The following is a 57,671-nucleotide window of genomic DNA, read 5'->3' on the forward strand; positions in this document are numbered from 1 at the left end:
CAGGTTCGCCAATAGCATCGCCCCAGCCACCTACCAAGTAACCTATAAAAGCAAAACCCGGAAAAAATAAATTGCTTAAAACACCGCCAATAGCTGTAGCAAATAAAGGTATTATAATGAATCTATCGGCATAAGGTTCATCTTTCTCTCGGGCTAAAGCCTGATAGAAAAAACTTTTTTTACCCTTTAAAACGGCAAATATCACCCAAAGGAAAACAATAACACCCATTAAAACAGCTGCCGGCAAACCATATAAAACTTGTAAAACGGCTGCCGCAGTAAAAATGAGAAAATGGTATATTTTACGTGAATAGGCTGTTTTGATATTGAACTTAGCTTTAAGTATAGATACCAATAAAACAGCTAAAGCAACATAAGCTAATAGGTATAATCCTAAATGGTAGATTAAATCTAATGATGGGATGAATTTTTCTATATCTGGTACATTCATAAATAGGCTATACCATTAAAGATAGATATTATAGCTTATTATTTTGATAAATTAATGTCTTCTGCATTTATAAGCTCTTCATTTTCATTAAAAAGATAACTTACTGGCCTTTCGGAGTTTTTAATAATCTCGAGTAAAAGGAAATTCCAACGCTTCCAAAAATTCTCTAAAACCTGACCATAAGTTTTGTTGTTCCATAAATCAAAAACTGGTTTTGCTTGCATGCCTCTTAAAGGCATCGCTTCAATATGAAACTCGTCTTCTAAAGGCATAATATGGTATTCTGGCAACCTGTTAAATAGGTATGCCGAATAAAAAATCTTAGCACATAACTCTTCAAACTGAATGGGATGCAACTTGGCTCCCGCAATTTTCTCCCAAAGCTCTTCGTGATATTTTTTATTGGCGCCATTATCCTGCAAACAAAGGATGATGCCAAAATCTTGCATCCTTAAAGAAAAAGTAAGCGTATTTATTTCATCACGATAAGAAAACTCTTCTTCGGCATTATCTACTTCGCATATCCAGATACTCCAAGGTTTAAAACCATCTAGTTTAACTGGTTTAACAACTGCCTGCAACATGCTATGTAACATGCTAAACTTGTGTATAAGCCCTTGCGACATGTGAAACTGCTCTCCACTAGCATGCTGCTGCCTTACTGCAATTTGCAATTCTTTGAAAATAATACCGTATACGGTTTTAGCAACCCATAAAAATAGCTGTTGCTCGTCTAAAGCAGTAACTGCTTTATAGCCTTTTAAAAAAGCATTCTCAATAGTACTTTCTAATTTCTCAAAAGCATCTGCTGTTTTCACACTACACGGAATTTTAATATCAGCGTAGCTTACCATGCTTTCGTCTAAAAGCTTAAAAGGCCTTTCATCTAATCTGTACTTATTAATGAGCCAAGGTGCAAAAACATTTAAGGTTTCTTCTGTTGAGTTGAGTTTATCTCCGCTAAGGAAACAAACAGAAGGCTCAAATCGCATTCTTTGAAAAGGTTGGTACAATTGCTCTTGCATGCTTGCAAAAATACAAAGCACACCTTAATTAATACTTACCCATACTAATTATTACAAAAAGCTGTTTTTATTCATCATCTGTTCATACAGAATGGCTAAATTTGCAATAAATATTGTGGGTTTTGGAGGTACAGGAACAAAAATCAATTTACACATTACAATTTTCATTAGTTTGCCTAAGCTCTTTTCTCTTCTCGGCCAGCTTTAACATGCTTTTACCAGAATTACCTTCTTATTTAAGTAGCTTAGGTGGTGCAGAGTATAAAGGTTTAATCATCGCCCTATTTACCATAACGGCCGGAATTTCAAGACCTTTTAGTGGAAAACTAACAGACAAAATTGGTAGAATCCCTATTATGGCGGTGGGCTCTTTGGTTTGTTTCGTTTGTGGTTTTTTATATCCTATTTTAACCAGCGTTGCCGGATTTTTATTTCTAAGATTGATACATGGTTTCTCTACAGGTTTTAAGCCAACCGCAACAGCAGCTTATGTTGCAGATTTAGTTCCCTCAACCCGATGGGGAGAAGCTATGGGTATACATGGTTTAGCTTTTAGCACAGGTATGGCTATAGGCCCGGCTATTGGTAGTGCTATTACCCTATATTATTCTATTGATATTCTTTTTTACTGCTCTTCTCTATTTGCATTGCTTTCCATCGTGATTTTATTTAACATGAAAGAAACTTTAGCCACTAAAGAACCTTTCAAGTGGACTTTCATGACCATCAATAAATCAGAAATTATAAACAAACAAGCTATGCCTGTATTTTGGGTAACGCTTTTTAGTTATGTAAGCTATGGTGCTTTAATAACGCTTGTCCCCGATTGGAGTGGGCATATTGGAATCGAAAACAAAGGTTTGTTCTTTATGGTTTTTACCATTGCTTCTTTATTAATGAGGTTTATTGCAGGTAAAGTTTCTGATCAATATGGCCGAAAACCTGTATTGAGGGTTTCCATCATCTTACTTTGTATAGCTCTTACTTGGTTAGCTACCTGGCAAACAACTATGGGTTTCATTACAGGATCTATTATTTATGGCATGGCAACTGGCATGTTCTCGCCCGCTATTTCTGCATGGGCTATTGATTTAAGTGATGATGATAAACGCGGAAAATCTGTAGCCACCATGTATATTGCCTTAGAAGCGGGTATTGGCTTGGGTGCTTTTTTTGCTGGCTGGTTTTTTAGAGACATCATCACTAGAGTTCCTTTAGTATTTTATGGTGCTGCTTTTTGCAATTTCTTAGCCCTAATTTATTTATGGACTTACATGAAAAAAGAGCGTAAAGCAATCTAAAAGGCTTAATTTTCGTTATCAGTTTAGAATCCAAATCAGCAACAATAATTTAAGGCTTATATTTGTTCATTGGCAAATCAAAAAAAATCTTTAAGCAAAATATATACATGAAGAAAATAATATGTTTAATTGGCTTAGCGCTGAGTTTTTCTTTACTAAAAGCACAAACTAAAGTTCCTTATATCAGTACCGTAAATGCTACTAACCGATGGGTAGATTCTGTCTTTAAAAAGCTTAACAGAAATGAAAAAATTGGTCAGTTATTTATGGTAAGGGCGCATACCAATCTAGGGCAAGCTTATTCAGATTCTGTTGCTAAAGTTATAGCCAAACAACATTTGGGAGGTGTTGTTTTTTTTCAAGGTGGGCCAAAAAGGCAAGCCATATTAACCAACCAGTACCAAAGCTTATATAAAAAAGTGCCATTAATGATAGCACAAGATGCCGAGTGGGGTTTAGGAATGCGTTTAGATAGCACTTTATCTTACCCTTACCAAATGACATTAGGTGCCATCCAAAACAATAATTTAATATATCAGATGGGGCAAATGGTAGCTAAAGACCTAAAACGCTTGGGTGTACATATCAATTTTGCTCCGGTTATGGATGTTAATAATAATCCAAGAAATCCTGTCATCAACTACCGTTCTTTTGGCGAAAATAAATATAACGTTGCCGATAAAAGCATCGCCTATATGAAGGGTATGCAAGATGCTGGCTTATTTACAACCGCTAAACATTTCCCCGGTCATGGCGATACTGATGTTGATTCTCATTACGATTTACCACAACTTCCTTTTAATAGAGAAAGGTTAGACTCATTAGAAATATATCCATTTAAACAAGCTATTGCAGCAGGTTTAAACGGCGTAATGGTAGCGCACATGAGCATCCCTGCATTAGATAATACTAAAAATTTACCTTCAACACTTTCTAAACCCATTATTACCACTTTACTTAAAAACGATTTAAATTTTAAAGGATTGGTTTTTTCTGATGCCATGGACATGAAAGGCGTAGTTAAATTTTTCCCTAATGGCGAGGCTGATGTTAAAGCTATTCTAGCAGGTTTAGATGTGATAGAACTCTCTCAAAACTCAGAAAATGCTATTCATCTCATCCGTAAAGCTATTAGAAAACATCAGTTAACTTGGAATGAAATTGACCAAAAAGTGAAACGCATTTTGGCTGCTAAATATTGGATGAACTTACACCAGTACCAAGCTATAGATACTACAAAACTTATTGAAGATTTAAATAGAACAGAATCTAAAGTTTTGATACAAGAATTAACAGATGCTGCCGTAACTGTGCTAAAAGGCTCAGAAAACTTCCCTATCGCAACAGATTTTGTAAGGAAAATGGCTATCCTAAGTATTGGACCAAAAGACCCAACAACTTTTTCAGAAACCATTAAACGCTTTTTCCCTGATGCTACTTTATTTATCATCCCAAAAGATATCAGTTTAAAAGAATTAGAAACCGTTAAAACAGAAATAGCAAAATTTGGACAAGTTATAATGGCTATACATGATACCAGGTTACGCCCTGCTGGTACTTTAGATTATCAGAATAATTTAAAGCTATTTATTGCCGATATGACTAAATTTAAACCTATTACCGCAGTTTTTGCAAATCCATATACGCTAGCTGGTTTACCCGGTATCGAGCAATCTAAAGCTTTACTTGTAGGTTATCAAAATAGTAAAGAAATGCAATCATCTGCTGCAAGGGTAATTTTAGGAAAGTTAAATGCCAAAGGAAAATTGCCTGTAACCATAAATGCTTACTATAAATTTGGCGCTGGCGAGGTAAAATAAAATCCAAAGCAAACATTTTGGCTTGGTTTTAATTCTTCTATACAAATGAGCCCGGGAGAAAAAATCATAAGCAATTGGTACAAGCAAAAAAAATGGCAGCAATTTGTTTTCCAACAAGAAATGATGGATGCCTATTTAAAAGGCTATTCGGGTTTGTTAAATGCACCAACTGGTAGTGGTAAAACTTTTGCCTTGTTTCTACCATTTCTTGCAGATTATATCAATCAATATCCCAACGATTATCAAAGCAGAAAAAATAATGGTTTGTTAATGCTATGGATAACGCCATTAAGAGCCCTAACTAACGATATCCAAAAGGCCATGCAAACCGTTGTTGATGATTTAGGAATCCCTTGGAAAATTGGCACCCGCACTGGCGATACCAGCAGTGCCGATAAGCAAGCCATTAAAAGGAAACCACCAGAAGTTTTATTAACTACACCAGAGAGTTTGCACCTTATGCTGGCTCAAAAAGAGTATCCCAAAGCTTTTGAAAAATTAAGAGTAGTGGTAACCGATGAATGGCATGAACTCTTAGGCACAAAACGCGGTGTACAAATGGAGCTAGGTTTAAGTAGGTTGAAGGGATTAAGGTCTGAAGACCGAAGACCGAAGACCGGGGATAATACCAGTCTTCAAACTTTAAAAATTTGGGGTATAAGTGCTACCATCGGTAATCTTGAAGAAGCGGCACAAGTGCTTTTGGGTGTTAACTTCCCTAAAGAGCGGCAAAAAATGGTCAAAGCTGATATCGATAAAAATCTTGTTATCACTTCTATCATCCCACAAAATATAGAAAATTATAGTTGGAGCGGGCATATTGGTTTAAAGTTGCTACCAGAGGTAATGGATATTGTAGCACAAAGTAAAACAACGCTCATATTTACCAATACCAGAGCGCAATCAGAAATATGGTATCAAGCTATATTAGATAAATATCCAGAATATGCTGGCATTATGGCTATGCACCACGGCTCTTTAGATAACGATTTACGCAACTGGGTAGAACAAGCTTTACATGCCGAGATTTTAAAAGTAGTAGTATGCACTTCAAGTTTAGATTTAGGGGTAGATTTTAGACCTGTAGATACCATTATACAAATAGGTAGCCCGAAAGGAGTAGCCCGTTTTATGCAAAGGGCAGGCAGAAGTGGGCATCATCCTGGTGCAACTTCCAAGGCTTGGTTTGTACCTACACATTCTTTAGAATTACTGGAAGGTGCTGCCTTAAAATACGCTATCAAACAAAAAACTTTCGAGAGTAGAGACCCCATCATTTTAGCTTTTGATGTACTTATTCAATACTTGGTTACCCTAGCTGTTTCTGATGGCTTTAAAGCCAATGAAATCTATAAAGAAATAAAAAGCACTTTCGCTTACGCGGATATTTTGCCTCAGGAATTTGATGATTTACTAGATTTTATCAGCAAAGGAGGTAAAACACTCTCCCAGTACGATGAGTATTTAAAAGTAGAGTATGAAAACGGTTTATATAAAGTAAACAACCGTAGGATAGCCATGCGACATCGCTTAAGTATGGGAACTATTACCAGCGAAATAAGCATGCGGGTAAAATTCCAAAGTGGCGGTAGTTTAGGCACTGTTGAAGAAGGCTTTATTGCTAAACTTAAAATAGGTGATAATTTTTGGTTTGCAGGCAGAAACTTAGAATTGGTACGGGTAAAAGATATGACTGCTTATGTTAAAAAATCTACTAAAAAGAAGGGTGCTATCGCTACTTGGGCTGGCGGCAGAATGCCATTATCATCACAACTATCAGCAGTTTTTAGAGAAAAGCTTGATGAAGTAGCGATAGGAGTAGAAGAAGACGAAGAAATTATCGCTTTACGTCCTTTATTTAGCCAACAAAACACTGTATCACATTTACCTCAAAAAACCGAATTCCTGATAGAAAAATTAGAAACCCGAGATGGTCATCATTTATTCTTTTACCCTTTTGAAGGCCGACTGGTACATGAAGGAATGGCATCCTTAATAGGTTTTAGATTATCTAAATTTAAAAAAGCTAGTTTTTCTATAGCCATGAATGATTATGGTTTTGAGTTATTAACTGATGATGAAGTATTGCTAGAAAAAGCCTTAGAACAAAATCTATTTAGTGATAAAAACTTAATAGACGATATACAAAAAAGTTTAAATGCTAATGAAATGGCTCGTAGGAAATTTAGAGATATTGCACATATTTCGGGCCTAATTTTTACCGGTTTCCCGGGTAAACCCATGAAAAACAAACATTTGCAATCTTCAACATCCTTATTATTTGATGTTTTTAGCGAATATGAGAAAGATAACCTCTTAATTAGGCAGGCTTATAACGAAGCTTTAGCTTTCCAATTAGAAGAGTTTAGACTAAGAGAAGCTCTACAGCGAATACAAAAACAGAAAATTATTATTAAAACTACAAACAAACCCAGTCCATTCGCTTTCCCTATTATGGTAGATAGGCTACGAGAAAAAATGAGTACCGAGTCTTTAGAAGAACGAGTTGCTAAAATGGTAGAAAGGTTAAATTAACTTAATAAACCGTTATAATATCCAGTTTATAATGTTCACCAACTCTTTTCTTAGGCTTACTCGGGTGAAACACATTTGCAGTAAGAATACTGGCAGGAAAAATTGCTGCCACCGCACTAAAAGCAGTAATAGCCGGATTAACATCTAAACTTTCTGTTAAGAAAATAGCAGAACCTCCTAAAACAGTATAACTTAATAAAAATACACCTAAAGTGCTTCCAAAATTGCTTTTCTGTATAGCTATAATATCTTTAACATTTAAGGCTAAATTATCTTTGGCGTCTTTTTTTATTTTCAAGAAAACAGTTTCCTTACTGATAGAATCTATTAAACCTCTCAAACCAGCTTCCTCACCTTTAAACTTACTACCCAAATTTAGCTTATTTGCCGGGTAGCTTAACCTCACCATTTCGCCAGCTTTAATCACGGTAGTTTTATTGTTCTGGTGTGTAATCAGGATTTCATGTCTTTGCGAAAAAACTGTAGCAGAGCATATTAAGGCAAAAAGCGTTAAAAGAAGGCATTTTAAATTCATACAATAAAGGTAAATAGAATTTTAAACGTAACACAGGAAAATAAAAAATTGATTACTAGCAAAATACAATTTTAAATCTTACATTTGCGTCCCTTTACGCGTAAAGGGGTATTGCAAAAATTTAATGTATTAAAAATGGCAACTAAAATTAGATTACAAAGACACGGTAAAAAAGGAAAACCGTTCTACTACATCGTAGTAGCAGATTCAAGAGCACCAAGAGATGGTAGATTTATTGAAAGATTAGGTTCTTACAATCCAAACACCAATCCTGCTACAATTGACTTGAATTTTGATCAAGCTGTTAAATGGGTTACTAGCGGTGCTACACCTACAGATACAGCTAAGGCTATCCTTTCTTACAAAGGTGTACTTTACAAAAAACACTTAAACGGTGGTGTAACTAAAGGTGCGCTTACACAAGAGCAAGCTGATGCAAAATTTGCAGAGTGGTTACAAAGTAAAGAAGGTAAAATCGAAGCTAAAAAAGAAGGTTTAGTATCTAAAAAAGAAGAAACTAAGAAAGCTGCTTTAGTAGAAGAAGCTAAGAAAAGAGAAGCTATCGAGGCTGCAATCGCAGCTAAAAATGCCCCTGTTGAAGAAGCAGCTCCAGAAGTAGAAGAGGAAGCAGCATCAGAAGATGCAGCTGTTGAAGCTTCAGCAGAGGAAACTGAAGCTCCTTCAGCAGAATAATATTATTTTCTTTTAACAAAAAAGGCTGATTTGAATGTTCAAATCAGCCTTTCTTGTATGAGTACTTAAGTAGTTAATCTATAAACTTCCGCCTCTATTCTACTTAGCCTCCTCTTTAGCTTTCTTCTTAAAGTAGCCTCTTAATAAGAAGTTATGTTGTAAAGCTTCCAAATCTTCATCAAGCTTTTGGCTGCTGGTTTCTAAATTTCGCATGATTACTTTTAGCTGTTCTGCAGTTTGTTTATCATTTAACATCAAGCCTAAAGCGTTATCATTAGCATTTAACTTTGCTGATGCTGCTTTCAAATTCTCTGTAAGTTTAGCAGCCGCTGTTGCCGTTTGTTGAAACTCATTTACAGATGATTCCAATTTTGCAAATACTGCTGTATCGGTAAAAAGCTTATCGGCCAAACCGCCCTTAGTATTCATCTTAGCGGTAAAGCTATTTAATTCTTTTGCCATTTTATTGGTAGAAGCAGCTGTAGTTTCCAAGTTAGCAACCATCGCTTTAAAGTCTTCAGCAATTTGTTCATCGGCTAATAAAGCCCCTGCAGCCCCCTTTCCTTCTACTAAATTTCTAGCTAAAATCTTAAAATCGGTAGTAATATCTACCAAATTTTTATTGTTGGTTTGTAGGGTTTTCATCATATCATCGGTAGATAATGTTTTGTTAACCTGCAACCTATCACCATCTTCAACAAAAGGGAATTTAGGCGAGCCACCATCAATCACAATAATCTTATTACCTATCAATCCATCAGAGTTGATACTAGCTTTAGCATCTTTATGGATGTATTGGTGGGCAGCTTCTTCTATACTTAAAAAAACTTGAACTTGGGAAGTTCCATAAAACTGAATTTTTTTGATAGTACCTACCTTAACGCCAGAGAACCACACGTTGTTCCCTACTTTTAATCCTTGTATATCATCAAAAACAACATTTACAGTAAAAGATTTTACGAAAGTCTTCTTTTGTCCTCCTAAAGTTAATATCCCGATAAGGAAAATGGCAAGGCCAATAAAAATAAATATTCCAACGGTTACACCGCGTTTTCTGTCTGCTATTTCAGTCATTTTTACTCTATAAAATTATATTCATAGAAAGATTTAACTCTTTCATCCTCTGTATTAAAAACTTCTTCAAAAGTGCCCACTTTGTTAAATTGACCATCAAGAAGCATGGTGATACGGTCGCCCGTTTGTTTAGCACAAGTAAGATCATGGGTAATGATAATAGAACTGGTATGATACCTTTCTTGTACCTCGTTTATTAATCCATTAATTTCTAAACATGTTATGGGGTCTAAACCTGCGGTAGGCTCATCATACAACATAATTTTTGGTTGTAATATTAATGTACGAGCAATACCTATACGTTTTCTTTGTCCTCCGGATAATTCGGATGGCATTTGGTTAATGGTTTGTCCTAAGCTTACGGCATCTAAAACCGACTCAACTGCATAGTCCTTTTCTTTTTTTGTTAATTTTTTACGATTTCTTACCAGAGGAAATTCTAAGTTCTCTCTTACCGTCATACTATCGTAAAGTGCACTGTTCTGGAAAGAAAAACCTATATGTATTCTAAGTTCTTGCAAATCTCTCTCGTTCAACAAACTTATTTCTTTACCTAAAACTTCTACTGTGCCGCTATCCTGCTTCAATAAACCCGATATAATTTTAATCAAGACAGATTTTCCTGTACCTGATTTACCTAATACAACCAGATTTTCTCTGTCATACAAATCCAAATTAACACCTTTAAGCACATGATAATCTCCAAAAGACTTATTCAAATCTCTGATAGTGATTACCCTTTCTCTCTCTTCCGGATGTTCTATTCTGTTATTCTTTTGCATTATGTACGGAATAAAAACGTGATTTGCGTTGCCAATACTTCCTCAATAAACACCAAAAACATACCAATCACTACCGATGAATTTGCTGCTTTACCAACGCCCTCTGTACCTTTTGAAGAGTTAAAGCCCTGATAACATCCAACCATACCAATGGTAAACCCAAAAAGGATAGCCTTTATAGTAGAAGCAATAATATCAAGAAATGTTATAGACTCTAATGAAGATGAAATAAAACCGCTAAAGCTAGTCTCTTCAAACATAGCCACATTTACAAAACTACCCAACAAACCTACCAAAGCGGTATAAAATGTTAAGATAGGAATAGTAATAGTAGTTGCTAAAACCCTAGAAACTACTAAAAACTTAAATGGATTTGTAGCAGAAACTTCCATAGCGTCTATCTGTTCGGTTACTTTCATAGAACCAAGCTCGGCACCAATACTAGAACCCACCTTACCTGCAGATATTAAAGCAGTTAACAGAGGAGCTAATGTCCTCAATAAAGCTATACCAACCAAAGATGGTAACCATGATGTTGCCCCAAACTCGGCCAGAGATGGCCTAGATTGTTTGGTAAAGACAATACCAGTTATAAATCCTGTTAAAGATATTAAGGCTAAAGAGCGGTAACCCACTTGATAACATTGACGCATAATTTCTTTACCCTCGTAAGGTGGTAAAAATACTTCTTTAAAGAATTTTATGATGAACTGATATACTAAATACAGTTCATAAAACATGCTATGTAATTTTTGTACGAAACGTGATTTTGGTGCTTCCAATGATTCTATTTCAATTTAGCTGCGTAAAAGTATGAATTATAACAAATATGATGCTAAATAGATGAAAACATAACAATTAAATCACAAATTATTCAATAAACAAACTTGTCTTAAACTGTTAAATTTAGCTATATAATTTCCTTTTTTAGATGTATAAATATAGCATAGGCTAATAAATCCGGCTGTTTTTTTACTTTTGTAAACAAAGCAAAAGATATGTCAGAGGAAAAATCATTAAATTTTATAGAAGAGATTATAGAAGAAGACCTTAAAAATGGTAAGCATGGTGGCAGAGTTTTAACACGTTTCCCTCCAGAGCCTAATGGCTATTTACATATTGGTCATGCTAAATCTATCTGCTTAAATTTTGGAATAGCCAAAAAATACAATGGCGCTACCAACCTTAGATTTGATGATACCAACCCCGTTACGGAAGATACCGAGTATGTAGAAAGCATAAAGGAAGATGTAAAATGGCTAGGTTTTGATTGGAAAGAAGAGCTTTATTCTTCTGATTATTTTGATCAATTATATGATTTTGCGGTTGCCCTGATAAAAAAAGGATTAGCCTACGTAGATGATAGTACAGCAGAAGAAATTGCTATTGGAAAAGGCACACCTATAGAAGCAGGAACTCCAAATATTTACAGAAGTAGATCAATAGAAGAAAATTTACAGCTTTTTGAAGAAATGAAAGCTGGTAAATACCCTGATGGCGCTAAGGTTTTAAGAGCTAAAATTGATTTGGCAAACCCAAATATGCACTTGCGTGACCCATTGATGTATAGGATAAAACACGCACACCATCACCGTACTGGTGATAAATGGTGTATTTACCCGATGTATGATTTTGCACATGGGCAGTCTGATGCAATAGAAAAAATTACTCATTCTATTTGTACGCTAGAATTTATTCCGCACCGCCCATTATACGAGTGGTTTATAGAGCAACTGGATATTTTCCCATCAAAACAGTATGAATTTGCTCGTTTAAACATGAGCTATACGGTTATGAGTAAGCGTAAATTGATGCAGTTGGTAAATAACCAGATTGTTGACGGTTGGGATGACCCTCGAATGCCTACCATAAGTGGTTTAAGAAGACGTGGTTTTACACCAGCATCTATTCGCAATTTTTGCGAAAGAATAGGCATAGCTAAGAGAGATAACTTAATTGATTTTAGTTTGTTGGAGTTCTTTATAAGAGAAGATTTAAATAAAACATCATGGAGAAGAATGGCCGTTCTTGACCCTATCAAAATGGTGATTACCAATTACCCTGATGGGCAAGAAGAAATTTTACACGGAGAAAATAACCCTGAAGTTGAAGGTCATGATGGCGAAAGAGCTATCCCTTTTAGCAAAGAGCTGTGGATAGAGCGTGAAGATTTTATGGAAGAACCTCCAAAGAAATTCTTCAGACTAGGTGTGGGTTTAATGTGCCGTTTAAAAAATGCTTACATCGTACAATGTGATGATTTTGTTAAAGATGCCGATGGAAACGTCACTGAAATTCATTGCACTTATTTCCCTAACTCAAAATCTGGTGAAGATACATCAGGATTAAAAGTAAAAGGAACTATGCATTGGGTAAGTGTAAAACACGCTAAAACTGCCGAAATAAGATTATATGATAGGTTATTTAAAGTAGAACAGCCAGATGCTGAAGACGGTGATTTTAAAGATTACATGAACCCAGAAAGTTTAGTGGTTATTAAAAACGCCTATATAGAACCAGATTTAACATTAGCAATTGAGCAATTACAAGAAAACCCCGATAGAAGATACCAATTTATTAGAAAAGGTTATTTCTGTTTAGATAAAGAGGCCACGGCAGAACACCTCATTTTTAATAGAACTGTTGGCTTAAAAGATAGCTGGGCTAAAGAGATAAACAAATAAGATTGAGTATAAAGCGTGTTGCATACATGCTTTATACTTCATTAAAATTTATTTTATAAGTCGATTATTTTCATCAGGAAAAACCAGTACAGGCTGGTATTTCTTTGCTTCCTCCATTTCCATGTGTGCATAAGAAACAATAATGATGATATCACCTACCTGTGCTAATCTGGCACATGATCCATTTAAGCAGATGGTACCACTTCCTCTTTCTCCTTTAATGATATAAGTTTCAAAGCGAGCACCATTATTATTATTTACCACCTGAACCTTTTCATTAGGTATCAAATTGGCAGCATCAATTAAATCTTCATCAATAGTAATGCTCCCAACATAATTCAATTCGGATTGAGTTACTTTAGCTCTATGAATTTTAGATTTTAAGACTTCAATAATCATAACACAAAGTTAGTATAGAATTTTAGAAAAAATGTTAGGCTAACATCATATTATCTATAAGCCGGGTTGTGCCCACCATGCAAGCAATTAAAGCTATGGCAGGTCCTTTTTGCTGTAAATCCTGTAAATTATCAGGATTGCAAATTCTTAAATACTCTAGTTGGAGTACACCAGACCCTGTAAAAAATTTGTTAGCTTGTTGCTTCAACTCATCTAAAGACAAAAAATCATAGTTATCCTTTATAAACATTAATGCTTTACTTAAGCTTAAAGCTGCAAGTCTTTCTTCGGCACTTAAATGGATATTTCTTGAGCTCATGGCCAAACCATCATCATCTCTAACAATAGCGCAATTTTTTAATTGTATAGGCAAATTAAAATCACTAACCATTTTTTTGATAACCAAAAACTGTTGGTAATCTTTCTGACCAAAAAATGCTAAATCTGGGATAGCAGCTTTAAAAAGTTTATACACAATTTGGGTAACACCCTTATAATGTCCTGGCCTAAATTCGCCCTCTAAAATATGGTCAAGTTCTCCAACCTTATAATCCCATGAAGTGTCTTCTGCCGGATACATCTCCTCAACCGCTGGATGAAAGAGTACATGACAACCAGCTTGTTCTAACTTATGGATATCTTCTGCTATAGGCTTAGGATATTTTAGCAAATCCGTTTTATTGTTAAACTGTGTTGGGTTTACAAAAATAGATGCTACAGTAACATCGGTATAAAATAAAGATTCTTGAATAAGAGAAAGATGCCCTTGGTGTAAAGCCCCCATAGTTGGCACTAAGCCTATGCGTTTACCTTCCTGTTTATATTGAAGTATTAAAGAAGTTAAATCTTCTTGATGGGTTATTATTTTCAAAAATTAAAAATTTGGGGATAAAGTTGTAAAATAGTTTAGAAAAAACAAAAGCATTTACGTAAAACGTTGATAATTTACTATATAATGATTATATTTGCAGTTCTTAAAAAAATCACTTCTTAACAAAAACTTAACAAAGATTAGGAGATGGGAAAAACCAAGCTTTTGTTTATCACTCATGAAATGTCACCATTTTTAGAGTTAACAAAAATTTCTGAAATCACAAGACAATTACCGCAAGCCATGCAAGATAAAGGATTCGAAATCAGAATTCTTATGCCGCGTTTTGGAAATATTAATGAAAGAAGAAATAGATTACATGAAGTAATTCGTTTATCAGGGATGAATATTGTTATCGGTGAAAACGACAATCCTTTGATTATAAAAGTTGCATCTATACCATCTGCAAGAATGCAGGTTTACTTTTTGGATAATGAAGACTATTTCCAACGTAAACACGTGTTTAATGACGGTAAAGGCAAGTTTTACGCAGATAATGATGAACGTACCATATTCTTCTGCAAAGGTGCTTTAGAAACTGTTAAGAAATTAGGTTGGTCTCCGGATATTGTTCATTGCCATGGCTGGATGACTTCTTTAGTACCTGCTTATTTAAAAACTATCTATAAAGATGACCCTACTTTCAAAGATTCTAAAATAGTATACTCTTTATATCCTCATAGTTTTAGCGAAACACTAGGTGCTGATTTTGCAAAAAAAGCTGTGATGAAAGGTATGCAAGAATCTGATACGATTAATTACGCTGATGCTTCTAATATTGCCTTAGATAAAGCTGCTATAGATTATGCTGATGCAGTGGTATATGGTGCAGAAACTATCCATGATGAGGTGTTAAATTTTGTTAAAAATTCTGATAAACCTACTTTAGATTATAATTCTACATTAGATTTAGAGAATTATTACAATTTTTATCAAGAAGTTGCGTCTGATATTCTGATATCAGTAGCATAATTTTATTTAAAAGATTATATGAGATTTAAAAATTTAGGCTTATTAACCCTGTTGATAAGCCTTTTTATATTAGGCAGCTGCCAAGATCCATCTACCATTGGTTTAGATGTTAATCCTGATATATTATTAAATGCTAAAGTTGTTGATACTAGCACCATTTATACCAAATTATTAAGAGAAGATGAGATTATCACTAATTTTAATACCAGAAGCGTACTAGGTTATTTAGACGACCCTCAATTTGGTAAAACAACTGCTAACATGATTTTAGCTTTAACCCTACCTACAGTAAATGTAACTTTTGGTACTAATCCAATTATTGATTCAGCAGTGTTAGTACTTCCTTACGGTGGTGTAAACTATGGTGATAGTACCAATTATACCGTTCAAGTAAGGCAATTAGATGAACTTTTATACTTTGAACAGCAAAAAACTTTTACAAGTAGTAAAGTTTGGCTAAAAAAACCAACTATCATAGCTTCAAAAGTATTTAAACCATCATACAGAGATAGTATAATTATACAAGACATTAGAATAGGAAGAGCTGATACCATAAAGAAAGTTATCCCTCAGCTAAGAATTCCCCTTAATAATACTTTTATTACCAACCAAATTATTAACGCCGGAAGTGCTAATTTAGCCTCTAATAAAGCTTTCGCTGATTATTTCAAAGGGTTACATGTAGCTTTAGACCAAACAACTATAGCAGCTAATAAAGGTGCATTAATGCTATTTAATACCAGTGGAAGCGGTGAAAATGGCGCAAGAGTAGATATATTTTACCGAAATACGAACACCAATGGCGGAACAGATACAACATCAACTTCTTTCCCTATTAATGGCAATATAGGTTCTGCTGCTACTGAAATATCTTGGGATTTTTCTGGTACTCCTGTTGCTGCTGCATTAAATAGCAATGCCAAAAGTAACCCCATTCTTTATCTAAAAACTTTGGCTGGCACCAAAGTAAGTCTTAAATTCCCTTATATAACCAAGTTACGTAATTTAGGACGCAACATTGTTGTAAATAAAGCAGAGCTTATTTTTACTACAGAAGATGGTAGCACAACCCCGTTAACCCCCATTCCTTTATTAAAAATCTATAAATGGGATATTGCAGAACAGCCACAATTGCTACCTGATGAAAATTCTTCTTTAAACTCCTTAGGACTAGGCTTTGTGGATGGATTTTATAATACAACAAGGAAAACTTATACTTTTAATATTACTAACCATATTCAGGATTTGGTTAATGGTGGAATTGATTATGGCACCTTTATCAATACCTTTAATTTAGGCGGACAAGGTAATAGACTAGATATTATACAAAGAAGCATTGTTGGTGGAGGAAATAATACTGGAAATATCAAAGCCAAATTAAGAGTTTATTATACAGACCAACGTTAACAGAAAAAAATATCATACATTTAAAGAAAAAATATTTTGTAGTTTAGCCCCCTTAATTATAAAATATTTTTTCTATGTGTGGAATAGTTGGCTACATAGGTAACAGAGAAGCCTATCCAATAGTAATCAAAGGTTTACACCGTTTAGAGTATCGTGGGTACGATAGCGCTGGAGTAGCCTTAATCAATCCGAAAAAAGAGCTTAACATTTATAAAAAAGCAGGTAAAGTTAAAGACCTTGAAAACTTTGCCGCTTCAAATGATTTAACTGGAACTGTAGGCATGGGGCATACACGTTGGGCTACTCACGGAGAGCCTAATGACAGAAACTCGCATCCACACCAATCAGGTAATGAAAAATTAGCTATCATCCATAACGGTATTATAGAAAATTACGGCCCCATAAAAGAAGAGCTCATCTCTCGTGGTCATACTTTCAAAAGCGATACAGACACAGAAGTTCTTATACATTTAATTGAAGATATCCAAAGAAACGGAAATCTGGATTTGCAAGAAGCCGTTAGGGTAGCTTTGCATGAAGTTATAGGTGCTTTTGCTATTGTGATTATGGATAAAGAGCAACCAGACCAATTAATTGCTGCTCGTAAAGGTAGCCCAATGGTTATTGGTGTTGGAGATAAAGAGTATTTTATTGCTTCTGATGCCACACCTATTGTGGAGTATACTAAAAATGTTATTTATCTAAATGATAATGAGATAGCTTATTTAAGAAGAGATGAGCTTTTGATAAAAAGCATCGATAATATTGTACAAACGCCTTATATACATGAGCTGGAGCTAAAACTGGAAATGCTAGAGAAGGGTGGCTATGACCATTTCATGTTAAAAGAGATTTATGAGCAACCTCGCTCTATCAAAGATAGTATGAGGGGCAGAATTTATCCTAACGAAGGTAAGTTGCAACTAGGTGGTTTAAAGCAATATGAAGAGAAATTCAAGAACGCAGATCGTATCATTATTGTAGCTTGTGGAACTTCATGGCATGCAGGTTTGGTTGGCGAATATCTGATTGAAGAGTTTGCCAGAGTACCGGTAGAGGTTGAGTATGCTTCTGAATTTAGGTACAGAAACCCTATCATTTCTGAAAAAGATATTGTGATTGCAATTTCTCAATCTGGTGAAACAGCAGATACCATGGCGGCTATTGAGCTCGCCAAAGAAAAAGGAGCTACTATTTTTGGTATCTGTAACGTGGTTGGTTCATCTATACCAAGATTAACCCATGCAGGAGTTTACACACACGCTGGACCAGAAATTGGTGTTGCTTCTACCAAAGCATTTACTGCACAAGTAACAGTACTTACTTTAATTGCTTTTTATGTAGCACAAATAAAAGGGACTGTTACTACTGGAAAATTGGTAGAGTTACTCACAGAACTTGAAAGTGTGCCTACTTTAGTAGAAAAAGCACTTAAAGCAAATGATTTAATAGTGAAAATAGCTGAAAAGCTTAAAGACTCTAGAAACTGTTTATTTTTAGGAAGGGGAAGTGGTTTCCCTGTAGCTTTAGAAGGTGCTTTAAAATTAAAAGAGATTTCTTACATCCATGCAGAAGGTTATCCTGCTGCAGAGATGAAGCATGGTCCTATTGCATTGATTGATGAAGAAATGCCTGTTATTGTAATTGCCACTAAGAACTCATCTTATGAAAAAGTAATTTCAAACATACAGGAAGTGAAAGCCAGAAAAGGTATTGTCATTGCTATTGTAACAGAAGGCGATACTGATGTTAAAAATATGGCAGATTATACGATTGAAATTCCTCATGCAGACGAAGCTTTCTTACCTCTAATTGCTACTATTCCATTACAATTATTATCTTACCACATAGCTGTAATGAGAGGTTGTAATGTTGACCAGCCAAGAAACTTAGCAAAATCTGTTACGGTAGAATAAAGTATTAATATAGTTAACAGGCTAACTTAAATGATTTTTTTAAGTTAGCCTGTTTTTTTATCAAGTTTTGGATTAAATTAACTTCAATAGCCATTTCTGAGAAAACCTTCTCATTGCTATAGTTTTTGTCTATATTTAAGCATGACAATAGTTCAATTAGAATATATCGTTGCAGTAGATACGTATAGAAGTTTTGTAATGGCTGCAGAGAAATGCTTTGTAACCCAGCCTACTTTAAGCATGCAAGTACAAAAGCTTGAAGAAACATTAGGTGTAAAACTTTTTGATAGAACCCGGCAACCCGTAGTGCCAACTGAAATTGGGGTAGAGGTAATTAACCAAGCAAGAAGGGTATTGCAGGAGAGCTATAAAATAAATGAAGTTATTAATGAGCGTAAAGGAGAAATAAGTGGTGAGCTAAGAATTGGGGTTATACCAACCGTAGCACCTTATCTGCTACCTAAAGTTATCGGTAGTTTTAGAGAAAAATATCCTAAAGTAAAATTATCTATATCAGAACTTACTACCGAAACCATTATCCAAAAGCTTAAAAACAACTTGTTAGACTGTGGCATATTGGCAACACCTTTAGATGAAAGTAGCTTAACCGAACGCCCTATCTATTATGAAAACTTTGTGAGCTATGTTTCTAAAACTAGCCCTGTTTATAAAAAGAAATCTTTACAGGCCGGAGATTTAGATATGGATGATTTATGGCTTTTAAACGAGGGCCATTGTATGCGTAACCAGGTTTTAAATATCTGTAAACACAAAAAAGCCAGTCTGCAAAATTTAGAATACAATACGGGTAGTATAGAAACTTTAATCAGGATGGTAGATTTAAATGATGGTATTACCATTCTGCCTGAGCTTTCTTTGCAACACTTCTCTGTTAAACAATTAGATAAAATCAGATATTTTAAAAGTCCAGAACCTAGCAGAGAAATCAGTATTGTAACCCACGCCAACTATATTAAAAAAAGAACCATTGATGCTTTAGAGGAAGAAATACTAGAAAGTGTCCCTAAAAGAATGAAATCAAAAAAGAAGAAGGAAATTATTAATATCTAATAATTTCATTTTCAACAGAACCAAATGGCTCAATTTTAGGTTATCTTCTTTATATGAGTAAAAAACCGCTTTTAGAGTTTAACCAATTTGGCATTTACTGCCAGCAAGGAGATTTTTATATAGACCCTTGGAAACCGGTTAACTATGCAGTGATTACCCATGCCCATAGCGACCATGCCCGTTGGGGTAATAAACACTATTTGGCTCATCATTTATCAAAAGAAATTTTAAAATACCGCTTAGGCGATATCTCTTTAGAAACTATTGCTTATAACCAAATCATCATCAGAAATGGGGTAAAAATATCACTTCATCCTGCTGGTCATATCATCGGCTCGGCACAAGTAAGGGTAGAATATGAAGGTGAAGTTTGGGTAGTTTCTGGAGATTATAAACTTGAGGATGACGGCATTTCTACACCTTTTGAACCTGTAAAATGCCATTCTTTTATATCAGAGTGTACGTTTGGGATGCCTGTTTACACTTGGAAACCACAAGAAGAGATTTTTAAGGGTATAAATGATTGGTGGCATCAAAATCATCAACAAGGAAAAACCTCCGTTTTGGTAGGCTACTCTTTAGGCAAAGCACAACGTATTCTCCAAAATCTAAACCTAGATATTGGTAAAGTTTATACCCATGGTGTTATCCAAAATACCCATGATGCTTTAATAAAAAACGGCATCTTACTAAAAGAAACCCATAAAATAACAGCCAGCACTACTAAAGAAGAAATTAAAGGCAACTTGGTTTTATGTCCGCCCTCTGCCGTTGGCACTCCTTGGATGAAAAAATTAAACCCTTATTCTTTTGGCTATTGCTCTGGCTGGATGGCCATAAGAGGTGCAAAAAGAAGAAGGGCGGCAGATAGAGGCTTCGTATTATCAGACCATGCAGATTGGCATGGCCTTATTCAAGCTATAGAAGCTACATCCTGCGAAAGCGTTTACCTTACCCATGGTTATACAGCAAGTTTTAGCAGATATTTAAGAGAAATTGGTTACGATGCGCATGAAGCCAACACTTTATACGGAGACGAAAGCTTAGAAGAAGAAAAAGGAGGTGAAGCATGAAAAATTTCGCTAACCTCTTCCTAGCTCTAGATGAAACCAACAAAACCAACGAGCGCATAAAAATCTTAAAAGAATACCTTTTGAAGGTTTCTGATGAAGATAAAATAAACATGCTGGCCCTATTTACTGGCAGAAAGCCAAAACGCCAAATTAATAGCACCCAGTTAAAAGACTGGGCTTTAGCGCAAAGTAAAATCCCCGATTGGCTGTTTAGAGAAAGTTATGATGTAGTGGGCGATTTGGCAGAAACCATTTCGCTGTTATTGCCGCTACCCAGCAATCAGCAAGATAAAACGCTAAGCCAATGGATAGCAGAAATAAAAGAACTTAAGGATAAAAGCGAGGCAGAAAAGAAAAGCTGGCTTTTAGCCGCTTGGGATACTATGGACCAACAAGAGAAATTTGTGTTCATCAAAATTCTTACGGGTGGTTTTAGAGTTGGTGTGTCTCAAAATTTGGTGGTTAAGGCTTTGGCCGATATTGCCCAATTAGACACCGCAACCCTTACACATCGTATTATGGGGAATTGGAATCCGGATGATTTTACTTTCCAGCAGCTCATAGCTGCCGAGGATGCCTCTACCGATAATTCTAGACCCTATCCCTTTTTTCTGGCTTATCCCATACAAGAAACTTCAGACTTACAAAAAACAGCTTTAGAAATAGAAAATGCTTTAGGGCCAGTAGCCCATTGGCAAGCAGAATGGAAATGGGATGGTATCAGGGCGCAAATCATCCATCGCAATGGTGAAATATTTATTTGGAGTAGAGGCGAGGATTTAGCTACCGATAAATTTCCAGAACTGCATCGTTTTATCCAAAATTTACCCAACGGAACTGTGTTAGATGGCGAGATTTTGGCCTTTAAAAACAATCAACCTTTGCCTTTTAATATTTTGCAAACCCGCATTGGGCGTAAAACTTTATCTAAAAAATTACTACAAGAAAACCCCGTTGCTTTTATTGCTTATGATATTTTAGAGCTTGAGGGTATTGATATCAGAAATAAAAGCCAAAGCGATAGAAGATTGCTTTTAGAAAAGCTGCAAGAGGATAGCCTTCATCCAGAAATTTTCAGAATTTCTGAGCTGGTACACGCACAAAGTTGGGATGAACTAGCTGTTATAAGAGAACAATCTAGAGCTAAACTAGCCGAAGGTTTAATGTTAAAAAGAAAAGCTGCCAGCTACCAAGTAGGCAGAAAACGTGGCGATTGGTGGAAATGGAAAATAGACCCTTTAGCTATTGATGCTGTTTTAATTTATGCCCAAAAAGGACATGGCCGTCGGGCCGATTTATATACCGATTATACTTTTGCCGTTTGGGATGGCGATAAACTGGTGCCTTTTGCCAAAGCATACTCCGGTTTAACCGATAAAGAAATTAACCAAGTAGACCACTTTATCAAAAGAAATACCTTAGAAAAATTTGGCCCTGTTAGAACCGTTAAACCAGAACTTGTTTTTGAAATAGGTTTTGAGGGTATTAATAAATCTAGCCGACATAAATCTGGTGTAGCCTTACGTTTCCCAAGAATTTTGCGTTGGCGTACGGATAAGAAAAAAGAGGAAGCAGATAGCTTAGAAAGTTTGATGCTTTTGTTGCCTAAATTTGAATAGAAATAATTAAGAAGCCCTAATTAGGACTTCTTAAACATTAATCTCTAAAAGGCAAAGCCTACAGAAAAAGAAAGTACTTTATTATTAGATTTTGAATCTCCATCTCTTTGACTTTCTGGTATCATATTAGACAAACCAATACCATAACCAATATTAAATAATAAACCGCTTTTTAATCTATAACCAGCCATAAAATTTAAACCAAAGTCTGTTGAAGAAAAATCATCTTCATCTCCACTACCAAAACTTACCTTATAGTCTTCTCCAACTACATCTTCTCCAAAAACAGAGCCTTCTTGTTTACCAAATAAACCAAAAGCTGCATAAGGACCAGCTCCTAGAAATAAACTACCTTCTCCTACAGGCAAGTTTAAAACAGCATTTACTGGAATTTCCAAATAAGATAGATTAGCCTGAGCTTCAACACTCATTCCAGAATCTTCATCTTCTAATTTAAACTTGAATCCCTTACCTTGAAACGATAAACCTGGTTGAATTGCAAATTTTTCACCTAATGCAAACTCTGTAAATCCTGTCAGATGAAAAGAAGTTAAAGCATCTGGAGATAGGTTGATTCCTTGCGATGAAATATTAACATTTGCAAGATTAACGCCCCCTTTTAACCCAAATTTTGTTTGTGCAGAGGCAGTGATTGTGGCCATTACTAGAATTGCCAATAAAAATTTTTTCATATAGTTTATTTTATTAAGTCACAAATATATACAATAACAATTATTTACATAAACTATTTTAATAAACAATTAAATGTTAAAGCTTCCATTTTGTACCTTTAAACATGCATCCACAAAAAAAATTAAGCGAAGATTTTTCTAAAGCAATAGCGCAACTTAATGAAAAACAGCTACAAGCTGTAGAGCAATTAGAAGGCCCTGTTTTGGTAATTGCAGGCCCCGGCACTGGTAAAACGCAAATTTTAGCTGCCCGTATAGGTAAAATTTTATTAGATACCGATGCACAAGCTAATGAAATTTTATGCCTAACCTATACCGATGCTGGTGCGGTAAATATGCGTCAGCGTTTGTTTAAATTTATTGGCCCTGATGCTTACCGGGTAAACATATTTACTTTCCATGCTTTTTGTAATGAGATTATACAAGAAAACCTCGATTATTTTGGTAAGCTTAATTTAGAACCTTTATCAGACCTAGAATCGGCTTTACTTTTCAGAGAAATCATTGATGAATTACCTGCAAACCACATCTTGAAAAGGTTTACAGGCGATATTTACTATGATGCACCCAGACTGAAAGACCTGTTTTCTACCATGAAACGCGAAAACTGGTCGGTAGAAATTGTAACCGCAGCCATAGAAAATTATCTAGAAGATATTAAAACCCGTGATGAATTTATCTATAAAAAAGCCAATGCAAAAGCAGGTATAAAAGTTGGCGATTTAAAGCAAAAGAAATACGACGATGCCGCAGATAAAATGGATAAACTAAAAGCCGCTGTGATGCTTTACCCTGTTTATCTTCAAAAAATGGATAAAAAAAGCCGTTATGATTATGACGACATGATTTTATGGGTGATTAAGGCTTTTCAAGAAAATCCAGATTTATTGTTGCTTTATCAAGAACGTTACCAATATATTTTGGTTGATGAATATCAGGATACCAGCGGTTCGCAAAACCAATTATTAAAACAACTCATCAGCTATTGGGAAGTACCTAACGTTTTTGTTGTAGGCGATGATGATCAATCTATCTTTAGGTTTCAAGGTGCCAACCTCAAAAATATCTTAGATTTTGCTGGTGATTATGTAAGTAGCCTAAAAACTGTTGTTTTACTCAATAATTACCGGTCTACCCAGCACATTCTAGATATGTCTAGAAGCTTAATCGAGAATAATTTCATCCGTTTAACACGAGAACTTAACTTAAATAAAGAGCTAAAATCATCACATCCAGATATCGCTGGTTTACAAGTTCGTCCACAGATTTTAAGTTTTGAAAACCCCGAGCAGGAAAGCGTATGGATAGCTCATCAGATAGAATCACTCATCAAAAATGGCACAAAAGCTTCAGAAATAGCCGTTATTTATCGCAACCATAGCCAAGCAGAAGCTATGGTAACCTATTTAGATAAAAAGAAAATCGGTATCAATACCAAAAGAAAAATTGATATTCTTACGCTACCTTTTACAGAGAAAATCATTACCATTCTTAGGTATTTATCTATGGAGCTAGACTCGTCTTATAGTGGCGATGAAAAGCTTTTTGAAATCTTACATTATGATTTTTTTAATATCCAACCTATTGATATCGCCAAAGCTAGTATAGCAGTTAATAAAGCCAATTTTAACGAAAAGGTTGATAAAACATCGCTACGCAGATATATTGCAGAGCTTAGAGAGCCTAAGCAGCCCGGTTTGTTTGATGCCGTTGACCGCCCAGAAATGAAACGCTTAATTGAGGATATAGAATATCTGCTTAAAGCAGCTAGCAGCCTTACATTACAGCAACTTTTTCAAGCTATCATCACCAAAATGGGCATTTTAACCTATATCATGAAACAGCCAGATAAAGGCTGGTACATGCAAATTCTAACCAATTTCTTCAATTTCTTAAAAGACGAGAATCGTAAAAACCCAGAGTTAAAGGTTGCTGAGTTTATAGAGCTGATTGATTTAATGAAGAAAAACAACATCAGCATAGCCTTTAACCAACACATATTCTCTGCCGAAGGTGTTAATTTCATGACCGCCCACGGCTCTAAAGGTTTAGAATTTGATTATGTTTTCTTATTAGGATGCAGCAAAAAAATATGGGATAGCAAAGGCCGTAACTTTGGTTTCTCTTACCCTGATACTTTATTTAAGGAAGGTGCATCATCTAGCGATACTGAACAAGAAAATACAGAAGAATCTAGAAGGTTATTTTACGTAGCACTAACCAGAGCTAAACATTCTTTATTTGTAACCTATCCAAAACTTAATAGCAGTGGTAAAGAGCAAGAAGCGTCGCAATTTATAAGTGAAATCATCAGTACAGGACATTATCAAGAGTATCAACAAGCTGTTGCAGAGGAAGAAATGATAGATTTTTATGCTACCCAATTTAGCGAGGCAGAAAAACCTCAGGTAACGTTAATTGATAAAAATTACATTGATTTACTATTGCAAAATTATACCCTATCGGTAACGCATTTAAACAACTATTTGGCTTGCCCACTAAAATTCTATTTCCAGAATTTGATAAGGGTGCCATCAGGGAAAAGTCCGGCAGCAACTTTTGGGCAAGCGGTACACCATGCATTAAACAGGGCATTTATTAAAATGCATGAAAACAATGAAACCTTCTCAGCCACAGATGATTTCATGAATGATTTCTCTTGGTGGATGAACCGTAACAAAGACTCTTTCACCAGAGAAGATTTTAAGCTGAGGATGGAATACGGCTACAAAATATTACCAGATTATTATGAGCAAAACATCAGTAAATGGAATAAAGTTGTAGTTACAGAGCGTAAAATCAGAAATGTAGAAATTGAAGGTGTGCCTATTACCGGTAATCTGGATAAGATTGAATTTAACGGTAAAATGGTAAACGTTGTGGATTATAAAACCGGGAAGTTTAAGAACGCAAAACCTAAATTCAATAAACCATCAGAAGAAGAACCACACGGTGGCGATTATTGGAGACAAGCAGTTTTTTATCGTATTTTAATTGATAACGATAGAACAAAAGATTGGCAGGTGGTAAGTACCGAGTTTGATTTTATCGAACCTATTAGCGATGGCGAGTATCATAAAGAAAAAGTGATGATATTGCCAGAGGATGTTGAAATTGTAAAAAACCAAATTACCAATGTTTATTCAAAAATAACATCCTACCAGTTTGATACAGGCTGCGGTAAAAAAGAATGTGAATGGTGCCACTTTGTTAGAAGCAATTTTAAACAAACTGATGGCGTTTTTGAGCAGATACAGGCAGAGGATGCTGATATATAATTTTACAATAACAAAACAGCCATAACATAAGAGATGTTTAATTTCACATAAATTTTAAAACACAGAAAACATGATGAAAAGAATTACCCTAGCCCTTGGGCTATTATACTTGTCTTTTTCGGCAAGCGCACAAAGTGGTTTTTTACCTCAGCCAAGTACAACACAAACTGTTGAACAAGAATTTGGACTAGGTAAAGTTAAATTAACCTATGCCAGACCAAATGTTAAAGAGCGTAAAGTTTTTGGAGCTTTGGTTCCGTATGGTAAAGTATGGCGTACAGGCGCAAACTCTGCTACTGTACTAACTTTTTCTGAGGAGGTAAAACTAGCTGGCAAAACAGTGCCTGCAGGCAGTTATGCATTATTTACTATCCCTGGCGAAGCAGAGTGGACTATCATTTTAAGTAAAACTACTGAGCAATGGGGCTCTTACGCCTATAAAGAAGCTGATGACTTTTTAAGAGTAAAGGTTAAACCTGCTAAAGCAGCACAAAAAGTAGAAAGCTTTACCATACAATTTGCCAATGTACAAGCTGGCAGCATGGATTTGCAATTAGCGTGGGACAACACTTTAGTTAGCGTTCCTTTTACAACAGATTTTGACACCAAAGCTATGGCTAACATAGAAGCAGCAATGAAAGGTGATAAAAAACCTTATTTCCCTGCTGCCATCTATTATTATACTTACAATAAAGATTTAAAACAAGCTTTAGCTTGGGTTAACGAGGCTGAAAAAACTATGGGCAAAGCTCCATGGGTGAAATTATGGAAAGCTAAAATTCAATTGAAGCTAGGAGATAAAAAAGCAGCACTTTTAACTGCCGAAGAAGGTGTTAAAATTGCAGAAGAGATAAAAAATGATGAATATATCTCTCTAAACAAAGCATTTATTGCTGAGAATAAGTAATCCAGCCTATTCCTATCCAAAAACCTGCTAAAATTTAGCAGGTTTTTTTGTTTAAAATCATTTTTACAATCTAATTATCTATAAAAATCAAAATATTTTATACTTATACTATTTTTAATAAGATATTTTACATATAATTACTTAATTTTTATAACATTCATAGTTATGAACTAAAAAAATTAAAGAAAATATAATTGAATTTTATGGTTTCAGCATCTGTTTTTAAAAACTACCCTTATATAGAGAAGATTTGGGACGAAATGTATAACAAACATGAGGTAAGAACGCCATATAAAAAATTATATAACTTTTTACAGGATATGCCTGTTGCCGAGCTTACTCGTAAAGAAGAAATGGCAAGGCGCTTATTCATGAGCCAAGGCATTACTTTTACCGTTTATGCTAGTGGTGAAGGCGTAGAACAAATTTTCCCTTTTGATGTCATTCCGCGTATTATAGATGCTGCCGAGTGGGCCTATATAGAAAAAGGCATCAAACAAAGGCTAAAAGCTTTAAACTTGTTTTTGAATGATGTTTATTCTAATCAGTTCATTTTAAAGGATAAAATCATTCCTATGGATATGATTTATTCTTGTCCGCATTACCTCAGAGAAATGCATAATTTACAAGTCCCTCATGAGCTTTTTGTGCATATTGCAGGTATAGACATTGTAAGAGATGCCGATGGAACTTTCTATGTATTAGAAGATAATTTACGTACCCCATCTGGTGTTTCTTACATGTTAGAAAACAGAGAAATCACCAAAAGGATATTCCCTGATATTATTCCTCAGAACCTTGTAAGGTCTGTTACGCATTACCCTCAACTACTCTATAAAAATCTGGCTGCCTTATCGCCAAGGCATAATGCCAATCCTAACATCGTGATGCTTACACCGGGCATCTACAACTCGGCCTATTTTGAGCATTCGACCCTAGCCCGATTAATGGGTATAGAGCTAGTAGAAGGAAAAGATTTAGTGGTAGATAATCACCGGGTTTTCATGAAAACAACCTCGGGTTTACAACGGGTTGATGTTATTTACCGTAGGGTTGATGATGAGTTTCTAGACCCTCTGGTTTTTAATCCGGGAAGTTTGTTAGGTGTAGCTGGCCTTATGTCTGCCTACCGTAAAGGCCATGTTGCTATAGTAAATGCTCCAGGAAATGGTGTTGCCGATGATAAAGCAACTTACATTCATGTGCCTGATATGATTAGGTACTATCTAAACGAAGAGCCTATTCTTAAAAACGTACCAACTTATCATTTAGCTGATGCTGATGAAAGAGAACACGTTTTCAAAAACATAGAAAATATGGTGATTAAGAAAACTAATGAGTCTGGTGGTTATGGGATGATTATAGGTAATGCTGCCACTGCTCAGGAATTAGAAGCTTATAAAAAAGTGGTTTTACAAAACCCAAGACAGTTTATAGCGCAGCCTATTGTTAGCTTATCATCAGTACCATGTTATATCAATGAGAAATTACAACCAAGACGAGTTGATTTAAGGCCCTTCGCTTTATGTGGACCATCAGGAATAGATATAGTACCTGGCGGTTTAACAAGGGTAGCTTTAAAAGAAGGTTCTTTAGTAGTAAACTCTTCACAAGGTGGTGGTAGTAAAGACACTTGGGTGTTAAATGTTTAAATCAATAAAAGCTAAATAAATATGTTAAGTAGAGTTGCCGATTCTTTGTATTGGATGTCTAGGTACATGGAACGTTCTGATGGTATCCTGAGAATGTTAAGAATAAATTACGCCTACTCGCAAGATGGTAGTTCTGATTTTAGCTGGAGACCTGTATTAAAAATATTTAGTAATCTGGATGATGAAACCATAGAAACTTTAAAATATAATGGAAGAGACGTTTTAAAATATATGGTTACAGATAAAAACAACCATAATTCTGTTATTAATATCGTAAGTAAAGCTAGAGAGAATGCCCGCTCTGTACAAGACAATGTAACTAAAGAGCTATGGCAATGCTTAAATGATTATTACCACATGATGCGTGAGGATAAATTAGCTGCCGCCTTATGTTTGGATGACCCTATCTCTGTTCTAGATAACCTGATTAAGCAAGGTATGTACTATTACGGCAGTACAGAAATTACCATGCCACGTGGAGAAGGCTATTATTTCATGAACATGGGCAAGTTTTTAGAAAGAGCCATACAATCTGTTGATATTTTAGATGTTAAATTTAGAGAACTTGAATATTCTTTAGACGAAGCTACTGACCCTACTTACTGGAAATATCTTTTATTATCCATATCAGGATATGAAATCTTTCTCAAAAGTTATCGCTCTTCCTTAGAATCAAGAAATATCATTCATCAAATTGTCTGGAACGAGAACTTCCCACGTTCTATTATCTACACCACAAAAAGGCTAAAACAATCTTTTGAGACTATTAAAGGTGATAAAAATAAAGAGAGTTACAAAACCATGAGTTATATGATAGGTAAGCTGGGTTGTAGTTTAGAATATTCTGATTTAAAAGACTTGGAACAGATAGGATTAAAAGAATATTTAAAAAAAATAAAGGGAGAGCTTTTTGCTATAGGAGATGCTTTAAGTCATTACTATTTTGCTTTCAACTAATTCCTGTTGATAAATTAATTATAGAATATTTAAAAATTGATTCATTTTTAGCTCCACATTTCTAATAGCATGTCTAAATTTACGATAAAGCATATTACAACATACAAATACGATCATCCGGTGCATGATAGTGCCAACCAGATTATGCTTTATCCTATTAAAGATGATGATCAAGAGGTTATACAACATCAAATCACTATCAGTAACGACCCTAAGGTAGAAACCTTTACAGATTATTATGAAAATACAGTTGGCACCTTTACCAATGTAGAAATGCATAATGAGCTGGTTATCGAGTCGTCTACAATTGTATTGGTAAAAAAGAAAGCTGCACCAGAGGCTAATATTTTTATTGCAGAGCAATGGCAAATGCTTCAAGAACTTAAATATCAAATCCCTTATATCAACTTCTTAAAACAAGAGCATTTTGAAGCCGAAGAAGAATTAAAAGCCATTATCAAACCCGATGAACAGTTTGCCTACGCTCCTGTAGAAGTAGCTAAGAAATATTGTACCTATGTTTTTGAGAACTTTAAATACATCAAAGGCATTACATCTGTAGAAACAACTGTAGATGAGATATGGAAATTAAAATCAGGTGTTTGCCAAGATTTTGCTCATATTCTTTTGGTGATGTTACGTTATGTAAACATTCCAGCTCGTTATGTTAGTGGTTATATTTGCCCTAACAGAAACGGTATGCGTGGCGAGGGTGCTACCCATGCTTGGGTAGAAGCTTATATTCCTGATTATGGTTGGCTAGGTTTAGACCCTACTAATAATTGTATTGTTGAAGAAAACCATGTAAGATTAGCCACAGGAAGAAATTTTATTGATGTTAGCCCTGTAAAAGGCACTTATAAAGGTACATCTCACCATACTTTAGAAGTAAAGGTTATTGTTTCTTATGAAAATGACCCTATTGTAAAAGAAGATGAATCTCAGGAAAATAGCATCAATAACATACAGTTTGATGGCAATTCTTACCGAAGATTTTTAGAAATGCAGCAGATGCAACAACAGTAAAGCTTAAGCAAACTGAATAAGTATTTGGTTTTTCTCTACCTTATCACCTGCTTTTATGGTAATAGCTCTTACAGTAGCATCAGCCGGAGCTTTTAAGATATTCTCCATTTTCATAGCTTCTAAAACCAATAAATTATCACCTTTTTTAATTTCATCGCCAACTTTTACTATTAATTGAAGTACTAAACCAGGCATTGGTGCTTTTAATTCTTTAACAGTGTGTTGATTAAGCTTATCTAAGCCCATTTCTTTAAGTAAAATATCATATTGGTCGCTTACATCAAACCTGTAAACATGAGTATTTACTTTAATCAATACATACTTCTCTTCTTTATTAAGCTCAAGCAGCTCGGCTTCATAAGATTTATGCTTTTTAATAACATGAAAATGCTGGTTGCCTAAATTACTCATATCTAAATCTATCAAGCCATCGTTTAGGTAAAGCTTACCTTCACGTTCTTCAATTTTATAATGCTGATTTTCCGATTTTAAAGTATACATATCAATTGGTTAAGACGTATTGCAACAAATTTACACCCATTTTTAAAGCCTGCTCTCTACGCTCTTTGGTATCTTCTGGGTAGGTACCAAAATCTTCCCATCCATTACCTAAATCGCTTTCGTAAGAATAAAAACAAACTACGCGACCTTTATAAATTAAAGCTAAACCTTGTGGCCTTTTATTATCATGCTCGTGTATTTTTGGTAAACCCTGCGGAAATTTAAATTTCTGATGATAAATAGGATGTGATGGCGGCAACTCCAGAAAAGTTAATTCTGGAAAAACCTTTTTCATTTGTACCCTGATATATTTATCTAAACCATAGTTATCATCTATGTGTAAGAACCCGCCAGCCATTAAATAGTTTCGTAAATTTTTAGCTTCAGCATCAGTAAAAGAAATATTACCATGCCCAGTAAGGTAAACAAAAGGGTAATTAAAAAGTTCCTGACTACCAACTTCTACCACAGCATCTTGTGGTGCAGTCTTAGCAGAAAAAATATTGTTAAAGTAGGCTATTAAGTTGGGTAAGGCTGTACGATTAGCATACCAATCTCCACCACCGTTATATTTTACTTTAGCTATTTTAAAAGAAGTATCATCAATATTAAAAGCTGTGAGAAAAACTACAAAAAAAACTAAGAGTATGCTGTACTTTATACTTTTTACTTTATACTCTGTACTTCCTACTTTATACTTTATACTTTGTACTTTATACTTTATACTTTCTACTTTATATCCTATCTGTTTAAATAATTGATTTCGAAGCATGCCTGTAATGCAGCGGTTTCTGTTCTAAGCCTGCTGTTTCCTAAAGTTATGGGAAGAAATCCACTTTGCAAAGCATTATTTATTTCTATTTCAGAGAAATCGCCCTCGGGACCTATTAAGATGGTATAAGATTGATGCTGTTTAAAAGAATCTTTTATTTCTTGTTTATCATGAGGTAGGCAATGTGCTATGTATTTAAAATCAGTATCGGCTTTTGATATAAATTTTTGGATGGTAATAGGCTCATTAATTCTTGGGCTATAAGCTTTTAAAGATTGCTTCATAGCCGCTATAACAACCTTCTCCAGCCTTTCTGTTTTAACTTCTTTTCTTTCAGAGCGCTCGCAAATAATAGGTGTAATTTCATCAATACCTATTTCTGTTGCTTTTTCTAAAAACCACTCTAACCTATCCATATTTTTAGTTGGCGCTATGGCAATATGTAGGAGATGATTTCTTTTCTGATATTCTAATTGTGCATCTAAAACCTGAAGAACGGTTCTTTTAGGATGATCATCTAAAATTTCGGCTAAATAAAAACCACCTTTACCATCGACCAAATGAACAAGATCTTTTTTCTGTAAGCGCAAAACTCTTGAGCAATGTTTACTCTCTTCCTCACTTAAAGTATATTGAGTGCTTTCAATATCAGGAGTATAGAAAATATGCATCCTTAATTAATGATTATTAACCGCCTGATCTTCTGAAAGTAACAGCTCTAATTTAACAGCTTCTATATTTTGACCAATCTTTTTCAAGATGGTAAAATTGTAACCATTAAATTCTTTGGTTTCTCCTACTTCTGGTATTTTTTCAAAGATTTCACTTACTAATCCAACAATGGTATCGTAATCTTCATCTTCTGGTAAATCGTGAGGTAAAAACTCGTTAACATCATAAACCGTGGCAGATGCTGTTACGATAAACTCTGTTTCAGAAACTTTCTCTACAATAGGCTTTTCTTCATCGTACTCATCCTGAATTTCGCCTACCAGTTCTTCCACAATATCTTCTAAGGTTACCATACCAGCAGTGCCACCAAATTCGTCTAAAACAATAGCAATCTGAATTCTTTTCAGTTTCAGTTCTGCCATTAAATCGTTTATTTTCTTAGATTCTGGAACAAATAAGGGCTTTCTTAGGATGTCTTGCAAGTTAAAGCTTTCTTTCCTGACTACTAAAGACAAAATATCCTTAGCGTGTACAATACCAATAATTTTATCAATGGTATCATCATAAACAGGAACGCGAGAATAGCCTTCTGATATGATAATATTTAATACTTCTTCGGGTGTTGCGGTAATATCAATAGCAGAAATTTTGGTTCTGGGAACCATAATATTTTTAACTACACGCTCATTAAAATCAAAAACATTTTTAATCAATTCATGCTCTGCTTTATCTAAAGCACCAGACTCCTTACCTTGATCTAACAAATATTGTAACTCTTCTGATGAGTGTATGGCTTCATGTGCATTGGCAGTGTTAATACCCAATAATCTTAAAATAACATTGGCAAAACCATTTAAAACATAAATAAATGGTTTAAACACCAAATAGAAGAACTGCAATGGCAATGCAATAGCCATGGTTGTATTTACTGGTCTTTGTATAGCTAAAGTCTTAGGAGCTAGTTCACCAAAAACAATATGTAAAATTGTGATGACTAAGAAAGCTAATATGTGCCCCAAATTAGTGGCTACAGCATCAGAAATAGGTAAAGAGAAAAATCCCAGTGTTTTGAGAACGATGTTAGACATCACTTCCTCGCCAACCCAACCTAAACCTAGTGATGCCAGCGTAATACCCAACTGTGTAGCGGCAAGGTAGCCATCTAAATGAGATGTCATGTGCTTAGCAATACCTGCTACCCTGCTGCCAGTTTTAGCTTTAATCTCTATTTGTGAACCCCTAACTTTAACTATTGCAAATTCTGCTGCAACAAAAAATCCATTTAGTAAAACTAAAAACAGGGTCAGGAAAATCTGAAAACCGCTTATTTCAAAATCGGGGTCCATAAAGATTATTTATTAAATGTTTTTTTATAAAGTTCTATACTTTCTTCTATCACTTTATAAGCATATCTCTTCCCTAGAAGATGCTCTATGGTTACATTCTTTTCTTCTAAGGCTTTATAATCTTGGAAGAAACGAACAATTTCTTTCATGGTATGCGGAGGCAGCTCGGATAAATCGTTAATATAATTAACAGACATATCATTTTTAGCTACCGCGATAATTTTATCATCTTGCTCACCATTATCTACCATGTGCATCACACCCACAACTTTGGCTTCTATAATAGACATCGGATATACATCTGCAGAGCAAAGAACTAAAATATCAAGTGGATCATGGTCATCACAATAAGTTTGAGGGATAAATCCGTAGTTTGCAGGATACATTACAGATGAAAAAAGAATACGGTCTAATTTTAATAAACCAGAGTCTTTATCTATTTCGTACTTCGCTTTAGAACCTTTTGGAATCTCTATAATTGCTGTAACTGTATTAGGTGAATCCTCTCCTGGAGGGATTGAATGCCACGGATGATTATCGGCCATTTAATTTTAAAATTTATATGTATTTATTTGTTAAAACTCTTTTTAAAAAATGTTGTGATTAACGGTATGGTTGTAATCACAATAAATCCTAATATGATGTATGATAAATATTGGTTTACTTCTTTCTCAAATTTCATTCCCAGAAAATAACCCAATAAGGTTAAAGAAGTTATCCAAAAAAACGCACCTAAAATATTGTAAAAAGCAAACTTTTTAAAATCTAACTTCACAATACCGGCAAAAATAGGTGCAAATGTTCTTACAATAGGTACAAATCTTCCAATAATTAAAGTAAAAGCGCCTTGTTTCTTATAATATTCTTCGGCGGCTACCAAATATTTCTTCTTAAAGAAAAAAGAATCTTTACGTTTATACAAAACAGGTCCTGTACGGTAACCAAACCAGTAGCCTACAAAATTACCTGCTATGGCTGCTCCTATTAAGCCAACAATCATAGTAGTAATACCTACATCTAACTTTTGGGTTGCTACAAACATACCTGCAAGAAAAAGCAAATAATCACCTGGTAAGAAAAAACCAAAGAAAAGACCCGTCTCTGCAAATACTACAAACATGATGAGGTAGAAGCCACCTTTATGTATGATTTGCTGAGCGTCTGCCAGGCTTGTTAAATATTCCCAATATTCATGCATAGTCTTGCCATAAAACTACAAATATTATTGCAGTATAGCTATGGCATTAAAATAAATTAGTGATGAAACTTGGATAAATACCTAAAACAAGTGTTATAATTAGACTTACACCTAATACAAAGTTAAAATAAGCTGGTGTAGCAATTTGCTTTGTTTGGTTGTCTTTAAAATACATAGCTACGATAACTTTAAAGTAGTAAAATACCCCTATAATAGCATTCACTACAGCTATAGCCACTAACCAAGTATGATACTGAGCCAAGGCAGCATTAAAAACAAAAAACTTCCCTATAAATCCGGCTGTTAAAGGTATACCAGCAAAAGACAACATAGCTACTGTTAAAGCAAAAGCCAAGAAAGGATTTGATTTTGCTAAACCATTAAAATCTTCGAAATTCTCGCTACCTGTTTTAGCCTTCACTAACATCAATACAGCAAAAGCTGTTATAGATGATACGGCGTAGGCAGCCGCATATATAAAAATAGCATTTGTTGATGCTGCACCCAAAGCAACAATGGCAAATAGCATATAACCAGCATGAGAGATACTAGAGAAAGCTAGCATCCTTTTAAAGTTGGTTTGATAAAGTGCTGTAATATTACCTACAAATAAGGTTAAAATGGTAATTACCAATAAGGTAGGCATCCAAAAGTCTTGTAATGGCGCAAAGCAAATGCTAAATAGCCTTAAAAATGCGGCAAAACCAGCAATTTTAACTACGGTAGACATAAAAGCTGTGATCAAAGTTGGTGCTCCTTCGTAAACATCTGGTGTCCAGAAATGGAAAGGTGCAGCACCTACTTTAAAGCATAAGCCTACAATCATCAGAACTAAGCCTACATAGAAAATAGGATCAATCCCTGTAGGGCGGTCTATCACATACTGCGCTATAACAGCTAAATCAAAAGATTTTGAAGCACCATATATCAAAGCAATACCAAATAATAAAAATCCTGTAGAGAAAGCTCCCATCAAGAAATATTTCAAAGCTGCCTCGTTAGAAGCAAAATCTTTCCTTTTGATACCCGCTAAAATGTATAAACTTACCGACATGATTTCTAGACCCACAAAAAGCATAGATAGGTTATGGTAAGATACCATCACAATGATACCGCTTAAAGCAAATAATATCAGCGTATAATATTCTGCTACGTTATCACTGATTTTTTCAAAATAGTTTTTTGATAATAAGAAAACCAAAATAGTAGTGATGATACAGATAGACGAGAAAGCTACAGCAAAATTATCAAAATGCATCATGCCGCTAAAAATAGGGGCTGCATTAGAATTCCACTCCATGATAGCTAATGCCAAAGCAGCAACAAGACCTAACACACTTATCGGTAATAAAGCTTGTTTTGCTTTAAATAATCCTAAATAAAGAACTACTATGGCTAATATAGATATTACTATTAAAGTACTCATTCTTATGATTAAAATGCTAATTTACTATTTACCTGATTGATCAGATTTTCTACTGAAGCTTCTGAAATATGAAGAAGTGCGTTTGGATATACCCCAATTACAATAATCAAAACGCAAACCACTGCTAAAACTAAAAATTCTGAACCGTTAATATCTTTAAAAGATGCTGTACTTTCATTGGTTTCTCCTTGCATTACGGCTTTATACATTCTTAACATATAAACCGCACCAAAAATAATGGTTAAACCTGCAACAGCTGCATACCAAATATTAAATTGGTAAACACCATGAAGTAATAAGAACTCACCAATAAACCCATTCGTCAATGGTAAAGCTACAGTACCTAAAACTATGATTAAAAACGCAGTAGCAAATTTAGGTGCTACTTTAGCAATACCGCCCATTGTAGCAATTTCCCTTGTTTTTAATCTATCGATAAGAATATCAGCAATTAAAAACATACCCACTACGTTGATACCGTGATTAATCATTTGTATCATGGCACCTTGTAAGCCTTGTATATTCCAGACAAAAATACCTGCGGCAATCAAACCTACGTGACCAATAGATGAATATGCAATTAAGCGTTTTACGTCTTTTTGTGTAAAGGCGATAATAGAGGCGTAAACAATTCCTATAATAGATAATATCAACGCTAAATGCCCCCAAGTTAAGAAACCCAAAGGAGTAACTGGTATTAACCATCTGATAACGCCGTAAATACCCATCTTCAACATGATACCCGAAAGCAACATCGTTCCTGTTGTAGGTGCTTCTGTATAAGTATCTGGCTGCCAGGTATGGAAAGGAAAAATTGGCATCTTGATAGCAAAAGCTAAGAAGAAGCACCAAAATAACCAGCCTTGTGTTGTTGCATCTAAGTTTAAGTTATAAAAAGATGCTATCGAGAAAGAGTTATCTGCTGTTTGTAAATGCAGGTAAATGATACCCAAAAGCATAAACAAAGAACCAGCAATGGTGTAAACAAAAAACTTCATGTTTACTTTTATCCTATTCTCGCCACCCCATAATGCACAAATAAAATAAATTGGTATTAAGGCAACTTCCCATCCTACATAAAATAAAAATGCATCTGTTGCTGTAAACACCAATAATAAGCCAAACTGCATAAACAGGGTTAATGCATAAAAAGATGCTTGGCTGATATTTCTTCCAAAACTTGAAAGTATAATTAAAGGAAATAGGCCCGTAGTTAAAAGCACTAAAGGCATACTGATACCATCTATAGCAACTGCAAAATTAATTCCTAATGCCGGAATCCATGGGTAGTTTACCACAAACTGACTGCTTGCATCTGGAACAAAATCGCCAAGTAAAAGCAAAGCAAAAGCTAAGGTTACCAAAGAGCTTATCAAAGCCGATTGTTTAGCAAACTTGCCATTTAGCAGGGTTACAAGCGCTCCCACTAAGGGAAAGAAAAGTAATAATAATAAGTTCATCTATCTGTAATCGCTAAGCTCAAATAATTATAAAACTGTAAACTAATACGGCAACAATACCTATTACCATTGCAAAAATGTAGAAACCAACATTTCCGGTTTGTAAAAGCCTTAATGTTTTACTTGCCTCTATAGATACTTTACCTAAGCCGTTAACTAAACCATCTATACCAGATTTATCAACCACTTTAAAGAAAAATGCAGATAAAGCGTCTAAAGGTTTTTGTATGATAGCTGTGTAAAGCTCGTCTAAATACAATTTATTGTAAGATAATTTACTGATACCAGATTGTAGCTCTTCTTCTTTTGGTACATATCCTTTGCTTACATACTTAACATAAGCAATGATGATAGAGATGATAACCCCACCTACAGAAATTCCCATCAACATATATTCTGTTGCGTGGTCTAAACTTAATGCTGGTAAAATATTGTTAGTAGCCGCTAGAACTGGACTTAAGTATTCGTTTAACCAATGATGACCACCTAAAGCATGTGGTACGCCCATAAAACCACCAACTATTGATAAAATAGCTAATACGATTAATGGGAATGTCATGGATACTGGTGACTCATGTAAATGATGCTTTTGATCTTCTGTCCCACGGAAATTACCCCAGAAAGTTAAAAACATCATCCTGAACATATAAGCTGCTGTTAAGAAAGCACCAAATAAACCTATTATCCATAATAGTTTATTGTGCTCATATACATGTGCTAAAATCTCATCCTTAGAAAAGAAACCGGCAAATGGTGGTAAACCAGCAATAGCAATAGTACCTATTAACATGGTTAAGAAAGTAATTGGAAGCTTTTTACGCAAACCACCCATGTTACGCATATCTTGCTCGTTACTCATAGCATGGATGACTGAACCAGCGCCTAAGAATAATAAGGCCTTGAAAAAAGCATGTGTTAATACGTGGAAAAATGCACCTGTAAAAGCACCAACACCTAAGCCTAAGAACATATAACCCAACTGTGAAACGGTTGAGTATGCCAATACTTTTTTAATATCGGTTTGTGTTAACGCAATAAACGCTGCTACTACAGCGGTTAGTAAACCTATAACTGCAATGATATCTAGAGTTACTGGAGATAGAGCAAATAAGATATTAGATCTAGCAATCATGTAGATACCAGCAGTTACCATGGTTGCTGCGTGTATTAAAGCAGAAACTGGCGTTGGACCTGCCATCGCATCTGGTAACCAAGTAAACAATGGCAATTGTGCTGATTTACCGGTTGCTCCTATGAATAACAATATGGTAATCAAAATTAGGGTAGCATCGCCAGATACCATTCCTGCTGCTTTAGGGAAAATTTCAGTAAAGCTTACACTTCCAAAAGTGCTGATGATTAAGAATACACCTAGTAAGAAACCTAAATCTCCAATACGGTTCATGATAAAGGCTTTCTTAGCTGCATCAGCGTAAGCGCCATTAGAATACCAGAAACCAATTAATAGGTATGAACATAAGCCTACGCCTTCCCAGCCAATAAACATGATGACATAGTTTGACCCCATGACTAACAATAGCATGAAGAATACAAACAAGTTTAAATAAGCGAAAAACTTACCGAAACCAGTATCATGGCTCATATAACCGGCTGAGTAAATATGTATCAAAGAACCTATTCCTGTGATAATCAGCAACATCATGATGCTTAACTGATCTATCTGAAAAGCGAAAGGAATACTTAATGAACCAACATTTATCCAGTCAAAAAGATGAATAACTTGTGGTTGCGCTGCATCAAAAGTTAAAAATATGCTTAAACTAATAGCAAAAGAGCCTATTACTGCTAAACTGGCAATAGTACCAATTAAAGGCTTAGGTAAAACGTTTCTACCCAATCCGTTTATTAAGAAACCTATAAAAGGCAACAAAGGAATTAACCAAACTAAATCTATCATCCTTATTATATAATTACCACTTTAACCTATTAAGAATATTAATATCTATAGAACTGGTATTGCGATATACCATTACTATAATTGCTAAGCCTACTGCAACTTCTGCAGCGGCAAGAGCCATAATAAAGAAAACGAATACTTGCCCTGATGCATCACCGCTGTATGATGAAAATGCTGCCAATAATAAGTTTACAGCATTTAGCATTAATTCTACCGACATGAAGATGATAATCGCATTTCTTCTAACCAATACACCTATCACACCTATAGTGAAGATAATGGCACTTAATAAAATATAATGATTAAGTGGAACTGCTTGAATGGTTGAGGTTATATTTTCCATTATGCGGTTTTGTTATCTTTTTTAGCTAATAATACTGCTCCTACCATTGCTGCTAGCAATAAGATAGAGCTTAACTCGAACGGAAGCAAGAAATCACTAAATAATACTTTACCCAGATTTTCTACTAAACCAATTCCGGTATTATCCATTGCTGTAGTACTTGCTGATGATAAAGTTTTCATTGAACCTACCAAAGTTACCAATAAACAACCTCCAGCGATAGCTCCAACTACCTTCAACAAGGTAGATTTCATGGGCTCTGTATCTGTATTTAAATTCATCAACATCAAAACAAATAGGAATAATACCATAATTGCTCCCATGTAAACAATGAAATTCACCACTGCTAAAAATTGGGCATTTAAAATAATGTAGTGAATGGTAAAGGTGAAGAAAGTTGCTATCAAGTACAAAACGCTATGAACCGGATTTTTTGTAAAAATCACGAGCAGAGCGAAGATTATAGACAGAAACGCAACAACGTAAAATAAACTCATTTGTTTATGATTGTAATTTGCCTTTAAAATGGGGCAAAGGTAAAATTTTTGATTTAATTATATCATTAAATAACCCTTATCTAGACATCGCTTTTTCAGCTTCAATCTCTTTAAGTGGTTTTTCTACTAATTTATCTTTACCGTATATAAAATCTTTACGTAAATAATCAGAAGGCACAATTGGACCATCTAAATAGATAGCCTCTTTAGGGCAAGCCTCTTCACACAAACCGCAAAAAATACAACGTAGCATGTTAATTTCATAAACTGCTGCATATTTTTCTTCTCTGTAAAGATGTTCCTCCCCTTTGGCCCTTTCGGCAGAAATCATGGTAATAGCTTCTGCTGGGCAAGACAAAGCGCATAAGCCACATGCAGTACAACGCTCTCTGCCGTGTTCATCTCTTTTTAAAGAGTGCATACCTCTCCAGTTCTCAGAAAACTCTCTTTGTTGTTCTGGATAGTGTATGGTCTCTTTTTTCTTGAACATATGACTAAAAGTAATAGCCATACCTTTGAAAATTGCTGGAAGGTACATACGCTCCCAAAAATTCATTGGCTTTTGTTCTAATACTTTTTTTCTACCACTTAATGATTCCATGAATCCTCCTTTAATCCCTAAAAGGGTATTAAATTTTATAGTTTATTAAATAAATCAAATCCTACAATTACAATTGCTGTAATTACAATATTAGCAATAGCAAGCGGAATTAATACTTTCCACCCTAAATCCATTAACTGATCATAACGGAAACGCGGTACTGTCCAACGTACCCACATGAAAAAGAAAATGAAAGCTATAATCTTGAAGAACATAACACCAACTCCAATCAAAGGACTCCAAGTTGGGCCTAAAGCTTGGTTTACAGCATCCATACCTGGATAGTTATAACCTCCAAAATACAACACTGCCATCACTACAGAAGACACAAACATATTGATGTATTCTGCAAACATATAGGCTCCCATTTTGAAAGCTGAATATTCTGTTTGGTAACCTCCAATTAATTCTGTCTCACACTCTGGTAAGTCAAAAGGTACACGGTTGGTTTCTGCAAAAGCGCAAATCAGGAATATTAAAAATCCGAGAGGCTGATAAAGAACATTCCAGTGCCAGCCATGTTGTTGTGCTGCAATTTCTTTAAATGAAAGTGTGTTGGTAACCATTAAAAGTGCAATGATAGAAAGTCCCATCGCAATTTCATAGCTGATATTTTGTGATGCACCACGTATAGCACCCATTAAAGAGTACTTGTTGTTTGATGCCCATCCACCAATCATGATACCATAAACACCTAAAGAAACAACTCCAAAAATGTATAAAATACCAACATTAATATCGGTTACTTGTAAAGGAACAACTCTTCCAAATATTTCAATATTTTGTCCAAAAGGAATAACCGCTGTACCTAAAAAAGACACTAAAAGTGCTAAAGATGGTCCTGCAATAAATAGATATTTATTTGCCCCACTAGGGATAATCTCTTCTTTAAAGAACATCTTTCCACCATCAGCCAAAGGTTGTAATAAACCAAAGGGACCGGCTCTGTTTGGCCCAACTCTATCTTGTAACCAAGCAGCAACTTTACGCTCTGCCCAAGTAGAATAAGCCGCAATAGTTAGCGTTAGTACAAACAATACTAAAACCAAAGCTGTCTTTTCTATTAAAAATTCTAGTTCCATTAAAATTTAGTTGCTCTTTCGAATTGTTCTTTATTTGCTTGCATCAACTCCGGATTTTTCTTAATTACCGGTAAAGGTTGTAGCGTATCGTAATGGTTCGCATTAATAACTGATTGTCTTGATACCTGTCTTGGTCCTTCAATTACCCAATCGTTTGTGCTTTTCTTATCAAAACGGCAAGTATTACAAATAAACTCTTCTACCTCGCCATAAACATCTTTTCTTGCTGTTACCCTTAACACTTCTTCACCTTTGTACCACAAAGTAACTTTTCCTGAACAAGTAGGGCAATCTCTGTGTGCTTCCACAGGTTTTGTAAACCAAACCCTATTTTTAAAACGGAAAGTTTTGTCTGTTAAAGCACCTACAGGGCAAACATCAATCACGTTACCAGAGAAATCATTGTCAATAGCTTTCTCTATATAAGTAGAAATTTCTGCATGGTCTCCTCTGCCTAAAACTCCATGAACACGATTATTGGTAATTTGATCTGCCGTAAACACACAACGGTAGCATAAAATACAACGGTTCATGTGTAGTTGAATTTTATCGCCAATATCTACACGGTCAAAAGTTCTTCTGTCAAACTCATAACGTGTGGTAGCTGCACCATGCTCATAACTTAAATCTTGTAGATGGCATTCCCCCGCTTGATCGCAAATTGGGCAATCCAAAGGGTGATTAATCAGTAGCATTTCTACCACACCTTTTCTGGCTTCAATTACTTCTGGTGAAGTAATATTTTGCACCTCCATACCATCCATTACAGTGGTTCTGCAACTTGCTACCAGCTTAGGCATAGGTCTAGGGTCTTTTTCAGAACCTTTACTCACCTTAACCAAACAAGTCCGGCATTTACCACCACTACCCTCTAGTTTAGAGTAATAACACATTGCGGGAGGCACTATATCTCCACCTATCTGCCTTGCAGCATTTAGGATAGAGGTTCCTGGCTCTACTTCAACGGGAATTCCGTCTATCGTAACTTTAATTTTATCAGACAATTTTAAAAATTTAAAATGTTCAATTAAATCTATTTTTCTTCTTGGGCGTATCCCTTAAAGGGTCGGGCTTTCCGCTGTATCTTTTTTGTCTTATCCTTCGACTCCGCTCAGGATGACAAAAAAGGATGCCGCTTCAATCCCTCACGCAAACCTATCTTTTTAAAAAAAGATACACTTAAAAAGTGTAATCGTTTCTTAAGCTTCTTCCGCTATTTCTATAGGATCAGCATAACGGGCTAATCCATAATTTCTTTCTAAAGCTAATTTTGGCTCTTTAACATGCCATTCAAACTCATCTCTAAAATGACGAATAGCACTAGCCACCGGCCATGCCGCTGCATCACCTAACGGGCAAATGGTATTTCCTTCAATCTTTTTTGATACATCTACTAAAAGATCAATATCACTCATTTTACCATGACCATATTCTATACGATGTAGAACTTTTTCCATCCAACCTGTACCTTCACGGCAAGGAGAACATTGTCCGCAAGACTCATGGTGATAGAAACGACTAAAGTTCCAAGTATTTCTTACAATACATTGGTCTTCATCTAAAACTACAAAACCACCAGAACCCAACATGGTTCCTGTAGCAAAACCTCCTTCTGATAAAGACTCGTAAGACATTAAACGTTTATCGCCATTAGCTAAATTTAAGATTAAGTTAGCAGGCAAGATAGGTACTGATGACCCACCAGCAACAACTGCTTTTAATCGCTTACCGTTAGCTATACCTCCGCAATACTCATCAGAATAAATAAAATCTTCTACAGATAAGCCTAACTCAATTTCATAAACACCTGGTTTATTAATATTACCCGACGCAGAAATTAACTTAGTACCTGTTGATCTGCCAATACCAATTTTAGCGTATTCCTCACCACCTTCATTAACAATTGGCACTGTAGCCGCAATAGATTCAACGTTATTTACTACGGTTGGGCAGCCATACAAACCTGCAATTGCCGGAAAAGGAGGTTTAATTCTAGGGTTTCCTCTTTTACCTTCTAAAGATTCTAAAAGCGCAGTTTCTTCACCACAAATGTAAGCACCACCACCTGGTTGTACATAAATCTCTAAATCGTATCCAGAACCTAGAATGTTTTTACCTAAATAACCAGCAGCTTTTGCTTCTGCAATTGCTTTTTCTAAAATTCTTATTTGTGGCATCATTTCGCCACGTACATAGATATAACTGGTATTTGCGCCTAGAGCGTAACTACCAACTATCATCCCCTCAATTAAAGCATGAGGGATATGAGTCATCAAATACCTATCCTTAAAAGTTCCAGGTTCTGATTCATCAGCATTACAAACTAAATAACGAGGCACACCTTCTGGCTTAGCCAAAAAGCTCCACTTCATACCGGTAGGGAAACCTGCTCCACCACGTCCACGTAATCCCGATTTCTTTACCTCTTCAACCACATCATCAGAAGACATGGTTTTTAAGGCTTTCTCTACCGCTCTGTATCCACCTTTTTCTTTATAAACCTGAAAAGTGTTGATACCAGGTACGTTAATATGCTCAAGTAATAGTTTACGACCCATCTTTTATTAGCTATGAGATGTGAGTATTGAGTATTGAGAAATAAAATTCTCACAACTTAATCACACATCATTTTGAACCTTATATTATTTGTGATTATGAAACTTAAACGCCCGTGAAGGTCTCAAATCTCATATCTCAACACTCAATCTATTTATCTTTTAAATCCTCTATTAACTGATCAACAGATTCTGGAGTTAAATTCTCATAGAATGTATACTCTGGACCTATTTGTAAAACCGGAGCGTAACCGCAAGCGGCTAAACACTCTACACCGCGATAGCTAAATAAACCATCAGCTGTAACTTCTCCTTCTTTTACGCCAAGCTTTTCGCCTATATAATCCATTATTTTTTCTGCACCAACTAAACAACATGGTCCAGTACGACAAACCTCTAACACGTATTTACCTTGAGGTTTTAGGAAAAACATGGTGTAGAAAGTAGCTACCTCATAAACTTCTATAGGTTGTATGTTTAGGTATTCTGCCACTTTATCCATGGCGGCTGAACTTAACCAACCATAAACCGCTTGTACTTCATGTAAAATTGGTAGCAAAGCAGATTTACTTCTTCCTTCTGGATAACGGCTAACAATTTCATCAAACTTTGAAATCAATGCTGATGAAAATTCTACCGCTTGTACTTCTTCAACTCTAAGCATCTAACTCTCCCGCTATAATGTTTAAACTAGACATGTTAATAATCGCATCAGACAGTAGCATTCCACCACTCATCGGGGCATACATTTGGTAATTTATAAAACTTGGTCTACGGAAGTGTAAACGGTAAGGAGTTCTTCCTCCATCATTTACTAAATAAAAACCTAGCTCGCCATTACCACCTTCTACAGCATGATAAACTTCTGTTTTTGGAGTTTCCACTTCACCCATCACAATTTTAAAGTGATAGATTAAAGCCTCCATATTATTATAAACCTGCTCTTTTGGTGGCAAGTAAAATTCTGGAACATCAGCATGGAAAACGCCTTTTGGCTCTTTTTCTATTTTCTCTAATGCTTGCTCTATAATTCTTAGGGATTGCCACATTTCTTCATTTCTTAGAATGAATCTGTCATAAACATCTCCTGTGGTACCTACTGGAATTTCAAAATCAAAATCTTGGTAAGAAGCATAAGGTTCATTTACACGAACATCATAATCAACACCTGTAGCTCTTAGAATTGGGCCGCTCCAACTGTAGCTCATGGCTACTTCTGGGCTAACTGCACCAACACCCGATGTTCTTTCGATAAATATTCTGTTACGGTTAAACAACGCTTCAAATTCTTTTAGAATTGGAGGGAAGTTTTTAATAAACTTCTTGATTTTTTGGAAGGTTATCTCATTAAAATCACGTTCAAAACCACCTATTCTACCAATGTTAGTAGTTAAACGAGCTCCGCATACTTCCTCAAAAATCTCATAAATATGCTCACGTTCTTCCATCAAGTATAAGAAACCAGAGAAAGCACCTGTATCTACACCCAAAATACCGTTACATATTAAATGGTCTGCAATGCGGCTTAGCTCCATCACGATAACCCTCATGTAGTCTACTCTTTTAGGGGTTTTGATATCTAAAAGTTTTTCAACTGTCATGTGCCATCCCATATTATTAATAGGAGATGAGCAATAGTTTAATCTATCGGTAAGGGTGGTGATTTGATAAAAAGGGCGATGCTCTGCTATTTTTTCAAAAGCCCTATGGATATAGCCTATAGTAGAAACACCACTTACAATACGTTCTCCATCCATCTGCAACACGTTCTGGAAAACACCGTGTGTTGCAGGATGTGTTGGCCCTAGGTTGAGCGTGGTTAACTCGCCTTGTGGGTCGTTATCTGTATATACCGGACGGTTCGGAGTTATTTCTGTAATAAAATTGCCCATGATTTAGCTTATCGTCCAAAAAAATAATCTTTCTTATCTACCCTGTTAGGGTCTTCCAAAGGATACTCTCTTCTCATTGGAAATACCGTCATATCATCTACATTCAAGATTCTTCTTAAATCTGGATGACCGGTAAACTGGATTCCAAAAAAGTCAAAAGTTTCACGTTCCATCCAATTAGCTCCATCCCATAACAAAGTTGCGGTAGGAATTGTTGGGTCTGAAACAGGAAGAAATACTTTTATCCTAATTCTAACATTGTTGTAAAAGCTATGTAAATGATAAATCACACCTAAAGCATTTTCCTTTTCGGGATAATGAATAGCCGTAATATCAGTTAAGTAATTAAATTTCAGTTCTTCATCATTTTTTAAAAATGCTAAAAGGTCTGAAATTACTGTTCTTGTAGCTTCAAAAGTTAATAAACCATAAGGCTCTGATATGGCAGAGATTTGCTCGCCATACTTAGCTGTTAGTTTTTCTATTAAATGCTGATTTGAAATCTTGCCCATTACTGGATTCCGTATTTAGCTAATAATTGTGCGTACTCAGGAGAATTTCTTCTTCTTAAAGATTCATTTTTAACCAACTCCTGTATTTTATTGAAACCATCAATGATAGCCTCTGGTCTTGGCGGACAGCCAGGTACATAAACGTCTACTGGTATAATTTCATCAATACCTTGTAAAACAGAATAAGTATCAAAAATACCACCGCTAGATGCGCAAGCACCAACAGATATTACCCAACGCGGCTCTGCCATTTGTATATAAACCTGCTTTAAAACAGGAGCCATTTTTTTTGCTATGGTACCCATTACCATTAATAAATCTGCTTGACGAGGAGAAAAAGAAGGTCTTTCTGATCCAAATCTTGAAAAATCATAATGAGAGCCCATGGTTGCCATAAACTCGATTCCGCAACAAGATGTAGCAAAAGGTAGAGGCCACAACGAGTGAGAACGAGCCAGACCAATTACTTTATCCAGTGAAGTAGCAAAGAATCCTGATCCTTCTACTCCTGCAGGTGCTTCAACAATATTAATTTCACTCATAACTGTATCCCTTTTCTTAGAAAACTAAAAAGGCTCACTGATGTTTCAGTAAGCCGCAAATTTATTAAGATTTAAACTAAACGAAGCTGATTATGCTTATTTAGAATAATTCTACTTAATCCCACTCTAGGGCTTTCTTTTTAATCACATAAATGAAGCCTAAAAGTAATGTTCCCATAAAAATAAACATTTCAATTAGTCCGTTAAGACCAAATTCTCTAAAGTTTACTGCCCACGGATACATGAAAATAACCTCAACATCAAAAAGTACAAATAATATAGCTACTACAAAGTATTTGATAGAAAAAGGTTGACGAGCATTACCTATTACTTCAATACCAGATTCAAATGCTGTTAATTTAACATCGGTAGTTTTACGTTTAGGACCAATCAGGTGTGTAATTCCCATGGTTAAAGCCACAAAACCTAGCGCAACTAAAAGTTGCATAATGATAGGAAGATAATCTACAGGAGCACTCATAATTCTTTATTTTGGCGCAAATATAATGATTAATACAAATTGAAAAAGGGATAGTTTTATGCTACCCCTTTTTATTTTTTATGATTAAGATTTTAAAGCTTTTAAGGCATCCTGAATTTTTGCATTTCCTGGATCTATGGCCAGCGCTTTATCAAAATATTCTTTGGCTTTGGCTTTATCTTTAGTAATATAATAGCCACCATTGTAAGAGTAAGCTTCTACTAAATTTGTCTTATCTCTTTCTGTTAAAGCCACAGGTGGTGTTGCGGTTTGCTTGGCTAAAGTAAGTTCTATAAACTTATCATAAGCTGCCACCCCTTTTTGTGCAGCGTCTGTTGGATCTAAATAATACTCAACTCTCGCTAAATACAGGTAAGCATCAGCATTTTTAGCTTTCTCAGCTACATAAGTAAAAGCACTATCTGCAACTAATAAAGTCTTTTTAATTTGTGCAGTATCTTGAGGTTGCTTATTCGCTAGCTCTATAGCGTAGTAGAAATAGTTAGAGTATCCTAGATAAAACCAATCTGTAAAAGAAGCATTAGGCAGTTTGGAAATTTTCTCATAAAACTCTGCCGCTTTACCATATTTCTTGGCAACAAAATATGCTTTCGCAATGATACCTAGAACTTCTGTATTGGTAGTATCTAATTCATAAGCTTTTAAATAACTCTCTATAGCTAATGAATCTTGCTTTTTATTCTGATACGCTCTACCCAAGAAAACAAAATCAGTAGCAATTAATCTACTTTTATCAACAGAGTTTTGAAATTTAGAAAGCGTTTCAATAGCTAAATCGCTATTACCATTTTCTGATGCTGCGTAACCTAAAAACCTTTCAGCTAATTTATACTCAGGATTACTACCATTTTCGCTAATAAAACTTTTTGCTTCTTTTTCTAAAGTAACCCAATCTGTAGCATTAAGCAAAAATATCAAATATCTGTATCTTGAATCAGTTGAACGATCTGTTAAATCAAGATATTTAGAATACATATCCTTTGCTTTAGGTAAAAGTTCTGGTCTTTTAGCTGGATACTGAGAAGCCCAACGGTAATAGTTTTCTGCTAAAGCCCTGTAAGCAGGACCAAAATTAGGGTCTTTCTGAATAACACCATTTAATGTAGTTTCTGCTAGCTCAAAATTATAAGCCTTCGTCCAAATACTTGCAGTGTTAACATCAACAATTAATAAATCGCTTTTAATTCCGATGGCTCTCCTGTAAGCATCTGCAGCCTCACTGTTTTTATTTTGTGCTTTGTAAGCATTTCCCATAGCAACGTGAAGCTCAGGGTCATTATCTCCATATTCTTTAGCTTTATTAAACCACTCAAATGCTTTATCTAAATCTTGTGAGCCCTCGTAAGTATAAGCTTTACCAATATAGATAAACTCTCTATAATCCTTTTTTCTCATATCTGCGGTAGCTTTATCAAAATTTGCTTGTGCAGCTGATACATTTTTTGCAAAAAGATCCGTAGCTCCTAAACCTATATAGTTTAAAGAGAACTTTGGATTAGCAGCAATACCTTTATTAAAGATAATTTTTGCAGAATCAGGATTATTTAATTGCAAATACAAATCTCCGAAATAATAGTAATTCTCGGCATTTGTAGGTTGTGTAGTAATTAAATTATTAAAAATTGATTTTGCTTTTTGAAACTGCTCTGCAGTAACCGCTTTACGGGCATCTTCTAAACTCTGAGCCATAGTTACCGTTCCCCACGTTAACAAACCTATGACTCCGATCGCAACTCTCTTATTCATATTCATGATCTTCGTTTTTAATTATATGGTTCCTATTTTCTAATTATATACATTTATTTGTCTTGATGGCAAAGAATCTGGTGCTAAACCAGCTTTTAAAATTATTCTCTGACCTATATCGCTAGCTAAAAAAGCAGCAAAACCTGTACCTAAACCAGCTTTACCCTGACAATCTATTAAATACAAATCTCTTATTAAAGGGTAAGAACCTGTTTTTAAATTGCTTTGTGTTGGTAATAGATACTCGCCCTTGCTATTTTTTACCGCCATAAATTTAATTTTTTCTATATCTGCTACCAAATCTGGTGTTGGTCTTTTTATCCAACTTACACTTAAAACGCCTATTGCATCAGGATTATTTTTAATATACTGAATAACTTCTTTACTAGATTTTAGTGCGTACACATTATTATCTGGCAATTTATTAATTTTTGCTAGCTCCATTAAGTATTCTACAGTGCTAGATTTAGGATTATCAAATACTAAATCAATATTTTTATTAGATTTTCCTGACAAAATCGCTTTAATTTCATCTAAAGTAATTAAGCTATCTAAATTGTCTTTACCAGTAATAATAGCAATACCATCAGTAGCAAATTTAGTTGCTCTAATTTTTATTTTTTTATCCTCAAAATATTTGGCTTCGTTTGCTTTAAGTTCTCTCGGCAAAACCGCAATAGCTATACTATCATTAACAAATAAATCCAGAACCTCTTTTAAGGGCTTATACACCATTTTAATTTGAGCTCTTTTATACTGGTTAGAAAATATTTGGTGCTCATCATCTATAATGGTGAAAAGAGATTCGTCTGCTAATATCTGTGCTGTACCAAAGGTATAATTTTCTTCGCCTTGAGATTCAGGTGTTCTTTGTTGGCAACTTATCATAAGAACTGATAAGACAAGCGATAAAACTTTAGCTAAATTATTCATATTGTTGTTGCTTAATCAATCTTACGAATCTGAAAAAAGAATAAACAATTAAGAGTATGGCAAAGGCTATCTTCCAAACCTTATCAACCCCTATTAATAAGGGAAAATTTTCCCAAAAAATAATCATTAAGCCTAAAGCGAAGTAGACGCCAAACATGGTTAGGCCTAAAATGAACAGAAATCGCTTTGTGGGCGATTTCTGTCTATCTCTAAATTTTTGATATTCCATTATTCACTTAATCTAAACATAACCGGTACTGTGTAAGAAACCCTTACAGGTCTTCCGTTTTGCACTCCTGGTTTCCATGCTTTAGACTTTTTTAATACCCTAATGGCTTCCTCGTCACAACCTCCACCGATACCTCTTAACACTTTGATATCAGTTAAAGAACCATCTCTTTCTACAACGAAATTAACAGTTACTCTACCTTGTATGTTGTTCTCACGAGCTACAGGCGGGTAATTAATACTATTACCTAAATACTTGTAGAACGCCTCTAAGCCTCCAGGATATTCTGGCATTTGCTCAACAGTAGTAAAGATTTCATTAGTATCCTCTGTTACTTTTTGGTTAACTGGACCATCACCAAAAGTTGGATTCTCTATTTGAATATCAGCATCAGGATTACCTTTTAAGGTTTTTTGCCCTGGATCTGCTTTTTCCAAATCTTTAATGGTTGGTGGCTCTTCCTCTACTACCTGCTCATCCGGCTTTACAACAGGAGGCGGGAACCGTACCTGATCCACTTTAGGTGGTGGTGGCTCTACCGGAGGTGGCGGAGGTGGTGCCTTTTTATCAATTGGCGGAGGAGTAGCTAATACTACTTCTGTTTGTTGGAATATTTTATCTTCTTCCTCTTCACCACCGCTTAATAACTTGATGATGATTGGAGAAGAAATAGCAAGGATAAAAAATAATCCTCCTATGATCACAGCTTTGTTGGTATTTTTAGCATTTTCTTTACGAAGCTGGTAAGCACCGTATTCTTTGTTTCTACCTTCAAAAACTATGTCTATCCAATTCTGATTTAGGATGTCCAGTTTAGACATAATATTTTCCTTTTTTAATTAATAACGTGTTAATTGCGATGATATTTTAGTCTTTCAAAGCGCCTTGCTCTTTCATCAAATTTAACTCCTCAGGTTCTATCTTATTTACAATACCATAAGATGGAACACCCGCGATTTTAATTTCATCTAACAAATCAACAAAATTCTTGTAATTAGACTTATCTGTAGGTTTTAAAATCACCATTAATCCTTTTTTAGGATCTCCAGTTTGTGCCAAAACCTTTTTATTATTATCGATAAAAGCTTGACGAATTCCACTTTTTCCAAAGTTATCCACTGTTGGTGCGGTAGAACCCATAACGCCCATGTACCAAACAATTTTATTGTCTGATCCTAAAAGAACGGTCATTGTTCTAGAAGCCTTTACAGGTAATTCATCAGTTTGATCTTTATCTTTATCCGGCATGAACATATCCATTGCCTGTGGTTTAGCAAGGGTAGTGGTTAACATGAAGAAGGTTATCAATAAGAAGGCTAAATCCACCATCGCAGTTAAATCTACTCTGGTTGACATTTTTTTACTTCTTACTTTTTTGCCTTTCTTACCGCCACCCCCGCCGGAGGTATCTAATTCTGCCATTGCTGTAAGTTTTAACTAGTTAAGTCCCTCTAACGTGGTTACTAAACTAAATTTGTTAATATTTTGTTCTTGTAGTATGTCTACTACTTTCCTTATCGTAGGATATTCTTCATTAGAGTCTCCTTTGATGGTGAATCTCAGTTCTTGGCCATGAAGCTCTTTTGTTGCGTATCTGGCTTGTAAAATCCACTGGTGTAACTCATTATTCGTAGAATCCATAGGAATTCCTGGCTGATTTAAATTGTTACGCTCGGCACCATTTAAAGCAATAAATTGTTTCAAATTGGCCATTGGCACACCAAAAGACTCCACAAGCGCAAAACGCTTTTTCTCTTCTTCGGTGAAAGTAACTTTATATTCTTCAGCCATTCTCTCTAAAGCTCTCATCCTTACATCTTGACCAACAACTCCAAAAAATACTTTTCCTTGTCCTACAGTCAGCATAGAAATATCGCTATCTGGCAACTTAATAGTTACGGTAGAAGAAGGGGTGTCTACCGGAAGTGGTTCCGGCTGTCTGGCTGTTGCCGTCAATATAAAGAAAGTAAGCAATAGGAACGCCACATCACACATGGCGGTCATATCTATTGCGGTACTCTTTCTTTTAATTTTTACTTTTGGCATCTTCTTAAATTTTAATAATTAGTGTTTTACTTTATTAATACCATCGCTTTCAAATTTTAAAAGCGTGTATCACTAATTTATTATTTATGAGTTGCAGCGTAAGTTTGTACAATTGAGAATCCTGCCTCGTCAATTGAATAAGTTAAGCTATCAATTTTAGAAGTAAAGAAGTTGTAAGAAATAATAGCTAAAGTAGAAGTACCAATACCTGTAGCTGTATTAATTAACGCCTCAGAGATACCGTTTGCTAAAGCCGCTTGATCCGGAGCACCAGAAGTTGCCAACGCACCGAAAGCTTTAATCATACCCACAACTGTTCCTAACAAACCAGCAAGTGTACCAATTGATACCAATGTTGCAATTACAGTTAAGTTTTGCTCTAACATTGGCATTTCTAATGAAGTAGCTTCTTCAATATCTTTTTGGATAGCTAAACATTTTTGTTCTGTATCCATAGAAGAATCCATTTCTACTTCTTTGTATTTTAAAAGACCTGATTTAATTACCGCTGCAACAGATCCTTTTTGTTTGTCGCACTCAGAAATTGCACTTTCTACATTGTTAGAAGATAAAAACTGTTGTACTTTTTTAACGAAAGCATCAACGTTACCATTTCCTGCTGCTTTGCTGATTACAAAGAAACGTTCGATAGAAAATACGATTACCATTAAAAACATACCCATTAGGAAAGGTACAATAATTCCACCTTTATAAACCATACCGAAATAGTTTCCTGGAAGTGGGTGGTTAGCCGGGTCTCCACCTTCAAAGTTTGCTGGATTTCCCATAACAAATAAATAAAGTCCCCATGCAATAGCTATACAAATAACGATAGCTAATCCTGCGAAAATACTTGAACCGCCTGATTTCTCTTTCTTAGCTGTACTTGGTTTTGGTGCGTTTGCCATTTTTGTTTTAATTTTTAGTTTTTGAATTAATTTTTATGTGTGTTACTTGGTTTTATTTTATATAGATGAATAACAAATTTATCATTTATCCTTTAATATCAAATCTTTTGCCACATCATTTACGATTAAAATTTTGTTAACCTTCTTCAGCAGATTCTGGATTTCTATTAACGCAATTTTAAAAAAAAATTGTCCTCATGAGGACAATACAAATGCAATTAAAACTATTTTTATTTAAAAATGCAAATTAAGAACAAAAAATTAACATTAGCTTCATATACAAAATAGTAAATTATACAGTTTTACTAGTGTATATTATTAACAAGTTCTTAATGATTTCAATAATTCGTGTTGAAACTTGTAATTTTTTGGGGCTATCCGCCAATTCTTTTCACTTTATAGCCTTCTTTCAAAAGAATTTCAATTATTTTTTGCCTGAAGTCTCCTTGTACTAAAATCTCTCCATCTTTCACGGTTCCGCCTACGCCACATTTGGTTTTTAACATTTTACCTAACAAATTCAAATCATCATCATGACCTACAAAACCTGTAATTAAAGTTACCGCTTTACCACCCCTTTGTTTTTTATCCAGCTGCACTCTTAAATCCTGATGCTTATTTGCTAATGTTTCTTTTACTACCTCTTCGGGTGCTTCATAAACATGATCTGGATTGGTTGAAAAAACTATACCATCGAAGCTGTTGAATTTTTTAGACTTTTTAGTACTCATAATTTTAAACTAATAAAGTTAAAGATAAAGGCTTAACACCTATTACTATCTGCTTTGGAAAAAATAAAGGTTCTCCATCAATATGTACCGGACCATCTGTAGCTCTAGTGATTTTTATATCTCTACCTCTATAAATGTCAACATAATTAGAGGTATGGGTCAATTTAGTAAACATCCTGTATGCCAGCAAAGGAAACTTATAAACCGGAAACGGCTTTATCACACAAACATCTAATAAACCATCATTTAAGGAGGCAAAAGGAGCTATATGTGCATTATTACCATATTGAGAAGAATTAGCTACGCTTATCATAAAAGCTCTTTCTTGATAAACTTTTCCATCAACACTAATTTCATAAGCCTGCGCCTGGTATTGAGATATTTCTTTAAAGGTAGATTGTATGTATCCTTTAAAGCCCCTATTCTTATCTTTTGCAAATAATGCACTGATATGAGCATCAAAACCAATACCTGCCATATTGAAGAATTTACGCTCGTTGAAAGTTCCCGAATCTATCTTAACTGTTTTACAGGCGTTGAGTCTCTGTATAGCTTTACGATTATCAAGCGGAATTTTTAATGTACGAGCCAAACCATTACCAGAACCACAGGGGATTATGGCCATAGTTTTACCAGATGATTCTAAGGCAGATGCTACCTCATTAATGGTGCCATCGCCACCAACAGAGGCTACAACATCTATATGAGCAGCAACTGCCTCTGCTGCAATTTTGGTTGCATGTCCAGCATATTCCGTGAAAATGATTTCAGCATCATAGATGTCATGATCAAGATATTGATCTATGATTGATGGTATAAAGGTTTTAACCTGCCCTCCTGAAATAGGATTTACAATAAAAAGAATCCTGCTTCTCAAAACTTTAACCTAATTAAGTACATGGCTGCAAAGTAATTCTATTTTCTAAAAAAATAAAAATTGTTATATCTTTGCCACATCAGGTGGAATGATTTGAGACGCTTTTAAAGCCAGGATTGCAACCACGTAAAAAAGTGCTAAAGCCAAAATTGCTTTTACTATCAGCAGTCTTTTATCCTTCCTATTTTTTGAATAATTAACTTATTAAATATGCCTTATTTATTTACATCAGAATCTGTTTCTGAAGGTCATCCGGATAAAGTTGCAGACCAAATTTCAGACGCTTTAATTGATAATTTTTTAGCTTTTGATAAAGAATCAAAAGTGGCTTGTGAAACTTTAGTTACTACAGGTCAGGTAATTTTAGCTGGTGAGGTAAAATCTCAAACCTATTTAGATGTTCAAAAAATTGCTCGTGATGTGATTAGAAAAATTGGTTATACCAAATCTGAATATATGTTTGAGGCTAATTCTTGCGGTATACTTTCCGCTATTCATGAGCAATCTCAAGACATTAACCAAGGCGTAGACCGCTCTAAACCAGAAGAGCAAGGAGCAGGAGACCAAGGGATGATGTTTGGTTATGCAACTAATGAGACTGAGAACTATATGCCTTTGGCTTTAGATATTGCACACAAATTATTAATAGAACTTGCTGCTTTAAGAAGAGAAAATAAAGAAGTTACTTATTTACGCCCAGATGCTAAATCTCAAGTAACCATTGAGTATGATGACAATCATCAACCAATCAGAATTGATAGTATTGTGATATCAACTCAACATGATGATTTTGACGAGGACGAAGCTATGCTGGCAAAGATTAAATCGGATATGGTTCATATTCTGATTCCGAGAGTACAAAAGCAGCTAAAAGCCGAGCTTCAAGCTTTATTTAATACTCAAATTAAATACCATATCAATCCTACTGGTAAATTTGTTATTGGCGGCCCACATGGTGATACAGGTTTAACAGGAAGAAAAATTATTGTTGATACTTATGGTGGCAAAGGTGCGCATGGTGGTGGTGCTTTCTCTGGCAAAGACCCATCTAAGGTAGACCGCTCTGCGGCTTATGCTACCCGCCATATTGCTAAAAACTTAGTTGCTGCGGGTGTAGCAGATGAAGTTTTAGTACAGGTATCTTATGCTATTGGTGTAGCAGAGCCTTGTGGTATTTTCATCAATACATACGGTACTGCTAAAGTTAATTTAACGGATGGCGAGATTGCTAAAAAAGTAGAGCAAGTTTTTGATATGCGCCCTTATTTTATAGAACAACGCCTAAAATTAAGAAATCCAATTTACGCTGAAACCGCTGCCTATGGCCACATGGGACGTAAAAACGAAGTCGTTAAGAAAACTTTTATAGGTGCTAACGGAGAAGAGAAAACGCTTGAAGTAGAACTATTTACATGGGAGAAACTAGATTTTGTTGACAAAGTAAAAGCAGCATTTGGTTTAGCTTAAAGTGATTATAAATGACAAAAAGCCTTTCGTAAAAAAAATACGAAAGGCTTTTTTATTGTTCAACATCTACCATTTATTCTGATATTTCTTCTTCTAAACCCAACTCTTCTTTAAGTTGTTGCATAACGGCCTCGTCCTGCTTATTGGTTTTAATTTGGTCTTTATTTTTGTAATA

At 35.1% G+C, this 57,671-nt stretch carries 55 protein-coding genes (2 of these 55 cut by a window edge); 17 read left to right on the forward strand and 38 right to left on the reverse strand.

Going from position 1 to position 57,671, the window contains the following annotated elements; genetic code table 11:
* Positions 1-451: the 5' portion of a diacylglycerol/polyprenol kinase family protein gene (locus tag H510_RS18050; protein ID WP_051291001.1), read on the reverse strand. 278 nt of this gene lie to the left of the window's left edge; 451 of the gene's 729 nt are visible here — the first part of the coding sequence; the start codon lies at positions 449-451; its stop codon lies beyond the left edge, outside the window.
* 38 nt (positions 452-489) lie between these two features.
* On the reverse strand, positions 490-1,476 hold the full coding sequence (locus tag H510_RS0101690) for a hypothetical protein (protein ID WP_026902722.1): 987 nt from the start codon (positions 1,474-1,476) through the stop codon (positions 490-492).
* 209 nt (positions 1,477-1,685) lie between these two features.
* Here H510_RS0101690 and H510_RS18055 point away from each other — a divergent pair, with 209 nt between their 5' ends.
* The 3 genes from H510_RS18055 to H510_RS0101705 all read left to right on the forward strand — a co-directional run bounded on the left by H510_RS18055 (position 1,686) and on the right by H510_RS0101705 (position 7,132).
* On the forward strand, positions 1,686-2,777 hold the full coding sequence (locus H510_RS18055) for an MFS transporter (RefSeq protein WP_245584774.1): 1,092 nt from the start codon (positions 1,686-1,688) through the stop codon (positions 2,775-2,777).
* 107 nt (positions 2,778-2,884) lie between these two features.
* Positions 2,885-4,597: a glycoside hydrolase family 3 protein gene (locus H510_RS0101700; protein ID WP_026902723.1), complete on the forward strand. Its 1,713-nt coding sequence runs from the start codon at positions 2,885-2,887 to the stop codon at positions 4,595-4,597.
* A 45-nt stretch (positions 4,598-4,642) separates the two neighbouring features.
* The gene (locus tag H510_RS0101705; protein WP_026902724.1) at positions 4,643-7,132 is read left to right on the forward strand and encodes a ligase-associated DNA damage response DEXH box helicase; all 2,490 of its coding nucleotides are present in this window, start codon (positions 4,643-4,645) and stop codon (positions 7,130-7,132) included.
* Between the two features lies 1 nt (position 7,133).
* On the opposite strand, the gene H510_RS0101710 is transcribed toward H510_RS0101705, so the two are convergent.
* The gene (locus H510_RS0101710) at positions 7,134-7,667 is read right to left on the reverse strand and encodes a hypothetical protein (protein WP_026902725.1); all 534 of its coding nucleotides are present in this window, start codon (positions 7,665-7,667) and stop codon (positions 7,134-7,136) included.
* 135 nt (positions 7,668-7,802) lie between these two features.
* Between H510_RS0101710 and H510_RS0101715 the strand changes: the two genes are divergently transcribed.
* Positions 7,803-8,360 carry a 30S ribosomal protein S16 gene (locus H510_RS0101715; RefSeq protein WP_026902726.1) on the forward strand — a complete coding sequence of 186 codons (558 nt, stop codon included), beginning with the start codon at positions 7,803-7,805 and terminating at the stop codon, positions 8,358-8,360.
* A gap of 99 nt (positions 8,361-8,459) precedes the next feature.
* Here H510_RS0101715 and H510_RS0101720 read toward each other — a convergent pair whose 3' ends face one another.
* Genes H510_RS0101720 through H510_RS0101730 form a run of 3 tightly spaced genes read right to left on the reverse strand, consistent with a single transcriptional unit; the run spans position 8,460 to position 10,956 of the window.
* Positions 8,460-9,434, reverse strand: coding sequence for an MlaD family protein (locus H510_RS0101720; RefSeq protein ID WP_036691580.1), 975 nt, complete (start codon positions 9,432-9,434; stop codon positions 8,460-8,462).
* Positions 9,435-9,436: 2 nt separating this feature from the next.
* Positions 9,437-10,216, reverse strand: coding sequence for an ABC transporter ATP-binding protein (locus H510_RS0101725; RefSeq protein ID WP_026902728.1), 780 nt, complete (start codon positions 10,214-10,216; stop codon positions 9,437-9,439).
* On the reverse strand, positions 10,216-10,956 hold the full coding sequence (locus H510_RS0101730) for an MlaE family ABC transporter permease (protein WP_051291014.1): 741 nt from the start codon (positions 10,954-10,956) through the stop codon (positions 10,216-10,218). The genes H510_RS0101725 and H510_RS0101730 overlap by 1 nt, the downstream gene beginning before the upstream one ends.
* 258 nt (positions 10,957-11,214) lie before the next feature.
* Between H510_RS0101730 and H510_RS0101735 the strand changes: the two genes are divergently transcribed.
* On the forward strand, positions 11,215-12,900 hold the full coding sequence (locus tag H510_RS0101735; RefSeq protein ID WP_026902730.1) for a glutamine--tRNA ligase/YqeY domain fusion protein: 1,686 nt from the start codon (positions 11,215-11,217) through the stop codon (positions 12,898-12,900).
* A 48-nt stretch (positions 12,901-12,948) separates the two neighbouring features.
* On the opposite strand, the gene panD is transcribed toward H510_RS0101735, so the two are convergent.
* Both panD and panC read right to left on the reverse strand, forming a co-directional pair.
* A complete protein-coding gene (panD, locus tag H510_RS0101740; protein ID WP_026902731.1) occupies positions 12,949-13,299 on the reverse strand; it encodes an aspartate 1-decarboxylase in 351 nt (116 codons plus the stop codon).
* A 34-nt stretch (positions 13,300-13,333) separates the two neighbouring features.
* Positions 13,334-14,170, reverse strand: a complete 837-nt coding sequence (gene panC / locus H510_RS0101745; protein WP_026902732.1) for a pantoate--beta-alanine ligase — start codon at positions 14,168-14,170, stop codon at positions 13,334-13,336.
* 147 nt (positions 14,171-14,317) lie between these two features.
* Here panC and H510_RS0101750 point away from each other — a divergent pair, with 147 nt between their 5' ends.
* The 6 genes from H510_RS0101750 (at position 14,318) to H510_RS0101775 (ending at position 22,228) form a co-directional block, all read left to right on the forward strand.
* Positions 14,318-15,142 carry a glycogen/starch synthase gene (locus H510_RS0101750; protein ID WP_026902733.1) on the forward strand — a complete coding sequence of 275 codons (825 nt, stop codon included), beginning with the start codon at positions 14,318-14,320 and terminating at the stop codon, positions 15,140-15,142.
* Between the two features lie 18 nt (positions 15,143-15,160).
* Entirely contained in the window at positions 15,161-16,549 is a 1,389-nt protein-coding gene (locus H510_RS0101755) for a DUF4270 domain-containing protein (RefSeq protein ID WP_026902734.1), read from the forward strand.
* A 74-nt stretch (positions 16,550-16,623) separates the two neighbouring features.
* Complete coding sequence (gene glmS, locus H510_RS0101760) at positions 16,624-18,465, forward strand: glutamine--fructose-6-phosphate transaminase (isomerizing) (protein WP_026902735.1); 1,842 nt, start codon at positions 16,624-16,626, stop codon at positions 18,463-18,465.
* Positions 18,466-18,606: 141 nt separating this feature from the next.
* Positions 18,607-19,536, forward strand: a complete 930-nt coding sequence (locus H510_RS0101765; protein WP_026902736.1) for a hydrogen peroxide-inducible genes activator — start codon at positions 18,607-18,609, stop codon at positions 19,534-19,536.
* Between the two features lie 53 nt (positions 19,537-19,589).
* The gene (locus tag H510_RS18060; RefSeq protein WP_036691584.1) at positions 19,590-20,609 is read left to right on the forward strand and encodes a ligase-associated DNA damage response exonuclease; all 1,020 of its coding nucleotides are present in this window, start codon (positions 19,590-19,592) and stop codon (positions 20,607-20,609) included.
* A complete protein-coding gene (locus H510_RS0101775; protein ID WP_026902737.1) occupies positions 20,606-22,228 on the forward strand; it encodes an ATP-dependent DNA ligase in 1,623 nt (540 codons plus the stop codon). Before H510_RS18060 ends, H510_RS0101775 begins: the two co-directional genes overlap by 4 nt.
* Positions 22,229-22,272: 44 nt before the next feature.
* Here the strand turns inward: H510_RS0101775 and H510_RS0101780 are convergent, their stop codons facing one another.
* Positions 22,273-22,920: a porin family protein gene (locus H510_RS0101780; RefSeq protein ID WP_026902738.1), complete on the reverse strand. Its 648-nt coding sequence runs from the start codon at positions 22,918-22,920 to the stop codon at positions 22,273-22,275.
* A gap of 104 nt (positions 22,921-23,024) precedes the next feature.
* On the opposite strand from H510_RS0101780, the gene H510_RS18065 reads away from it, so the two are divergent.
* The 5 genes from H510_RS18065 (at position 23,025) to H510_RS0101805 (ending at position 30,740) form a co-directional block, all read left to right on the forward strand.
* Positions 23,025-26,198, forward strand: coding sequence for an ATP-dependent helicase (locus H510_RS18065; RefSeq protein ID WP_036691587.1), 3,174 nt, complete (start codon positions 23,025-23,027; stop codon positions 26,196-26,198).
* Between the two features lie 70 nt (positions 26,199-26,268).
* Entirely contained in the window at positions 26,269-27,105 is an 837-nt protein-coding gene (locus tag H510_RS0101790; protein ID WP_026902739.1) for a DUF2911 domain-containing protein, read from the forward strand.
* 203 nt (positions 27,106-27,308) lie between these two features.
* Entirely contained in the window at positions 27,309-28,757 is a 1,449-nt protein-coding gene (locus H510_RS0101795) for a circularly permuted type 2 ATP-grasp protein (RefSeq protein WP_026902740.1), read from the forward strand.
* 21 nt (positions 28,758-28,778) lie between these two features.
* Positions 28,779-29,714, forward strand: coding sequence for an alpha-E domain-containing protein (locus H510_RS0101800; RefSeq protein ID WP_026902741.1), 936 nt, complete (start codon positions 28,779-28,781; stop codon positions 29,712-29,714).
* 69 nt (positions 29,715-29,783) lie between these two features.
* A complete protein-coding gene (locus H510_RS0101805; RefSeq protein WP_026902742.1) occupies positions 29,784-30,740 on the forward strand; it encodes a transglutaminase family protein in 957 nt (318 codons plus the stop codon).
* 3 nt (positions 30,741-30,743) lie between these two features.
* Here the strand turns inward: H510_RS0101805 and H510_RS0101810 are convergent, their stop codons facing one another.
* The 28 genes from H510_RS0101810 to H510_RS0101950 form a co-directional block, all read right to left on the reverse strand.
* The gene (locus tag H510_RS0101810; RefSeq protein ID WP_026902743.1) at positions 30,744-31,241 is read right to left on the reverse strand and encodes an acyl-CoA carboxylase biotin carboxyl carrier protein subunit; all 498 of its coding nucleotides are present in this window, start codon (positions 31,239-31,241) and stop codon (positions 30,744-30,746) included.
* A gap of 1 nt (position 31,242) precedes the next feature.
* A complete protein-coding gene (locus tag H510_RS0101815) occupies positions 31,243-32,013 on the reverse strand; it encodes a DUF4159 domain-containing protein (RefSeq protein ID WP_081659165.1) in 771 nt (256 codons plus the stop codon).
* Positions 31,983-32,684 carry a 16S rRNA (uracil(1498)-N(3))-methyltransferase gene (locus tag H510_RS0101820; protein ID WP_026902745.1) on the reverse strand — a complete coding sequence of 234 codons (702 nt, stop codon included), beginning with the start codon at positions 32,682-32,684 and terminating at the stop codon, positions 31,983-31,985. The genes H510_RS0101815 and H510_RS0101820 overlap by 31 nt, the downstream gene beginning before the upstream one ends.
* 6 nt (positions 32,685-32,690) lie before the next feature.
* Positions 32,691-34,031 carry a hemolysin family protein gene (locus tag H510_RS0101825; protein WP_026902746.1) on the reverse strand — a complete coding sequence of 447 codons (1,341 nt, stop codon included), beginning with the start codon at positions 34,029-34,031 and terminating at the stop codon, positions 32,691-32,693.
* 5 nt (positions 34,032-34,036) lie between these two features.
* Positions 34,037-34,576, reverse strand: coding sequence for an inorganic diphosphatase (locus H510_RS0101830; RefSeq protein ID WP_026902747.1), 540 nt, complete (start codon positions 34,574-34,576; stop codon positions 34,037-34,039).
* Positions 34,577-34,599: 23 nt separating this feature from the next.
* The gene (locus tag H510_RS0101835) at positions 34,600-35,229 is read right to left on the reverse strand and encodes a DedA family protein (protein ID WP_026902748.1); all 630 of its coding nucleotides are present in this window, start codon (positions 35,227-35,229) and stop codon (positions 34,600-34,602) included.
* Between the two features lie 46 nt (positions 35,230-35,275).
* Positions 35,276-36,655 (reverse strand): NADH-quinone oxidoreductase subunit N, encoded by a 1,380-nt coding sequence (locus H510_RS0101840; protein WP_026902749.1) that lies wholly within the window; start codon positions 36,653-36,655, stop codon positions 35,276-35,278.
* An 8-nt stretch (positions 36,656-36,663) separates the two neighbouring features.
* Positions 36,664-38,115: a complex I subunit 4 family protein gene (locus tag H510_RS0101845; RefSeq protein ID WP_026902750.1), complete on the reverse strand. Its 1,452-nt coding sequence runs from the start codon at positions 38,113-38,115 to the stop codon at positions 36,664-36,666.
* A 19-nt stretch (positions 38,116-38,134) separates the two neighbouring features.
* Positions 38,135-40,033: an NADH-quinone oxidoreductase subunit L gene (nuoL, locus tag H510_RS0101850; RefSeq protein ID WP_026902751.1), complete on the reverse strand. Its 1,899-nt coding sequence runs from the start codon at positions 40,031-40,033 to the stop codon at positions 38,135-38,137.
* Between the two features lie 13 nt (positions 40,034-40,046).
* Positions 40,047-40,376, reverse strand: a complete 330-nt coding sequence (nuoK, locus tag H510_RS0101855) for an NADH-quinone oxidoreductase subunit NuoK (RefSeq protein WP_026902752.1) — start codon at positions 40,374-40,376, stop codon at positions 40,047-40,049.
* Complete coding sequence (locus H510_RS0101860; protein ID WP_026902753.1) at positions 40,376-40,873, reverse strand: NADH-quinone oxidoreductase subunit J family protein; 498 nt, start codon at positions 40,871-40,873, stop codon at positions 40,376-40,378. The genes nuoK and H510_RS0101860 overlap by 1 nt, the downstream gene beginning before the upstream one ends.
* A 76-nt stretch (positions 40,874-40,949) precedes the next feature.
* The gene (locus H510_RS0101865; protein ID WP_026902754.1) at positions 40,950-41,474 is read right to left on the reverse strand and encodes a NuoI/complex I 23 kDa subunit family protein; all 525 of its coding nucleotides are present in this window, start codon (positions 41,472-41,474) and stop codon (positions 40,950-40,952) included.
* Positions 41,475-41,509: 35 nt separating this feature from the next.
* Entirely contained in the window at positions 41,510-42,556 is a 1,047-nt protein-coding gene (nuoH, locus tag H510_RS0101870) for an NADH-quinone oxidoreductase subunit NuoH (RefSeq protein WP_026902755.1), read from the reverse strand.
* Positions 42,556-43,560 (reverse strand): NADH-quinone oxidoreductase subunit G, encoded by a 1,005-nt coding sequence (locus H510_RS0101875; RefSeq protein ID WP_026902756.1) that lies wholly within the window; start codon positions 43,558-43,560, stop codon positions 42,556-42,558. The genes nuoH and H510_RS0101875 overlap by 1 nt, the downstream gene beginning before the upstream one ends.
* 195 nt (positions 43,561-43,755) lie before the next feature.
* The gene (nuoF, locus tag H510_RS0101880) at positions 43,756-45,114 is read right to left on the reverse strand and encodes an NADH-quinone oxidoreductase subunit NuoF (protein WP_026902757.1); all 1,359 of its coding nucleotides are present in this window, start codon (positions 45,112-45,114) and stop codon (positions 43,756-43,758) included.
* Between the two features lie 148 nt (positions 45,115-45,262).
* Positions 45,263-45,775 carry an NADH-quinone oxidoreductase subunit NuoE family protein gene (locus H510_RS0101885; RefSeq protein WP_026902758.1) on the reverse strand — a complete coding sequence of 171 codons (513 nt, stop codon included), beginning with the start codon at positions 45,773-45,775 and terminating at the stop codon, positions 45,263-45,265.
* A complete protein-coding gene (locus tag H510_RS0101890) occupies positions 45,768-47,003 on the reverse strand; it encodes an NADH-quinone oxidoreductase subunit D (RefSeq protein WP_026902759.1) in 1,236 nt (411 codons plus the stop codon). The genes H510_RS0101885 and H510_RS0101890 overlap by 8 nt, the downstream gene beginning before the upstream one ends.
* 8 nt (positions 47,004-47,011) lie before the next feature.
* Positions 47,012-47,515 (reverse strand): NADH-quinone oxidoreductase subunit C, encoded by a 504-nt coding sequence (locus H510_RS0101895; RefSeq protein WP_026902760.1) that lies wholly within the window; start codon positions 47,513-47,515, stop codon positions 47,012-47,014.
* Positions 47,515-48,057: an NADH-quinone oxidoreductase subunit B gene (locus H510_RS0101900; RefSeq protein WP_026902761.1), complete on the reverse strand. Its 543-nt coding sequence runs from the start codon at positions 48,055-48,057 to the stop codon at positions 47,515-47,517. The genes H510_RS0101895 and H510_RS0101900 overlap by 1 nt, the downstream gene beginning before the upstream one ends.
* A 115-nt stretch (positions 48,058-48,172) precedes the next feature.
* Entirely contained in the window at positions 48,173-48,538 is a 366-nt protein-coding gene (locus H510_RS0101905; RefSeq protein ID WP_036691593.1) for an NADH-quinone oxidoreductase subunit A, read from the reverse strand.
* 84 nt (positions 48,539-48,622) lie between these two features.
* Positions 48,623-50,311: a tetratricopeptide repeat protein gene (locus H510_RS0101910; protein ID WP_036691597.1), complete on the reverse strand. Its 1,689-nt coding sequence runs from the start codon at positions 50,309-50,311 to the stop codon at positions 48,623-48,625.
* 33 nt (positions 50,312-50,344) lie between these two features.
* Complete coding sequence (locus H510_RS0101915) at positions 50,345-51,238, reverse strand: PstS family phosphate ABC transporter substrate-binding protein (RefSeq protein ID WP_026902764.1); 894 nt, start codon at positions 51,236-51,238, stop codon at positions 50,345-50,347.
* 228 nt (positions 51,239-51,466) lie between these two features.
* Positions 51,467-52,288, reverse strand: coding sequence for an energy transducer TonB (locus tag H510_RS0101925; protein WP_026902766.1), 822 nt, complete (start codon positions 52,286-52,288; stop codon positions 51,467-51,469).
* 46 nt (positions 52,289-52,334) lie between these two features.
* Positions 52,335-52,889 carry an ExbD/TolR family protein gene (locus H510_RS0101930; protein ID WP_026902767.1) on the reverse strand — a complete coding sequence of 185 codons (555 nt, stop codon included), beginning with the start codon at positions 52,887-52,889 and terminating at the stop codon, positions 52,335-52,337.
* Positions 52,890-52,904: 15 nt separating this feature from the next.
* Complete coding sequence (locus H510_RS0101935; RefSeq protein ID WP_026902768.1) at positions 52,905-53,513, reverse strand: ExbD/TolR family protein; 609 nt, start codon at positions 53,511-53,513, stop codon at positions 52,905-52,907.
* A gap of 80 nt (positions 53,514-53,593) precedes the next feature.
* Entirely contained in the window at positions 53,594-54,421 is an 828-nt protein-coding gene (locus H510_RS0101940) for a MotA/TolQ/ExbB proton channel family protein (RefSeq protein ID WP_026902769.1), read from the reverse strand.
* A 374-nt stretch (positions 54,422-54,795) separates the two neighbouring features.
* Complete coding sequence (locus tag H510_RS0101945; protein WP_051291002.1) at positions 54,796-55,152, reverse strand: translation initiation factor; 357 nt, start codon at positions 55,150-55,152, stop codon at positions 54,796-54,798.
* A gap of 4 nt (positions 55,153-55,156) precedes the next feature.
* Positions 55,157-56,029, reverse strand: a complete 873-nt coding sequence (locus H510_RS0101950; protein WP_026902771.1) for a diacylglycerol/lipid kinase family protein — start codon at positions 56,027-56,029, stop codon at positions 55,157-55,159.
* Between the two features lie 210 nt (positions 56,030-56,239).
* Here H510_RS0101950 and metK point away from each other — a divergent pair, with 210 nt between their 5' ends.
* The gene (gene metK / locus H510_RS0101955; RefSeq protein WP_026902772.1) at positions 56,240-57,496 is read left to right on the forward strand and encodes a methionine adenosyltransferase; all 1,257 of its coding nucleotides are present in this window, start codon (positions 56,240-56,242) and stop codon (positions 57,494-57,496) included.
* Between the two features lie 73 nt (positions 57,497-57,569).
* Here metK and H510_RS0101960 read toward each other — a convergent pair whose 3' ends face one another.
* On the reverse strand, positions 57,570-57,671 hold the final stretch of the coding sequence (locus H510_RS0101960; protein WP_026902773.1) for a TonB family protein. Its footprint extends 429 nt past the window's final position; the window shows 102 of its 531 coding nt (coding positions 430-531); its start codon lies off the right edge, out of view; its stop codon occupies positions 57,570-57,572.

Source organism: Pedobacter glucosidilyticus DSM 23534, from assembly GCF_000425145.1.
Classification (GTDB): domain Bacteria; phylum Bacteroidota; class Bacteroidia; order Sphingobacteriales; family Sphingobacteriaceae; genus Pseudopedobacter; species Pseudopedobacter glucosidilyticus.

Coding starts and splice junctions, on each gene's coding strand:
- H510_RS0101730 (WP_051291014.1), bottom strand. CDS start 10,956: ATGTTTTATGAACTGTATTTAGTATATCAGTTCATCATAAAATTCTTT.
- H510_RS0101930 (WP_026902767.1), bottom strand. CDS start 52,889: ATGGCAGAATTAGATACCTCCGGCGGGGGTGGCGGTAAGAAAGGCAAA.
- H510_RS0101915 (WP_026902764.1), bottom strand. CDS start 51,238: ATGAATAATTTAGCTAAAGTTTTATCGCTTGTCTTATCAGTTCTTATG.
- H510_RS0101700 (WP_026902723.1), top strand. CDS start 2,885: ATGAAGAAAATAATATGTTTAATTGGCTTAGCGCTGAGTTTTTCTTTA.
- H510_RS0101805 (WP_026902742.1), top strand. CDS start 29,784: ATGTCTAAATTTACGATAAAGCATATTACAACATACAAATACGATCAT.
- H510_RS0101910 (WP_036691597.1), bottom strand. CDS start 50,311: ATGAATATGAATAAGAGAGTTGCGATCGGAGTCATAGGTTTGTTAACG.
- H510_RS0101725 (WP_026902728.1), bottom strand. CDS start 10,216: ATGCAAAAGAATAACAGAATAGAACATCCGGAAGAGAGAGAAAGGGTA.
- glmS (WP_026902735.1), top strand. CDS start 16,624: ATGTGTGGAATAGTTGGCTACATAGGTAACAGAGAAGCCTATCCAATA.
- metK (WP_026902772.1), top strand. CDS start 56,240: ATGCCTTATTTATTTACATCAGAATCTGTTTCTGAAGGTCATCCGGAT.
- H510_RS0101890 (WP_026902759.1), bottom strand. CDS start 47,003: ATGGGCAATTTTATTACAGAAATAACTCCGAACCGTCCGGTATATACA.
- H510_RS0101945 (WP_051291002.1), bottom strand. CDS start 55,152: ATGAGTACTAAAAAGTCTAAAAAATTCAACAGCTTCGATGGTATAGTT.
- H510_RS0101895 (WP_026902760.1), bottom strand. CDS start 47,515: ATGGGCAAGATTTCAAATCAGCATTTAATAGAAAAACTAACAGCTAAG.
- H510_RS0101720 (WP_036691580.1), bottom strand. CDS start 9,434: ATGACTGAAATAGCAGACAGAAAACGCGGTGTAACCGTTGGAATATTT.
- H510_RS0101780 (WP_026902738.1), bottom strand. CDS start 22,920: ATGAAAAAATTTTTATTGGCAATTCTAGTAATGGCCACAATCACTGCC.
- nuoK (WP_026902752.1), bottom strand. CDS start 40,376: ATGGAAAATATAACCTCAACCATTCAAGCAGTTCCACTTAATCATTAT.
- H510_RS0101835 (WP_026902748.1), bottom strand. CDS start 35,229: ATGCATGAATATTGGGAATATTTAACAAGCCTGGCAGACGCTCAGCAA.
- H510_RS0101840 (WP_026902749.1), bottom strand. CDS start 36,655: ATGAGTACTTTAATAGTAATATCTATATTAGCCATAGTAGTTCTTTAT.
- H510_RS0101755 (WP_026902734.1), top strand. CDS start 15,161: ATGAGATTTAAAAATTTAGGCTTATTAACCCTGTTGATAAGCCTTTTT.
- H510_RS0101940 (WP_026902769.1), bottom strand. CDS start 54,421: ATGGCAAACGCACCAAAACCAAGTACAGCTAAGAAAGAGAAATCAGGC.
- H510_RS0101905 (WP_036691593.1), bottom strand. CDS start 48,538: ATGAGTGCTCCTGTAGATTATCTTCCTATCATTATGCAACTTTTAGTT.
- H510_RS0101935 (WP_026902768.1), bottom strand. CDS start 53,513: ATGCCAAAAGTAAAAATTAAAAGAAAGAGTACCGCAATAGATATGACC.
- H510_RS0101885 (WP_026902758.1), bottom strand. CDS start 45,775: ATGCTTAGAGTTGAAGAAGTACAAGCGGTAGAATTTTCATCAGCATTG.
- H510_RS0101830 (WP_026902747.1), bottom strand. CDS start 34,576: ATGGCCGATAATCATCCGTGGCATTCAATCCCTCCAGGAGAGGATTCA.
- H510_RS0101735 (WP_026902730.1), top strand. CDS start 11,215: ATGTCAGAGGAAAAATCATTAAATTTTATAGAAGAGATTATAGAAGAA.
- H510_RS0101795 (WP_026902740.1), top strand. CDS start 27,309: ATGGTTTCAGCATCTGTTTTTAAAAACTACCCTTATATAGAGAAGATT.
- H510_RS0101790 (WP_026902739.1), top strand. CDS start 26,269: ATGATGAAAAGAATTACCCTAGCCCTTGGGCTATTATACTTGTCTTTT.
- nuoH (WP_026902755.1), bottom strand. CDS start 42,556: ATGGAACTAGAATTTTTAATAGAAAAGACAGCTTTGGTTTTAGTATTG.
- H510_RS0101705 (WP_026902724.1), top strand. CDS start 4,643: ATGAGCCCGGGAGAAAAAATCATAAGCAATTGGTACAAGCAAAAAAAA.
- H510_RS0101825 (WP_026902746.1), bottom strand. CDS start 34,031: ATGGACCCCGATTTTGAAATAAGCGGTTTTCAGATTTTCCTGACCCTG.
- H510_RS0101810 (WP_026902743.1), bottom strand. CDS start 31,241: ATGTATACTTTAAAATCGGAAAATCAGCATTATAAAATTGAAGAACGT.
- H510_RS0101925 (WP_026902766.1), bottom strand. CDS start 52,288: ATGTCTAAACTGGACATCCTAAATCAGAATTGGATAGACATAGTTTTT.
- H510_RS18055 (WP_245584774.1), top strand. CDS start 1,686: ATGCTTTTACCAGAATTACCTTCTTATTTAAGTAGCTTAGGTGGTGCA.
- H510_RS0101715 (WP_026902726.1), top strand. CDS start 7,803: ATGGCAACTAAAATTAGATTACAAAGACACGGTAAAAAAGGAAAACCG.
- H510_RS0101750 (WP_026902733.1), top strand. CDS start 14,318: ATGGGAAAAACCAAGCTTTTGTTTATCACTCATGAAATGTCACCATTT.
- H510_RS0101710 (WP_026902725.1), bottom strand. CDS start 7,667: ATGAATTTAAAATGCCTTCTTTTAACGCTTTTTGCCTTAATATGCTCT.
- H510_RS0101845 (WP_026902750.1), bottom strand. CDS start 38,115: ATGAACTTATTATTATTACTTTTCTTTCCCTTAGTGGGAGCGCTTGTA.
- H510_RS0101690 (WP_026902722.1), bottom strand. CDS start 1,476: ATGCAAGAGCAATTGTACCAACCTTTTCAAAGAATGCGATTTGAGCCT.
- panD (WP_026902731.1), bottom strand. CDS start 13,299: ATGATTATTGAAGTCTTAAAATCTAAAATTCATAGAGCTAAAGTAACT.
- H510_RS0101900 (WP_026902761.1), bottom strand. CDS start 48,057: ATGAGTGAAATTAATATTGTTGAAGCACCTGCAGGAGTAGAAGGATCA.
- H510_RS0101820 (WP_026902745.1), bottom strand. CDS start 32,684: ATGCATATTTTCTATACTCCTGATATTGAAAGCACTCAATATACTTTA.
- H510_RS0101860 (WP_026902753.1), bottom strand. CDS start 40,873: ATGAGTTTATTTTACGTTGTTGCGTTTCTGTCTATAATCTTCGCTCTG.
- H510_RS0101815 (WP_081659165.1), bottom strand. CDS start 32,013: ATGCTTCGAAATCAATTATTTAAACAGATAGGATATAAAGTAGAAAGT.
- H510_RS18060 (WP_036691584.1), top strand. CDS start 19,590: ATGAGTAAAAAACCGCTTTTAGAGTTTAACCAATTTGGCATTTACTGC.
- H510_RS0101765 (WP_026902736.1), top strand. CDS start 18,607: ATGACAATAGTTCAATTAGAATATATCGTTGCAGTAGATACGTATAGA.
- H510_RS18065 (WP_036691587.1), top strand. CDS start 23,025: ATGCATCCACAAAAAAAATTAAGCGAAGATTTTTCTAAAGCAATAGCG.
- nuoF (WP_026902757.1), bottom strand. CDS start 45,114: ATGGGTCGTAAACTATTACTTGAGCATATTAACGTACCTGGTATCAAC.
- H510_RS0101800 (WP_026902741.1), top strand. CDS start 28,779: ATGTTAAGTAGAGTTGCCGATTCTTTGTATTGGATGTCTAGGTACATG.
- nuoL (WP_026902751.1), bottom strand. CDS start 40,033: ATGATAGATTTAGTTTGGTTAATTCCTTTGTTGCCTTTTATAGGTTTC.
- H510_RS0101775 (WP_026902737.1), top strand. CDS start 20,606: ATGAAAAATTTCGCTAACCTCTTCCTAGCTCTAGATGAAACCAACAAA.
- H510_RS0101865 (WP_026902754.1), bottom strand. CDS start 41,474: ATGGAATCATTAAGTGGTAGAAAAAAAGTATTAGAACAAAAGCCAATG.